Source organism: Caenimonas soli (assembly GCF_013155545.1).
GTDB classification, from domain to species: Bacteria; Pseudomonadota; Gammaproteobacteria; order Burkholderiales; family Burkholderiaceae_C; genus Ramlibacter; species Ramlibacter soli.
In genome coordinates, this window is the sequence record NZ_JABJVV010000001.1 from 280196 (window position 1) to 334539 (window position 54344).

Annotated in this window: 59 protein-coding genes (2 of these 59 running past the window's edge); 42 read left to right on the forward strand and 17 right to left on the reverse strand. The window is 65.3% G+C overall.

All coding sequences use genetic code 11. From position 1 onward, the window contains the following. On the reverse strand, positions 1–1151 hold the 5' portion of the coding sequence (gene purD / locus HNE04_RS01345) for a phosphoribosylamine--glycine ligase (RefSeq protein ID WP_172216042.1). The gene continues 145 nt to the left of window position 1, outside the view; 1151 of the gene's 1296 nt are visible here — the first part of the coding sequence; it begins with the start codon at positions 1149–1151; its stop codon lies off the left edge, out of view. A 13-nt stretch (positions 1152–1164) separates the two neighbouring features. Then, on the reverse strand, positions 1165–1890 hold the full coding sequence (locus HNE04_RS01350) for a YebC/PmpR family DNA-binding transcriptional regulator (protein ID WP_172216043.1): 726 nt from the start codon (positions 1888–1890) through the stop codon (positions 1165–1167). Between the two features lie 66 nt (positions 1891–1956). On the opposite strand from HNE04_RS01350, the gene HNE04_RS01355 reads away from it, so the two are divergent. The 8 genes from HNE04_RS01355 to HNE04_RS01390 all read left to right on the forward strand — a co-directional run bounded on the left by HNE04_RS01355 (position 1957) and on the right by HNE04_RS01390 (position 11204). Further along, entirely contained in the window at positions 1957–3462 is a 1506-nt protein-coding gene (locus HNE04_RS01355; protein ID WP_172216044.1) for a helicase HerA-like domain-containing protein, read from the forward strand. Between the two features lie 40 nt (positions 3463–3502). Continuing rightward, the gene (locus tag HNE04_RS01360) at positions 3503–4744 is read left to right on the forward strand and encodes a GTP cyclohydrolase II (protein WP_172216045.1); all 1242 of its coding nucleotides are present in this window, start codon (positions 3503–3505) and stop codon (positions 4742–4744) included. A 3-nt stretch (positions 4745–4747) separates the two neighbouring features. Then, entirely contained in the window at positions 4748–6016 is a 1269-nt protein-coding gene (locus tag HNE04_RS01365) for a URC4/urg3 family protein (protein ID WP_172216046.1), read from the forward strand. A gap of 51 nt (positions 6017–6067) precedes the next feature. Continuing rightward, positions 6068–6697, forward strand: coding sequence for a uracil phosphoribosyltransferase (upp, locus tag HNE04_RS01370; protein ID WP_172216047.1), 630 nt, complete (start codon positions 6068–6070; stop codon positions 6695–6697). Positions 6698–6702: 5 nt separating this feature from the next. Next, complete coding sequence (locus tag HNE04_RS01375; RefSeq protein ID WP_235964704.1) at positions 6703–7899, forward strand: tetratricopeptide repeat protein; 1197 nt, start codon at positions 6703–6705, stop codon at positions 7897–7899. Further along, positions 7896–9029 (forward strand): HupE/UreJ family protein, encoded by a 1134-nt coding sequence (locus tag HNE04_RS01380; RefSeq protein WP_172216048.1) that lies wholly within the window; start codon positions 7896–7898, stop codon positions 9027–9029. The genes HNE04_RS01375 and HNE04_RS01380 overlap by 4 nt, the downstream gene beginning before the upstream one ends. Positions 9030–9097: 68 nt before the next feature. After that, positions 9098–10387, forward strand: a complete 1290-nt coding sequence (locus tag HNE04_RS01385) for an amidohydrolase family protein (protein WP_172216049.1) — start codon at positions 9098–9100, stop codon at positions 10385–10387. A 58-nt stretch (positions 10388–10445) separates the two neighbouring features. Continuing rightward, the gene (locus HNE04_RS01390; RefSeq protein WP_172216051.1) at positions 10446–11204 is read left to right on the forward strand and encodes a dienelactone hydrolase family protein; all 759 of its coding nucleotides are present in this window, start codon (positions 10446–10448) and stop codon (positions 11202–11204) included. On the opposite strand, the gene HNE04_RS01395 is transcribed toward HNE04_RS01390, so the two are convergent. Next, complete coding sequence (locus HNE04_RS01395; RefSeq protein ID WP_172216053.1) at positions 11192–12118, reverse strand: LysR family transcriptional regulator; 927 nt, start codon at positions 12116–12118, stop codon at positions 11192–11194. The two genes, HNE04_RS01390 and HNE04_RS01395, sit on opposite strands and share 13 nt — an antisense overlap. A 44-nt stretch (positions 12119–12162) precedes the next feature. Between HNE04_RS01395 and HNE04_RS01400 the strand changes: the two genes are divergently transcribed. From HNE04_RS01400 to HNE04_RS01430, 7 genes are all read left to right on the forward strand, one after another. Beyond that, entirely contained in the window at positions 12163–13071 is a 909-nt protein-coding gene (locus HNE04_RS01400; RefSeq protein ID WP_172216055.1) for a cupin domain-containing protein, read from the forward strand. Positions 13072–13108: 37 nt separating this feature from the next. After that, entirely contained in the window at positions 13109–14086 is a 978-nt protein-coding gene (locus HNE04_RS01405) for a Bug family tripartite tricarboxylate transporter substrate binding protein (protein WP_172216057.1), read from the forward strand. Between the two features lie 106 nt (positions 14087–14192). Beyond that, positions 14193–15092 (forward strand): complex I NDUFA9 subunit family protein, encoded by a 900-nt coding sequence (locus tag HNE04_RS01410; RefSeq protein ID WP_172216059.1) that lies wholly within the window; start codon positions 14193–14195, stop codon positions 15090–15092. A gap of 21 nt (positions 15093–15113) precedes the next feature. Then, complete coding sequence (locus HNE04_RS01415; protein ID WP_172216061.1) at positions 15114–15461, forward strand: nucleotide pyrophosphohydrolase; 348 nt, start codon at positions 15114–15116, stop codon at positions 15459–15461. A gap of 4 nt (positions 15462–15465) precedes the next feature. Further along, complete coding sequence (locus HNE04_RS01420) at positions 15466–16119, forward strand: hypothetical protein (protein WP_172216063.1); 654 nt, start codon at positions 15466–15468, stop codon at positions 16117–16119. A 60-nt stretch (positions 16120–16179) separates the two neighbouring features. After that, entirely contained in the window at positions 16180–17133 is a 954-nt protein-coding gene (locus HNE04_RS01425; RefSeq protein ID WP_172216065.1) for a DnaJ C-terminal domain-containing protein, read from the forward strand. A 2-nt stretch (positions 17134–17135) separates the two neighbouring features. After that, complete coding sequence (locus HNE04_RS01430; RefSeq protein ID WP_172216067.1) at positions 17136–17444, forward strand: chaperone modulator CbpM; 309 nt, start codon at positions 17136–17138, stop codon at positions 17442–17444. A gap of 25 nt (positions 17445–17469) precedes the next feature. Here the strand turns inward: HNE04_RS01430 and HNE04_RS01435 are convergent, their stop codons facing one another. Further along, positions 17470–17970 (reverse strand): hypothetical protein, encoded by a 501-nt coding sequence (locus HNE04_RS01435; RefSeq protein WP_172216069.1) that lies wholly within the window; start codon positions 17968–17970, stop codon positions 17470–17472. Between the two features lie 75 nt (positions 17971–18045). On the opposite strand from HNE04_RS01435, the gene HNE04_RS01440 reads away from it, so the two are divergent. The 4 genes from HNE04_RS01440 to HNE04_RS01455 all read left to right on the forward strand — a co-directional run bounded on the left by HNE04_RS01440 (position 18046) and on the right by HNE04_RS01455 (position 24019). Beyond that, positions 18046–19788, forward strand: coding sequence for an ABC transporter ATP-binding protein (locus HNE04_RS01440; RefSeq protein ID WP_172216071.1), 1743 nt, complete (start codon positions 18046–18048; stop codon positions 19786–19788). Beyond that, positions 19778–21592, forward strand: coding sequence for an ABC transporter ATP-binding protein (locus tag HNE04_RS01445; protein WP_172216073.1), 1815 nt, complete (start codon positions 19778–19780; stop codon positions 21590–21592). Before HNE04_RS01440 ends, HNE04_RS01445 begins: the two co-directional genes overlap by 11 nt. A 334-nt stretch (positions 21593–21926) precedes the next feature. After that, the gene (locus tag HNE04_RS01450) at positions 21927–23261 is read left to right on the forward strand and encodes a glycosyl hydrolase family 8 (protein ID WP_172216075.1); all 1335 of its coding nucleotides are present in this window, start codon (positions 21927–21929) and stop codon (positions 23259–23261) included. Positions 23262–23305: 44 nt separating this feature from the next. Beyond that, on the forward strand, positions 23306–24019 hold the full coding sequence (locus HNE04_RS01455) for a YebC/PmpR family DNA-binding transcriptional regulator (protein WP_172216077.1): 714 nt from the start codon (positions 23306–23308) through the stop codon (positions 24017–24019). Here HNE04_RS01455 and HNE04_RS01460 read toward each other — a convergent pair. Further along, on the reverse strand, positions 24016–24945 hold the full coding sequence (locus tag HNE04_RS01460) for a ketopantoate reductase family protein (protein WP_172216079.1): 930 nt from the start codon (positions 24943–24945) through the stop codon (positions 24016–24018). The genes HNE04_RS01455 and HNE04_RS01460 overlap by 4 nt on opposite strands. 38 nt (positions 24946–24983) lie before the next feature. On the opposite strand from HNE04_RS01460, the gene HNE04_RS01465 reads away from it, so the two are divergent. Then, positions 24984–25442, forward strand: a complete 459-nt coding sequence (locus HNE04_RS01465) for an EVE domain-containing protein (protein WP_172216081.1) — start codon at positions 24984–24986, stop codon at positions 25440–25442. 61 nt (positions 25443–25503) lie between these two features. Beyond that, the gene (locus HNE04_RS01470; RefSeq protein WP_172215577.1) at positions 25504–26256 is read left to right on the forward strand and encodes an SGNH/GDSL hydrolase family protein; all 753 of its coding nucleotides are present in this window, start codon (positions 25504–25506) and stop codon (positions 26254–26256) included. A gap of 45 nt (positions 26257–26301) precedes the next feature. Here the strand turns inward: HNE04_RS01470 and clpA are convergent, their stop codons facing one another. Next, positions 26302–28644 carry an ATP-dependent Clp protease ATP-binding subunit ClpA gene (gene clpA / locus HNE04_RS01475; RefSeq protein WP_172216083.1) on the reverse strand — a complete coding sequence of 781 codons (2343 nt, stop codon included), beginning with the start codon at positions 28642–28644 and terminating at the stop codon, positions 26302–26304. Between the two features lie 57 nt (positions 28645–28701). After that, positions 28702–29070 (reverse strand): ATP-dependent Clp protease adapter ClpS, encoded by a 369-nt coding sequence (gene clpS, locus HNE04_RS01480; protein ID WP_172216085.1) that lies wholly within the window; start codon positions 29068–29070, stop codon positions 28702–28704. 244 nt (positions 29071–29314) lie between these two features. Here clpS and HNE04_RS28385 point away from each other — a divergent pair, with 244 nt between their 5' ends. After that, positions 29315–29623: a cold-shock protein gene (locus HNE04_RS28385; RefSeq protein WP_172216087.1), complete on the forward strand. Its 309-nt coding sequence runs from the start codon at positions 29315–29317 to the stop codon at positions 29621–29623. Positions 29624–29694: 71 nt separating this feature from the next. Here HNE04_RS28385 and icd read toward each other — a convergent pair whose 3' ends face one another. Next, positions 29695–30948 carry an NADP-dependent isocitrate dehydrogenase gene (icd, locus tag HNE04_RS01490; RefSeq protein WP_172216089.1) on the reverse strand — a complete coding sequence of 418 codons (1254 nt, stop codon included), beginning with the start codon at positions 30946–30948 and terminating at the stop codon, positions 29695–29697. A gap of 229 nt (positions 30949–31177) precedes the next feature. Here icd and HNE04_RS01495 point away from each other — a divergent pair, with 229 nt between their 5' ends. The 3 genes from HNE04_RS01495 (at position 31178) to HNE04_RS01505 (ending at position 32562) form a co-directional block, all read left to right on the forward strand. Continuing rightward, on the forward strand, positions 31178–31543 hold the full coding sequence (locus HNE04_RS01495; RefSeq protein WP_172216091.1) for a hypothetical protein: 366 nt from the start codon (positions 31178–31180) through the stop codon (positions 31541–31543). Between the two features lie 156 nt (positions 31544–31699). After that, positions 31700–32041 carry a cell envelope biogenesis protein TolA gene (locus HNE04_RS01500; protein ID WP_172216093.1) on the forward strand — a complete coding sequence of 114 codons (342 nt, stop codon included), beginning with the start codon at positions 31700–31702 and terminating at the stop codon, positions 32039–32041. Between the two features lie 68 nt (positions 32042–32109). Continuing rightward, a complete protein-coding gene (locus HNE04_RS01505) occupies positions 32110–32562 on the forward strand; it encodes a DUF192 domain-containing protein (RefSeq protein WP_235964705.1) in 453 nt (150 codons plus the stop codon). Here the strand turns inward: HNE04_RS01505 and HNE04_RS27920 are convergent. Together HNE04_RS27920 and xseA are read right to left on the reverse strand one after the other, a co-directional pair. Next, positions 32559–33140 (reverse strand): Fe-Mn family superoxide dismutase, encoded by a 582-nt coding sequence (locus HNE04_RS27920; protein ID WP_235964706.1) that lies wholly within the window; start codon positions 33138–33140, stop codon positions 32559–32561. The two genes, HNE04_RS01505 and HNE04_RS27920, sit on opposite strands and share 4 nt — an antisense overlap. 54 nt (positions 33141–33194) lie before the next feature. After that, positions 33195–34481 (reverse strand): exodeoxyribonuclease VII large subunit, encoded by a 1287-nt coding sequence (xseA, locus tag HNE04_RS01510; protein WP_235964707.1) that lies wholly within the window; start codon positions 34479–34481, stop codon positions 33195–33197. Positions 34482–34815: 334 nt separating this feature from the next. Between xseA and HNE04_RS01515 the strand changes: the two genes are divergently transcribed. From HNE04_RS01515 to adk, 6 genes are all read left to right on the forward strand, one after another. Continuing rightward, positions 34816–35448 carry a MotA/TolQ/ExbB proton channel family protein gene (locus tag HNE04_RS01515; protein WP_172216095.1) on the forward strand — a complete coding sequence of 211 codons (633 nt, stop codon included), beginning with the start codon at positions 34816–34818 and terminating at the stop codon, positions 35446–35448. After that, complete coding sequence (locus tag HNE04_RS01520) at positions 35445–35873, forward strand: ExbD/TolR family protein (protein ID WP_172216097.1); 429 nt, start codon at positions 35445–35447, stop codon at positions 35871–35873. Before HNE04_RS01515 ends, HNE04_RS01520 begins: the two co-directional genes overlap by 4 nt. Then, positions 35846–36871 carry a tetraacyldisaccharide 4'-kinase gene (lpxK, locus tag HNE04_RS01525; protein WP_172216750.1) on the forward strand — a complete coding sequence of 342 codons (1026 nt, stop codon included), beginning with the start codon at positions 35846–35848 and terminating at the stop codon, positions 36869–36871. Before HNE04_RS01520 ends, lpxK begins: the two co-directional genes overlap by 28 nt. Further along, positions 36852–37058 carry a Trm112 family protein gene (locus HNE04_RS01530; protein ID WP_172216099.1) on the forward strand — a complete coding sequence of 69 codons (207 nt, stop codon included), beginning with the start codon at positions 36852–36854 and terminating at the stop codon, positions 37056–37058. The genes lpxK and HNE04_RS01530 overlap by 20 nt, the downstream gene beginning before the upstream one ends. Before the next feature lie 5 nt (positions 37059–37063). Then, positions 37064–37828, forward strand: a complete 765-nt coding sequence (gene kdsB / locus HNE04_RS01535; protein WP_172216101.1) for a 3-deoxy-manno-octulosonate cytidylyltransferase — start codon at positions 37064–37066, stop codon at positions 37826–37828. 111 nt (positions 37829–37939) lie between these two features. Continuing rightward, positions 37940–38596 carry an adenylate kinase gene (gene adk, locus HNE04_RS01540; protein WP_172216103.1) on the forward strand — a complete coding sequence of 219 codons (657 nt, stop codon included), beginning with the start codon at positions 37940–37942 and terminating at the stop codon, positions 38594–38596. 15 nt (positions 38597–38611) lie between these two features. Here adk and HNE04_RS01545 read toward each other — a convergent pair whose 3' ends face one another. From HNE04_RS01545 to HNE04_RS01555, 3 genes are read right to left on the reverse strand one after another with little or no spacing between them, the layout of a single operon-like run. Next, positions 38612–39085 carry a DUF6152 family protein gene (locus HNE04_RS01545; protein ID WP_172216105.1) on the reverse strand — a complete coding sequence of 158 codons (474 nt, stop codon included), beginning with the start codon at positions 39083–39085 and terminating at the stop codon, positions 38612–38614. Between the two features lie 23 nt (positions 39086–39108). Continuing rightward, entirely contained in the window at positions 39109–39489 is a 381-nt protein-coding gene (locus tag HNE04_RS01550) for a hypothetical protein (protein ID WP_172216752.1), read from the reverse strand. A gap of 55 nt (positions 39490–39544) precedes the next feature. Further along, complete coding sequence (locus HNE04_RS01555) at positions 39545–40492, reverse strand: asparaginase (RefSeq protein WP_172216107.1); 948 nt, start codon at positions 40490–40492, stop codon at positions 39545–39547. Positions 40493–40557: 65 nt separating this feature from the next. Here HNE04_RS01555 and lexA point away from each other — a divergent pair, with 65 nt between their 5' ends. Beyond that, on the forward strand, positions 40558–41232 hold the full coding sequence (gene lexA / locus HNE04_RS01560; RefSeq protein ID WP_172216109.1) for a transcriptional repressor LexA: 675 nt from the start codon (positions 40558–40560) through the stop codon (positions 41230–41232). Positions 41233–41247: 15 nt separating this feature from the next. Then, a complete protein-coding gene (locus HNE04_RS01565; protein WP_172216111.1) occupies positions 41248–41535 on the forward strand; it encodes a hypothetical protein in 288 nt (95 codons plus the stop codon). On the opposite strand, the gene HNE04_RS01570 is transcribed toward HNE04_RS01565, so the two are convergent. Then, positions 41532–42047, reverse strand: coding sequence for a DUF1993 domain-containing protein (locus tag HNE04_RS01570; protein WP_172216113.1), 516 nt, complete (start codon positions 42045–42047; stop codon positions 41532–41534). The genes HNE04_RS01565 and HNE04_RS01570 overlap by 4 nt on opposite strands. A gap of 93 nt (positions 42048–42140) precedes the next feature. On the opposite strand from HNE04_RS01570, the gene HNE04_RS01575 reads away from it, so the two are divergent. The 7 genes from HNE04_RS01575 (at position 42141) to HNE04_RS01605 (ending at position 49914) form a co-directional block, all read left to right on the forward strand. Next, positions 42141–43148 carry a D-2-hydroxyacid dehydrogenase family protein gene (locus tag HNE04_RS01575; protein WP_172216115.1) on the forward strand — a complete coding sequence of 336 codons (1008 nt, stop codon included), beginning with the start codon at positions 42141–42143 and terminating at the stop codon, positions 43146–43148. A 34-nt stretch (positions 43149–43182) separates the two neighbouring features. Beyond that, on the forward strand, positions 43183–44370 hold the full coding sequence (locus tag HNE04_RS01580) for an MFS transporter (protein WP_328700239.1): 1188 nt from the start codon (positions 43183–43185) through the stop codon (positions 44368–44370). A 23-nt stretch (positions 44371–44393) separates the two neighbouring features. Continuing rightward, the gene (locus HNE04_RS01585) at positions 44394–45914 is read left to right on the forward strand and encodes a 3-hydroxyacyl-CoA dehydrogenase (RefSeq protein WP_172216117.1); all 1521 of its coding nucleotides are present in this window, start codon (positions 44394–44396) and stop codon (positions 45912–45914) included. After that, positions 45915–46694: an oxepin-CoA hydrolase, alternative type gene (locus tag HNE04_RS01590; protein ID WP_172216119.1), complete on the forward strand. Its 780-nt coding sequence runs from the start codon at positions 45915–45917 to the stop codon at positions 46692–46694. 96 nt (positions 46695–46790) lie between these two features. Then, entirely contained in the window at positions 46791–47510 is a 720-nt protein-coding gene (locus HNE04_RS01595; protein WP_172216121.1) for a Crp/Fnr family transcriptional regulator, read from the forward strand. A gap of 10 nt (positions 47511–47520) precedes the next feature. Further along, on the forward strand, positions 47521–48606 hold the full coding sequence (locus HNE04_RS01600) for a phosphotransferase (protein ID WP_172216123.1): 1086 nt from the start codon (positions 47521–47523) through the stop codon (positions 48604–48606). A gap of 36 nt (positions 48607–48642) precedes the next feature. Further along, positions 48643–49914 (forward strand): acyl-CoA dehydrogenase family protein, encoded by a 1272-nt coding sequence (locus HNE04_RS01605; RefSeq protein ID WP_172216125.1) that lies wholly within the window; start codon positions 48643–48645, stop codon positions 49912–49914. On the opposite strand, the gene HNE04_RS01610 is transcribed toward HNE04_RS01605, so the two are convergent. Next, positions 49901–50614: a hypothetical protein gene (locus HNE04_RS01610; protein WP_235964708.1), complete on the reverse strand. Its 714-nt coding sequence runs from the start codon at positions 50612–50614 to the stop codon at positions 49901–49903. The two genes, HNE04_RS01605 and HNE04_RS01610, sit on opposite strands and share 14 nt — an antisense overlap. Before the next feature lie 61 nt (positions 50615–50675). Here HNE04_RS01610 and HNE04_RS01615 point away from each other — a divergent pair, with 61 nt between their 5' ends. Together HNE04_RS01615 and HNE04_RS01620 are read left to right on the forward strand one after the other, a co-directional pair. Next, positions 50676–51368, forward strand: a complete 693-nt coding sequence (locus tag HNE04_RS01615; protein ID WP_172216127.1) for a glutathione binding-like protein — start codon at positions 50676–50678, stop codon at positions 51366–51368. Next, on the forward strand, positions 51368–52771 hold the full coding sequence (locus tag HNE04_RS01620; RefSeq protein WP_328700240.1) for a cytochrome P450: 1404 nt from the start codon (positions 51368–51370) through the stop codon (positions 52769–52771). Before HNE04_RS01615 ends, HNE04_RS01620 begins: the two co-directional genes overlap by 1 nt. On the opposite strand, the gene HNE04_RS01625 is transcribed toward HNE04_RS01620, so the two are convergent. Then, a complete protein-coding gene (locus HNE04_RS01625; RefSeq protein ID WP_172216129.1) occupies positions 52768–53700 on the reverse strand; it encodes a hydroxyacid dehydrogenase in 933 nt (310 codons plus the stop codon). The genes HNE04_RS01620 and HNE04_RS01625 overlap by 4 nt on opposite strands. Further along, a protein-coding gene (locus HNE04_RS01630) for an RraA family protein (RefSeq protein ID WP_172216131.1) crosses the window boundary here: on the reverse strand, positions 53697–54344 show its 3' portion. It continues 39 nt past the right edge of the window; 648 of the gene's 687 nt are visible here — the last part of the coding sequence; the start codon falls outside the window, past its right edge; it ends in the stop codon at positions 53697–53699. The genes HNE04_RS01625 and HNE04_RS01630 overlap by 4 nt, the downstream gene beginning before the upstream one ends.

The window sequence follows — 54344 nt, forward strand, 5'->3', positions numbered from 1 at the left end:
GTCAACGTGGCTCCGTCCTTTCGCACCGTGCCCGCGTGGAAGACGACCGCATCTTCGGTCGGCTGCGGCAGGCCCGTGATCGCGTCGCCCTTGCGCGGATTGAGCGGATAGCCCGCAGCCGCCATGACGACGCCCAGGGCCGGCCGCCGGTCCCATTCCAGCTCCACCTGGTCGAGCGCGCCGGACGTCGCGGCCATCATCACGTCGAACAGGTCGGACTTCAGCCGCATCATGATCGGCTGCGTTTCAGGGTCACCCATGCGGCAGTTGAATTCGAGTGTCTTCACTGCGCCCTTGGGGTCGATCATCAGCCCGGCGTAGAGAAACCCGGTGTAGGTGATGCCGTCTTTCTCCATGCCCTTGATGGTGGGCAAGATGATCTCGCGCATGGCACGGGCATGAATCTGCGGCGTCACGACCGGCGCGGGCGAATAGGCACCCATGCCACCGGTGTTGGGTCCCTGGTCGCCGTCCATCAGGCGCTTGTGGTCTTGCGAGGTCGCCAGCGCGGTGACGTTCTTGCCGTCGCACAGCACGATGAAACTGGCTTCTTCGCCCTGCAGGAACTCCTCGATCACGACGCGCGGCGCCGCCTGTCCGTCTTCTCCTGTGACATGCGTGACGCCCAGCTTGTTGTCCAGCAGCATGAAATCGATGGCTTCGTGGGCTTCGGCCGCCGTCATGGCCACGACCACGCCCTTGCCCGCCGCCAGGCCGTCGGCCTTGACCACGATGGGCGCGCCCTTCCGGTCCACGTACGCGTGCGCTGCCGCCGGGTCGGTGAAGGCTTCGTATTCGGCGGTGGGGATACCGTGGCGCTTCATGAAGGCCTTGGAAAACGCCTTGGAGCTTTCCAGCTGCGCGGCCGCCTGGGTCGGTCCGAACACCCGCAGTCCGTGGGCGCGGAAATCGTCGACCACGCCCGCTGCCAGCGGTGCTTCAGGGCCAACCACCGTCAGGACGATCTTCTCTTTCAGCGCCCACTGCCGCAACGCCGGGATGTCGGTGATGGCTACGTTTTCAAGCCGGCCATCGAGCGCCGTCCCGCCGTTGCCGGGGGCGACATAGACCGCTTGCAGTTTGGGCGATTGCGCGAGCTTCCAGGCGAGCGCGTGTTCCCGGCCGCCGCCGCCGATCACGAGTACTTTCATTTAGTCCTTATTGTTATTGTTCGAGGGATGCGTTGTGGAAGACGTCTTGCACGTCGTCCAGGTCTTCCAGCACGTCGAGCAGCTTCTGCATTTTCGCCGCATCCTCGCCCGTGAGTTCGATTGTGTTCTCGGGGCGCATCGTGACCTCGGCCACTTCAGGTTTCAGCCCGGCAGCTTCGAGCGCATTCTTCACCGCCTCGAAGTCCGCCGGAGCGGTGATGACTTCGATCGCGCCGTCCTCGTCCGCCACCACGTCCTCGGCGCCCGCTTCGAGCGCCACTTCCATGACCTTGTCCTCGCTGGTGCCGGGCGCAAGGATGAGCTGGCCCACTTTCTTGAACTGGAAGGCGACCGAGCCCTCGGTGCCCATGTTGCCGCCGTATTTGCTGAACGCGTGCCGCACCTCAGCCACGGTGCGCACCTTGTTGTCGGTCATGGTGTCCACGATGATGGCCGCGCCGCCGATGCCATAGCCCTCGTAGCGGATTTCCTCGTACTGCACGCCTTCGAGGTTGCCGGTGGCCTTGTCGATGTTGCGTTTGACGGTATCGGCCGGCATGTTGGCGGCCTTGGCCTTCTCGACAGCCAGGCGCAGGCGCGGGTTGATAGCCAAGTCGCCGCCGCCCAGGCGGGCCGCGACCATGATTTCACGGATGACCCGGGTCCAGACCTTGCCGCGCTTTTCGTCCTGGCGGCCCTTCCGGTGCTGGATGTTTGCCCATTTACTGTGTCCGGCCACTGGGGACCCCTTCTTTGTTTCTAGTCGGCGCTATATTGGCGCTATCCCCCATTTTACTTTTCAACCATGGCTGAACCCCTCTTGATCGCCAGAAACGCGCAAACCGAGTGCCATGTGCTGCCGGGCCTGGCCAACCGGCACGGCCTGATCACCGGCGCCACGGGCACCGGCAAGACCGTGACCTTGCAAACCATGGCCGAGAATTTCTCGAAAATCGGTGTGCCGGTGTTCATGGCCGACGTCAAGGGCGACCTGACCGGCATCAGCCAAGTCGGGTCTGTGAGCGAGAAGCTGGCGGCGCTGCTGAAGGAACGCGGCATCACGCCTTCCGAGCCCCGCGCCTGCCCCGTCACGCTGTGGGACGTATTCGGCGAGCAGGGCCACCCGGTCCGGGCCACGGTGTCCGACATGGGCCCTTTGCTGCTGGGGCGCATGCTCAACGTCAACGAGACCCAGGCCGGCGTGCTGCAACTGGTGTTCAAGATCGCCGACGACAACGGCCTGCTCCTTCTGGACCTGAAGGACCTGCGCTCCATGCTCCAGTACGTGGGCGACAACGCCAAGGAATTCACCACCGCCTACGGCAACATCAGTGCCGCCAGCGTGGGCGCCATCCAGCGTGGGCTGATGCAAATCGAAGCCCAGGGCGGCGACAGGTTCTTCGGCGAACCCATGCTCAACATTGCCGACTTCCTGCAGACCGACGCGTCCGGCCAGGGCGTGGTGAACATCCTGGCTGCCGACAAGCTCTTGAACTCGCCGCGTCTGTATGCGACCTTCCTGCTGTGGATGCTGTCCGAACTCTTCGAACAGCTGCCCGAGATCGGCGACCCCGAAAAGCCCAAGCTGGTGTTCTTCTTCGACGAAGCTCACCTGCTCTTCAATGAGGCGCCCAAGGTGCTGGTCGAGCGCATCGAGCTGGTGGTGAGGCTGGTGCGATCCAAGGGCGTGGGCGTGTATTTCGTGACGCAGAACCCCTTGGACATCCCCGACAGCGTGCTGGCCCAGCTGGGCAACCGGGTGCAGCATGCGCTGCGGGCCTTCACCCCGCGCGACCAGAAAGCCGTCAAGGCGACCGCCCAGACCATGCGGCAAAAGCCCGGGCTGGACATCGAAACCGCGATCACCGAGCTGGCCGTCGGCGAGGCGCTGATCAGCCTGCTGGATGCCAAGGGCCGCCCCAGCGTGACCGAGCGCGCCTATGTGCTGCCCCCGGGCAGCCAGATCGGACCGATCACCGGGCCTCAGCGCCAGGCCTTGCTGGCCAACTCGCTCGTCGCCGGTGTGTACGAAAAGACCGTGGACCGCGAATCGGCCCACGAGAAATTAAAAGTGCGCACCGAGCAGGCGCAGGCCGAGGCGGCAGCGGCCAAACCCGGCGCAGAAGGATCGGGCGGCGTGATGGGCGGCCTGGGCGACATCCTGTTCGGGTCCACCGGGCCGCGCGGCGGGCGGCGCGAGGGGCTGGCCGAGAGCATGGCCAAGTCCGCGGTTCGAACGATCGGCAGCAGCGTCGGCCGGGAGATCGTGCGCGGCGTTCTGGGAAGCATCCTGGGAAGCAAACGGCGCTGAACGGCCCTGCGCGGCCCTGCACGGGTGTACATTGCCTTTTATGTCCATCGAAGCACCTCGCCACATCCGACTGACCTCGCACGCCGGCGGCTACGGCGCGCTGCCCATCGTCTGGGGCGCGCCCACGGCAGCGGAGCGCGGGCCCATCGTGGGCACCACCACCCAGCGCAGCCATCGGAATGTCATCGGCACGCACAGCGGCTCTTACAGCGTTTATCGCGCATTGGCCGTCGCGTCGGGCGCCCTCTCGCGCCAGCACAAGGCCGATCTCACCAACACCTCGCCCACCGACGTGATCGGGCCGTACCCGCAGTGGGGCGATCCCGGCAAGATCGTCAGTTTGGATCCCTGGGGCGCCCTGGTGGCGGACGTGTTCTCCACCGAGCTGGCGGCCGGCTATGACATCCGGCCCACCATCGCCGTCACCAAAGCCCATGTGATCCTGCCCGAGGTCATCGAAGGCCTGCAGGCGGGCCGGCTCAAGGCCGATGGCAAGGTGCTCACGGCCGGCGGCGCCGCCATGGTGACCAAGGCGGCGATCGAGCCGGTGTGGTGGCTGCCGGGCGTGGCCAAGCGCTTCGGCTGCTCCGAGGCCGATCTGCGCCGCGTGCTGTTCGAGGAAACGGGCGGCATGTACCCCGAACTCGTGACCCGCAGCGACCTGGAAGTGTTCCTGCCCCCCATCGGCGGGCAGACCATCTATATCTTCGGCAACCCGCGCGATCTGGCCAACCCCGATGTCGAACTCACGGCGCGCGTGCACGATGAGTGCAACGGCTCGGACGTATTCGGCTCAGACATCTGCACCTGCCGCCCTTACCTGACCCACGCCATCGAGGAATGCATCCAGGGCTCGCAGCGCGGCGGCGTCGGCCTGGTCGCGTATTCGCGCAAGGAAGGCCGGGCCCTGGGCGAGGTGACCAAGTTCCTGGTTTACAACGCGCGCAAGCGCCAGGTGGGCGGCGACACCGCCGACCAGTACTTCGCCCGCACCGAATGCGTGGCCGGCGTGCAGGACATGCGCTTCCAGGAGCTGATGCCCGACGTGCTCCACTGGCTCGGCGTCAAGAAGATCCACCGCCTGGTGTCCATGAGCAACATGAAATACGACGCCATCACCGGCTCGGGCATAGAGATTGGCGAACGCGTCAACATCCCCGATGAGCTGATTCCGGCCGACGCGCGAGTGGAGATGGATGCCAAGGTCGCTGCGGGTTACTTCACGCCCGGCGCCGTCCCCGACGCCGAGGAACTCAAGAAAACCAAAGGCCGGGGGTTGTAGCGCATGGGCAGCACGCATCTGGGTTCGCACCAAGCGGAGGCCGAAGAAGCGGCGTCCGCCCTGCGCACGACCGTCGCCATCCGCGAGCGTGCCAAGCAGTTGTTGACGCGGGCCCGCCAGGGCGAATCGCCCTGGTTCATCGTCGACGAAGGCTTCCTGGGGACCGCGGCGAATGAGGTGGTCGCGGCCACGCGCAAGCGCTATCCCAAGCTGCACATCCCCTTTCACAGCCGCTGGCGCCATTTCGAAGCAGGCGGCGTGAATCGCAAGGCCGAGCTGGACCGGCTGCTCCAAGGCCTGCCGCTCGCATCGCGCGGCCACGCCATGATCGACCTGGCGGTGGTGAGCGTGCTGCTCGACGCCGGCGCGGGACCTGAGTGGAAATACGTGGAGCCCGCCACCGGCCAGACCTTTACCCGCTCCGAAGGCCTGGGCGTGGCGAGCTTCCATGCTTTCACCGCCGGCTTGTTCTCAAGCGACAAGAACCGGCCCTGTCAAGCGGACTCAGCGGGCCTGCGCGGCCTGGTTACCGATCACCTTGCCTCGGCGTTTCAGGTGGGCGAGCACAACCCGTTGGTTGGAATCGAAGAGCGCGCCATCCTGCTGCGGCGGCTCGGCGAGGTCATGTCCGAGCAGCCGGAGGTCTTCGGCGAGGACGGGCGGCCCGGCGGCTTGATGGACATGATCATCAGCCCCCTGGGCCCGGATGTTCCCCACACCGCCGACGTAGTGGCCCACGACATCCTTTCGCAGCTCCTGATCAGCCTGTCCGGGATCTGGCCGGCGAGCAATTCGATCGGCGCGGTGCCGCTGGGCGATTGCTGGCGCCACTCCGCGGTGCGCGGAGAAGGCCTGACCGATGGCTGGATGCCCTTCCACAAGCTGTCGCAGTGGATGACCTATTCGCTGCTGGAGCCCTTCGAATGGAGCGGCGTCAAAGTGCGCGGGCTCGATGGCCTGACGGGCCTGCCGGAATACCGCAACGGGGGCCTCCTGATCGACAGCGGCCTGCTGGTACTTCGCGACGAGGCGGCCGCTAAGGAAATCTGGCAGCCGGGCGACGAAATCATCGTGGAATGGCGGGCCATGACCGTGGCGCTGCTGGACGAGATAGCCCACGCCGTTCGCCAGCAGTTACGATTGAGTGAATCCCAATTGCCGTTGGCCTGCGTACTGGAAGGCGGAACCTGGGCCGCCGGCCGTGAACTGGCACAGCGCCATCGCGGCGGCCTGCCACCACTGAACGTGGCGAGTGACGGAACGGTATTTTGAATTGGGCTGCCATTGCGGACTTGATCCGCAATCCATGATGAGGAAATCGAATTGAGCAACGTCCACCTGATCGACCATCCGCTGGTGCAGCACAAGCTGACCCTGATGCGCAAGAAGGAGGCCAGCACCAACAGTTTCCGGCGGCTGCTCAATGAGCTCGCGATGCTGATGGCCTACGAGGTCACGCGCGACATGGCCATGCAGGAGGTCGAGATCGAGACCCCCCTGGAAAAAACCAAGGCCAAGGTCATCGACGGCAAGAAGCTGGTGTTCGTGTCCATCCTTCGCGCCGGGACCGGCATCCTGGACGGCATGCTCAGCGTGGTACCGGGCGCGCGCGTCGGCCACATCGGCCTTTACCGCGACCCCAAGACCCTCACGGCCGTCGAGTACTACTTCAAGATGCCACAGGACATGCACGAGCGCGACGTGGTCGTCGTCGACCCGATGCTCGCCACCGGCAACTCCGCCATTGCCGCCGTGGAGCGGCTGAAGGAGCTGCGTCCCAAGTCGATCAAGTTCGTATGCCTGCTCACCTGCCCGGAAGGGGTCGCGGCGCTGCAAGGCGCCCATCCCGACGTGCCGATCTACACGGCCGCCATCGACCGACAGCTCAACGACCACGGCTACATCCTGCCGGGCCTGGGTGACGCCGGCGACCGCATCTTCGGTACCAAATAGACCCCATGATGAGTGTTTTTCTGGCGCGGCCGCTGGCCGCGATCCTCTTCCTCGGCCTGTCGATTACCACAGCCGCTGCTCCCTTCACTCCCGCCGGCGACAGCGAGGTGGTCGAACGCCTGCCCAGTGGCAGCAACGATCCGGCCGTGCGCCGCGTCGATTCGCTGCGCAAGCAGTTGGCGGCGCAGCCCAACGATATACCGCTGCGCCTGGAGATCGCCAGGCGCTACTTCGACCTGGCCATGGCCCAGGGCGATCCGCGCTATGTGGGCTACGCCTCCGCTGCTATCGCGCCGGTGGCACAGTCTGCCGCCGGCAATGCCGGTTATTGGACGGTGCGCGGGCTGATCCAGCAGTACAGCCATGACTTCGCGGGCGCGTTGCAAAGCCTGGCCAAGGCCAGGGAGCTGGACCCGCAGTTGGTGGAACCCACCGCATGGCGTTCGGCCATCCATATGGTGCAGGCCAACTACGACGACGCCTTGTCGGAGTGCACGCGTCTCGTTCCGCTGGCCCATCCGCTGCACGCCCAGGGATGCACTGCCTATGTCCAGGCCAGCACGGGGCAGTTGGCCCCGGCGTACGAGGCCCTGGGCAAGTCGTTGGCGGCCGCTGGCCCGATAGCGCCCGAACTCGCGCTGTGGGTGCGCACACGACTGGCCGAAATGGCGATGCGCCTGCAACGCTGGCCCGACGCCGAAGCGCATTTCAAGGAAGCGCTGCAATTGGGCGTCACCGACCAGTTCCTGCTGGGCGCCTACGCCGACTTCCTCTTGCAGAAAAAGCGGCCCGCCGAAGTGCTGACGCTGCTGGCCGGCTGGGAACGTTCGGACATCCTGTTGCTGCGCCTGGCCCTGGCCGGGCGCGCGCTGAACGATCCGCGCGCCGCCGGCTGGGCCGCCCAGCTGCGTGACCGCTTCGCCGCGGCGGCGCAGCGCGGCGACCGGCTGCACGAGCAGGAAGCCGCGCGCTTCGAACTCGATATCGAGGGCAACCCGGCCAAGGCGCTGGAACTGGCGCAGCGCAACTACAAGGACCAGAAGGAGCCGCGCGACGCGGAAATTCTGATCCGCGCCGCCATCGCCGCCAAGCAAACCAAGGCTGCCCAACCGGCGCTGGACTGGCTGCGCACCAACAAGTACGAAGACCCGGTTCTGGCGCCCCTGGCCGACCAGTTGGTTGCACTGGGAGCCAAGCGATGATGCGTTGGCTCGCCATCCTCGCCGCGCTGTTGCTGCACACCGCGGCCTGGGCCCACAAGCCCAGCGACAGCTATCTCACCCTGCGCGGTTCCGCCGACAGCTCGGATGTATCCGTGCGCTGGGACATCGCCCTGCGCGACCTCGATTACGTTCTGCAGCTGGACCGCGACGGCAACGGCGAGCTGACCTGGGGCGAAGTGCGCCAGCGCGGCGACGACATCGCGCGCTACGCCACGAGCCACCTGGAGCTTTCCTCGGGCGAGAAGGGTTGCCCGGTCGAATCGGCCGGCCCGCTGATGCTGGACAAGCACAGCGACGGCACCTACGCCGTGCTCACGCTCACAGCACGCTGCGAGAGCCTGCTGGGAAACCTCAAGGCCCGCTATTCGCTGCTGTTCGATGTGGACCCTTCGCATCGCGGTCTGGTGCAATGGATCGCACCCGGCGGCGATGCCGCCCAGGCCCTGGTCTTCGCCACAGAGTCGGCCGAACAAAGGTTGGCCCTGCAGGCACCCGACGCCTGGCAGACGCTGCGGCAATACATCGTCGAAGGCGTATGGCACATCTGGATCGGCTTCGACCACATCCTGTTCCTGCTGGCCCTGCTGCTGCCCGCCGTGGTTGTGCGGCGGGAAGGCCGCTGGCAACCGGTCGGCGACCTGCGTGGCGCCGCCATGGAAGTGTTCAAGGTGGTCACGGCGTTCACCCTGGCGCACTCCGTCACGTTGAGCCTGGCGGCCTTGCAGGTCATCTCCCTGCCCTCGCGCCTGGTGGAATCGGTGATCGCCGCGTCCGTGGTGCTGGCCGCGCTGAACAATTTGCGCGGCACCATCGAGCGCAGGCGCTGGGTGCTGGCCTTCGTGTTCGGCCTGATCCACGGCTTCGGCTTCGCCTCGGTGTTGGCCGACCTGGGCCTGCCGCAAAACGCGCTGGTGTTGGCGCTGGTGGGCTTCAACGTGGGCGTCGAACTGGGCCAGTTGGCTATCGTGGCCGCATTCCTGCCGTTGGCATTCAACCTGCGTGAAACGCGGTTCTACCGGGCAGGCGTGCTGACGGTCGGCTCGATCATGGTCGCCCTGGTCGCCGCCTGGTGGTTCATCGAGCGCGCCTTCGATCTCGCACCGGCCTGAGGAGGTGTCATTGCGGGCTTGACCCGCAATCCATCTAGCCTGTACAAGCTACCTCACCGGAAGCCCAAATGCTAGACCTTCTCATCACCAACGCCTCGTTACCCGACGGCCGCACCGGCATGTCGGTGGCCGTCCAGAACGGCCGCATCACGGAGGTAGCGCCCGGCCTGTCGGCCCCAGCGGCAGAAACCGTCGACGCCGCCGGCTACCTGCTCAGCCCGCCCTTTTGCGACCCGCATTTCCATATGGACGCCTGCTTAAGTTACGGCCTGCCGCGCGTCAATGAAAGCGGCACGCTGCTGGAAGGGATTGCGGTGTGGGGCGAGCTCAAGCCGACGCTCAAGGCCGAAGCCATCATCGAACGCGCCCTCACCTACTGCGACTGGGCCGTCGCCAAGGGCCTGCTGGCCATCCGCAGCCATGTGGACACCAGCGACGCGAGCCTGCTGGCAGTGGACGCGCTGCTGGAGGTCAAGAAGCGAGTCGCGACCTACATCGACCTGCAACTGGTCGCCTTCCCGCAGGACGGCGTGTTGCGCACCCCAGGTGGCGTGGAGAACTTGAAGCGTGCGCTGGACAAAGGCGTGGACATCGTCGGCGGCATTCCCCACTTCGAGCGCACCATGGCCGAGGGCGCCGCCAGCGTCAAGCTGCTGTGCGAGATCGCCGCCGAGCGCGGCAAGCCGGTCGACATGCACTGCGACGAAACCGATGACCCGATGTCGCGCCACATCGAGACGCTGGCGTTCGAGACCCAGCGCCTGGGCCTGCAGGGCCGCGTCAACGGCAGCCACTGCACCTCCATGCACAGCATGGACAACTACTACGTGAGCAAGCTGCTGCCGCTGATCGCCGAGAGCGGCGTGAGCATCGTGGCCAATCCGCTGATCAACATCACGCTGCAAGGCCGCCACGACACCTACCCCAAGCGCCGCGGCATGACGCGCGTACCGGAGCTCATGGCGGCGGGCGTCAACGTCGCCTTCGGCCACGACTGCGCGATGGACCCTTGGTACGGCATGGGCTCCGGCGACATGCTGGAAGTGGCGCACATGGGACTGCATGTGGCGCAGATGACGAGCCAGGCGGGCATCCAGGCCTGCTTCGACGCCGTCACCACCCGTGCGGCCCAGGTGATGCACCTGCAAGGCTACGGCCTGGAGCCGGGTTGCGACGCGAGCTTCTTGCTCCTGCAGGCGCGCGACGCAGGGGAAGCGATCCGGCTGCGGGCGAATCGCCTGAAAGTATGGCGCACGGGCCGGCTGCTGGCCTCCACGGCCGAGGTGAAAACCAGCCTGGTCGTGGATGGCCGGCCGGCGCAAGTCTCCTTCCTACACCCGGGTATCCGGGAACCCTGATACCCATATCCAGATCCCAGGATTGCGCCGAGCTGGGGTCGCCGGGATGATTGCGCCCATGGCAAAGAGCGACCCCCAGCAACCCGAAACGCGCGGCGTTGCCGAGCGCAGTTTCACGTGCTCCGTGGAAGGACGCAGCGTGCCGGTGGCCGTGTGGCTGCCGATGAGCCGGCAGCGCAGCCCGCTGGTGCTGGTGGGACACGGCGGCTCCGGCCACAAGCGTTCCGAATTCGTGTTGGACGTGGTTGCGCCGCTGGTGCGCGAGCATGGCTTCGCCGTGGCCGCCATCGACGGGCCGGTGCACGGTGACCGCCGCGCCACCCCGGCCGCGCCGGAGGCGGTGCGTGACGAATTTCGCGCGCTGTGGGAAGCGGGCGGCAGTGTCGAGCCCATGGTGGCCGACTGGCGCGGCGTGCTGGACGCGCTGTGCTCCTTCCGCGAGATCGACGCTTCCGCGGTCGCTTACTACGGCCTGTCGATGGGCACGGCCTACGGCCTGCCATTCCTCGCCGGGGAGCCCCGCATCCACGCCGCGGCAATCGGCATGTGGGGCACCTCGCGGGCGAACAGCCAGCGCCTGATGGACGACGCGCGGCGCGTGCGTTGCCCCACCATGTTTTCGCTGCAGTGGGACGACCCCCTGTTCACGCGCGAGGGGCAATTCGAGGTGTTCGACGCATTGGCAAGTCAGAACAAGCACATGTCCATTTATCCGGGCGGGCACCTGAATCCCAGCGGCGCGCGGCTGGACGACATCGTCTACTTCCTGGCCCGTGAGCTCGCGCATCGAGCGCGCAGTTCGGTTCAATCCCCGTGAAACAACTCCCGAATCACCTGGCGCAGCCACACGTGCGCGGAGCTCGCATGGGTGCGTTCGTGCCAGAACATGGCGACGCGCACCGCCCCGAGCGCAAACGGCGGCTCCAGCACCTGCAGCGCGTCGGCGCGCGCGGCATGTTCGGCCACCGCGCGGGTGAGCGTGGCGATATGGCTGGAGGCGGCGACGATGGGCGCCGAGGCGAGCGCGGAGGGAACCGTCACGCCGATGCGCCTGGTGCGACCGTGGGCGGCGAAAGCCTCATCCACCTGCCTCTCGATGCTCGATTGCCCGTGCTGCGGTTTGTAATGGACATGGCGCTCCTCCAGGTATTGCTCGGCCGTGACCACACCCTGGATGCGCGGGTGCGACTTCGCGGCGACCACGCGCAATTCCTGCTGGTACAGGGTGGCTGTATAGAGCGCCTCGGGTGCGTGCGGCTGGTAGGCCACCACCAGGTCGGCCTCGCCTTCTTCCAGTTGCTCGCGCAGACGTGCGGGTTCGGAGGGACTGATCGACAGCCGCAGGTTCGGCGCCAGCCGCTCCAGCGCCTGCGTGAGGCGCGGCATCAGCATGAAGCCGACCGATTCCGTGGCGCTGAGATGAAATGTTCGATCGGCCATCGCCGGGTCGAACTCTCGCGTGAGCGCGAACGAATCCTCCATCAGTTCCAATGCAGCCCGTGCACTGGCGGCGATGCGCACGGCATTGAGCGTGGGCGCCATGCCCTTGGCGGTGCGCACCAGCAGGGGGTCCTGAAACACTTCGCGCAGTTGCGCCAGCGTCGCGCTCATCGCCGGCTGGCTGATGCCCAGCTGGTCAGCCGCGCGCGAGACGTGGGACTCATCGATCAGCACGCACAGGCACCTGAGCGCATGCAGATCCAGTTTCCGCAACAAGTCCTTGCCAGCCATCGCGCCTTCTCATCCATTCGTTCCACCACATCTTAGCCCCACACATGACCCAGCAAACCACCTCTTCCGCACCCGTGCCCGCGTTCCTGCCGGACGGCTGCTTCGCCCGCTACGCCACTCTCGACTGGGACCGCGCCGCCTACGCGGACGTATCCGAGGAGGGGCGCCGCCGCAAGATCATCCGCATGGTCAGCCGCGCGGCCAACGCGCCCGTTCGCGTGCGCCACAACTTCCAGGTCGGCTCGATCGATTCCTCCAGCGGCAACGGCCCCACGCTGCATGCGCACGACTACCCCGAGATCTTCATCCCGGTGCGCTCGGGCTACTTCGTGGACTTTGGCGACCGCGGCCGCCATCGCGCGCGCCTGGACACCTATGATGCGTTCTCGCTACCGCTGAACGTGCTGCGCAAGTTCGAGGCAACCGAGGTAGCACCGCGCGAGAGCCAGATGCTCTCCGTCTTCGACACCGCGCTGGACGATGCCAAGCAGGGCATCAAGGTCACGCCGGAGATCGCGGCCGCCGATGCCGCGGCCGGGCTGCCCCAGGACTTCGACATCAGCAACGACCTGCTGGACTTCTCCACGCACGAGGCTGAAGCCAGGCACATCGCCCGCTTCGCCGACCTCAAGGTGGAACACGTGGGCGGGCTGCTGTTGCGCCGCCTGATCGCCACCAACGATCCGCGCGCCGCCCTGCGCACGCCGCACAAGATCCAGCTCGACTTCATCGAAGTGCCGGCCGGCCAGCTCTCCGATGCTTACCGCAGCGACTGCCGCGAAGTTTTCGTGGCGCTGGAAGGTCAGCCGCAGGTGCTGTGGAACGACAAGCCCGTGGCGATGGAGCGCCTGGACGTGTTCTCCGTCGCCCCGCAAGCCCAGCGGGCCATCGGCGCGGCAGGCAACAGCCGTGCGCTGCTGCTGCGCATCCGCGATCTCACGAACCCGCGCTGAGCAGCCGAATCCAACCCCGTATCCCAAGGACACAAGCATGAAATTCCTCCAACCTCTCAAGTGGCTGCAGGCCGCAGCGATCGTGGCCGCAGCTGCCGCCGCGCCGGCCTGGGCCCAGGACTACCCGAACAGGCCGGTGAAAATCATCGTGGGCTTTGCTCCCGGCGGGGCCAACGACATCATCGCCCGCCTCATCGCCAAGGAACTCGGCACCATGTGGGGCCAGCCGGTGGTGGTGGAGAACAAGCCCGGCGCCAATGGCGCGATCGCCTTTCAGGGCGTGGCCAAGGCGCCGGCCGACGGCTACACCCTGGTGCTGGGTACCGCGGGCCCGACCACGATGAACCAGGCGCTGCAGAAGCTGCCGTTCGACGTGCTGAAGGACTTCACGCCCATCGTCAACCTGGTCGACGCGCCGCATGTGCTGGCGGTGAATGCGAAGCTTCCGGTGAACAACCTGCAGGAGTTCGTCAAGCTGGCCAAGACCGCCGACCCGAAGCTGAGCTATTCGTCGCCCGGCATCGGCAACAGCGGGCACTTCGCCATGGAGATGCTCAAGCAGCAGACCGGCACGGACATCACGCACATCGCCTACAAAGGCGCGGCCCCGGCGCTGAACGACCTGATCGCGGGGCACGTGCAGGCCTACTTCACCTCGGCGGCCGCATTGCTGCCGCACGCGAACACCGGCACGATCAAGGTGCTGGCGATCACGTCGAAGGACCGGTTGTCGCTGCTGCCGACCGTGCCGACCATGGCGCAATCGGGCTTCTCCAACTTCGAGTTCCCGGTCTACGCCGGCCTGCTGGGTCCCGCCGGGATGACGCCTGAAGCGGTGCAGAAGATCAACGCCGATGCAAACAAGGCGCTGAAGTCGCCGGCCTTCCTGGAATCGCTGAAGCAGAACGCGATGATCCCCGTCGGCGGCACGCCGCAGCAGTTCGCGCAGTTCCTGGCGCTGGACCTGGAGCGCTGGACCAAGGTGGTCAAGGCCGGCAACATCCGGCCGGAGTAAGGGCCGCGCGCTGGCCACCCCCTTTGCGCTCGCCAGTTTCCCGACGGGGTATCCTGACCGTGCCTGCATTATCAATACTGGGTGACGGGCCACCGCGGAAGGTGCGATGAAAAGGATTCTTGTCTTGGGCGGAACAGGATTCGTCGGGCGGCACCTGTGCCGGGAATTGGTTCGCCTGCAGTACCGCGTCACGGTACCCACGCGCAATGTTTCCAGGGCGCAGGATGTTCAATCCTCGCCGTTCCTCGAGCTGGTGCAAGTCGATGTGCATGACGAGGCAGCGCTCGCACGTCTGGTGCAAAGCCACGATGCCGTCGTGAACCTGGTCGCCATCCTGCACGGCAACTCCTTCGACTTTCAACGCGTCCACGTCGAGCTGGTGAAAAGGATAACCCGTGCCTGCGCTCACGCGGGCGTGGCGCGGCTGGTGCATGTCAGCGCGCTGGGAGCGGCGAGCGACGCGCCGTCCATGTACCAACGCACCAAAGCCGCCGGCGAGGCGGTGCTCCAGGGCTCCGATCTCGACTGGACTGTGCTGCGTCCGAGCGTCATGTTCGGCGAAGGCGACAAGTTCCTCACGCTTTTCGCGCGCCTGCAGCGAGTCTTTCCGATCCTGCCGCTGGCTGGCGCGGATACCCTGTTCCAGCCCGTCTGGGTTGGGGATGTGGTGAATGCGATCGTGCAATGCCTGCAAAGGGATGACACCGGAAGACGCATCTACGAAGTCTGCGGACCTGAACGCCTCACATTGAGGCAGCTGGTGAAGTTGGCGGGCAGTTTGTCCGGGCACCCTCGTCCGGTGGTGAGGTTGCCCACCGCGCTGGCTCGACTCCAGGCGTTCTTGATGGAGCTGGCGCCTGGGCAGCCGTTGATGAGCCGTGACAATCTGGACTCCATGAGGGTGGACAACGTGGCGAGCGGCAAGCTGCCGGGTCTGGAAGGGCTGGGAATCTCGCCTCGTTCCTTGGGCGACATCGCCCCGACTTACGTTGGTATCCGCCGCTAATCTGATTCGAGGGGGTTTCACATGCCAGATTTAAAGGTTCTAGCGGAGCAGGTGGTGGCGTTTCGCGACGAGCGCGACTGGAAGCAATTCCACAACCCGAAGGACGTTGCTCTTTCGCTGATGCTGGAAAGCGCCGAGCTCCTGGAGCATTTTCAGTGGAAGAACGGCGAAGCAATCCAGGAGACCGCCATGCATCGCCGGGCCGAACTGGCCGACGAGTTGGCCGACGTTCTGTACTACACGCTGCTGATGGCGCACGACTTGAACATCGACCTGTCCACGGCCTTAACGAAAAAACTCGCCAAGAACGCGGAGAAATACCCGACGGAGAAGGCGAAGGGTTCGAACAAGAAGTACACGGAACTCTGACAGCATGTTTATCGGGCACTTTGGTGTGGGCTTCGCCGCCAAGCGGGTTTCGCCACGCGTTTCCCTCGGCACCGCGTTCCTCGCAGCCCAGTTTCTCGATCTTCTCTGGCCCACCTTCCTGCTTGTGGGTCTCGAATCCGTACGCATCGCCCCCGGCGCCACCGCCGTGACGCCGCTGATCTTCGACCACTATCCGATCTCGCACGGTCTGGCGGCGGTCATGGGATGGGCACTGGCGCTGGGCGCCGTCTATGCGCTGGCTACGAAAAACGCGCGCGGCGCTCTTGTTGTTGGCGCCTTGGTGGTGAGCCATTGGTTGCTCGACGCCATAGTCCACGTGCCCGACCTGCCGCTGATGCCTGGCGCGGAGATGATGGTGGGGCTCGGCCTGTGGCAATCGAAAGCCGCGACAATGGCCGTCGAGATCCCGATCTTTGCGGCGGGTGTCTGGCTTTACGCGACATCGACACGCGCGAAGGACAAGGTAGGCAACTATGGGTTCATAGGCCTCGCCGCCTTCCTGGCGCTCATTTACGTCGGTAACCTGTTTGGCGAACCACCCCCCAGCGTGACCGCCATCGCCTGGCTGGGGCAAGCCCAGTGGCTGCTCGTGGCTTGGGCGTACTGGGTGGACGCGCATCGCGATACGTCGCGTTGACCCGCCCCGCCTGCGCATTTGGCTACCATGGCCCTTGGAATCGAGCCAGGAGTTGATGCTATGGAGTTCAAGGATTACTACCAAACCCTCGGGGTGGACAAGTCCGCCACCGAGCAAGACATCAAGAAGGCCTATCGCAAGCTTGCGCGCAAGTTCCACCCCGACGTCAGCAAGGAGTCGGACGCGGCGGTGCGTATGGCCGAGGTGAACGAGGCCAACGCCGTGCTCTCCGACCCTGAGAAACGCGCTGCCTATGACGAGCTCGGCACACAGACACACGCTCATGCCGGGCAGGAATTTCGGCCGCCGCCCAACTGGGATGCGGGTTTCGAATTTTCCGGCACGGGGGCGGAAGGCGACGGCGAGTTCAGCGATTTCTTTGAGCAGCTGTTCGGGCGCGCCGCACGCGGCCATCACGCCCAGGCCCGCGGCGGCGGCGCGGCGGCGATGCGCGGCGAGGACCATCACGCAAAGATCGAACTCGACCTGCTCGACGCCTACCAGGGCGCGGAGCGCACGATCTCGCTGCGCAGCGCTCGTCTCGACGAGGGAGGCAATGTGGTCAACGAGGAGCGCCAGCTCCATGTCAAGATTCCCAAGGGCGTGCGCGAGGGCCAGCACATCCGCCTGGCCGGGCGCGGCGGCCCGGGCTTTGGCGGCGGCCCACCAGGCGATCTTCTGCTCGAAGTGGTTTTCAAGCCCGACCCACGCTGGCGCGCCGAAGGCCGCGACGTGTACCAGCGCCTGCCGTTGGCCCCCTGGGAAGCAGCCTTGGGCGCCGCGGTGGAGGTGCGCACACCCAGCGGCGATGCCGAGGTGGCGGTGCCCGCGGGCTGGAAGCGCGGCCGCAAACTGCGGCTGAAGGGCCGAGGCATTCCCGGCGCCGAGCCGGGAGACCTCTACCTGGAACTCGAGATCGCATTGCCGCCGGCTGACAGCGACGCCGCGCGCGCCGCCTATGCGGCAATGCGCCAAGCATTCCCCGGTTTCAATGCCCGTGCGACAGGAGCCTGATCATGCGCTACGAAATTCACGATTGCGAGGTGTTGGGCGAAGGAGCCTTCACCGCCGAAGACATCGCACGCGCCTGCGGCGTTGCCACCACCTGGGTACAAGAGCGCGTCGAAGCCGGTGTGCTGCAGGTCGAGCCAGCCGGTGGCGAGTGGCGCTTCGACAGCGCCACCCTGGTTCGCGCCAGGCGCATCGCCCGGCTGGAGGCGAGTTTCGATGCCGACCCGCAACTGGCAGCCCTGACGGCCGACCTGATCGAGCAAGTGGCCGCGCTGCGGCGCCGGTTGCGATTGTTGGGGGTGGCCGACGCGTGAGGGCAGACCAGCTGAGCGCTATCGGCTAGCCCTTGCGCACCGCTTCCGGACTGAATCCAGCCTCGGCCCAGGCGCTGGCGCTAGCTCGCGTGAGCTTGAACGAAGGCGCCACGCGCACCTCCGCCAACAACTCCCCTGCCGCGTCCACAGCCCGGAGCATCGCCGACGGATTCTCCTCATCCGGCTCGATGTCGAGCGTGACGCTGAAGCGCTCGGTGCCGTGCGTGATCTCGATGCTCCGATGCAGCGTCGCGTGCAACTGCTGCTCGTGCCGCCGCACAAACTCAGCCGCCGTTTTCACCAGCGTATTGAACGCCGCTGAATCCAGCGGCTTGGGATTTTTCTTGTCGCGTCCCATGGTCCAGGGACCGACCAGCGCCGGCTCCACCTGGCCGTCCGGGGTCATGGCCACAGCCCAGCCGTCGTCGTCATCGTTCTTGATGACGCGGGCCGTCCAGCCGTTGTCGCGCCAGAGGCGTGGTTCCTGAATTTTTTCGCTAACGTCTTCGAGTTGGTTTTCGTGCATCCCCGTATTTGAACTCAAGCAGGAAGTCCTACGCGCCCAGCCTACCTAGAATCTCCCCTTTGCCAGCGCACTCACATGTCGCTTTACCGCCTGATCAGCCAATTCGTACGTCGCCACAGCCTTGCCTACGCCGTTTCCGCGGCCGCACTGCTCGGCGTTGCACTGGGGCTCGTCTGGATCCCCCGGCAGATCGGTGCCGTTGTGGATGGGCTGGTGGCGCAGCGCCTGTCGGGCGTGTCGTTGCTGCGGGAACTGGCCCTGCTGGTGTTGGCCGCCACCATGGTGTACTTCCTGCGCGTCGGCTGGCGGTTGAACCTCTACGCTACGGCGTACCGGCTGGGCGTGGAGTTACGCCAGCGCCTGTATACGCGGCTGGCGCTGCAAGGGGCCCACTTCTACCAGGGCCAGCGCACCGGCAACCTGATGGCGCTGGCCACCAACGACATCGACGCGGTCGAGGTGGCCGCCAGCGACGCCCTGCTGGCCGGCTTCGACGGCGCGCTGACCTTGGTGCTCGTGGTGGGGATGATGTCACTGGGCGTGGACTGGCGGCTGGCTTCGTTCGCCCTGCTCCCGTTCCCCTTCATGGCGCTCAGCTTCTGGTGGATTTCGCGCCACGTGCACGAGGCCTCGCGCTTGTCGCTGGAACGCTTCGGTGCGCTGAACGACCACGTGCAGGAGTCGTTGTCTGGCGTGCGCACGGTCCGCGCCTTGGGCCTGCAAGCGCAGAGCGAGGCGCAGTTCTCCCGTTTGGCAACGGACGTCTCCCAAGCCAGCTTCGACGCCCACCGCTGGGAAGCAACCTATGAGCCCGCGGTCGGGTTGAGCCTCGCGTCGGCCACCGTCATTACGCTCGGCTACGGCGGTTGGCTGGTCTGGCAGGACCAGTTGACCGTGGGGAAGCTCACCAGCTTCAGCCTGTATCTCGGCCTGCTGATGTGGCCCATGTTCGCCGCCGGCTGGATCTTGTCGCTGCTCGAGCGGGGCAAGGCGGCCTGGGGACGGTTGGAGCCGGTGCTCGACGCGCCCTTGAGCGTCGACGACCATGGCTCGGTACCGCAGGTAAACGTTGGCGCCATCGCAGTGCAAGGCGTGCGTTTCAGCTACCCCGGCCAGCCCCGGCCGGCGCTGGACGGCGTGTCGTTCCGCCTGGAGCCGGGCCTCACGCTCGGCCTGGTCGGGCCGACCGGTGCGGGCAAATCGACGTTGCTGAGGCTTTTGCTGCGCCACCATGCCCCGGCCGCAGGGACTCTGCGATGGGACGGGCTCGATCTGCAGGATTACACCCTGGACGCCTTGCGCGGCGCCATCGCCTGGGTGCCGCAGGAGCCGTTTCTGTTCTCCGCGAGCGTGGCGGAGAACATTGCCCTGGCGTGGCCGGAGGCCAGCCGTGAGCAGGTCGAGCAGGCGGCCAAGCTGGCGGCGGTGCATGACGACATCCTGCATCTGCCACAGGGCTATGACACGCCGGTAGGCGAACGCGGCATCACCTTGTCCGGTGGCCAGCGGCAACGCGTGGCGATCGCCCGTGCGCTTCTGGTTGACGCGCCACTGCTGATACTGGACGACGCGCTGTCCGCGGTGGACACCGACACCGAAGGGCGGATCCTGGCCCATCTGCGTGAAGCCAGAGCGGGCCGCACGGTGATTATCGTCAGCCACCGCCTGAGCGCGGTGGCCGATGCGGACCACACTATCGTCCTGCATGGCGGCCACATCGTGGAAGAAGGCACGCCCGCCGCATTGGTGGCGGGCAACGGCTGGTATGCGCGCCAGTGGCGCTACCAGCAACTCCAGGCCAGCCTCGATGCCAGCTGAATCCATCACCACGCCCGTTGCCGGCGCCAAGCCCGCGCCGCGCGGCAATCTTTTTGGGGATGCGGCCGCACTGCTGCTGCGCGCGGCCGCGCCGGAACGCCGTCACCTGGTTTGGGGTGTGGCTTGGCTGATCGTCGCCGCCGGGCTGGAGGCCCTGGGCCCGCTCATGGCCAAGTTCCTGATCGACAACTACCTGTTACCTCGCAACGCCCGCATTCCCGAGATCGCGGGGCTGCTGCTCGGCGCTTTGGTCGCGGGTACGCTGGCGAGCTGGCTGCGGTACCGGCAGTTGGTGCGGCTGGCGGGGCTGGCGATGCGCTCCGTCCAGCGCATTCGCGAAGGCGTGTACGGCCACGTGCTGCGCCTGCCGATGAGCTTCTTCGACCGCGCCATCATCGGCCAGCTGGTCAGCCGCGTGACAAACGACACCGAAGCCGTGAAGACGCTCTATGTGCAGGTGCTGTTCGTGATGCTCGACAGCCTGATCGTTCTGTGCGGCGCCATCGCCGTCATGCTGTGGCTGGATTGGCGCCTGATGCTGATCGTCGCGACGTTGGCTCCCGCGGTGGCGTTGATCGTCACCATGTACCAACGCATTTCTGGGCCGGCGGTGACCCGTACGCGTGAGCTGCGAAGTGACATCAATGCCCAGATGGCGGAATCCATCAACGGCATGGCCGTGCTGCAGGCGAGCAATGCGACCGCGCGTTTCACCGAACGCTTCGCCGCCCTCAATGAGGGGCACTACCAGTCACGGCAGCGTGAGCTGCGCGCCAACGCCTGGTTGTTGCGACCGGTGCTCGACATGCTCAACGTGACACTGCTGGCCGTGATCATCGGCGTGATGGGAACGCGTGGCAGCAGCGGCTCGATGAGCGCCCTGGAGGTGGGCGTGCTCTACGCGTTCATCAACTACATCTCGCGGGTGGTGGAGCCGTTGATACAGATCACCATGCAGTTTTCGCAGCTGCAGCTGGCGGTGGTCGGCGCGGCGCGGGTTCATACCCTGCTGAAGGAGGCCGAAACGCCGGTTGCGGCCGACCTCGGCCGGGTGACCGAGGGGGCAATATCCATCGATCGGCTGGACTTCGCGTACCAGCCGGGCCGCACGGTCCTGCACGACCTGCACTTGCAAATCGCACCCGGCAGCTTCCACGGCATCGTGGGCCACACCGGCAGCGGCAAGAGCACCTTGCTTTCGCTGCTGCTGCGCTTCTATCCCGCGCCGGCGGGCAGCGTCCGTATCGACGGCACGCCGGTGGAGGCGATTAGCGAGGACCATTTCCGCGCGAGCGTGGGCCTGGTGCCGCAGGAGCCCTTCGTGCTGGCCGCCTCCGCCCGGGAAAACATCGCCATGGGCCGCGAGCTGGCCGATGCGCAGATCGAGGCGGCCGCACGCGCCGCCCATGCGCACGACTTCATCGCCGCACTGGAGCGGGGCTATGACACACCACTGGGCGAAGGGGGCGCGCGACTGTCCGTGGGCCAGAAACAGTTGCTGGCGATTGCCCGCGCCCTGGCCGGCGAGCCGCGCATCCTGTTCCTGGACGAGGCCACGTCGCACATCGACTCGGAGACCGAGCAGATCGTGCAGCGGGCGCTGACAGCCCTGCGCGGTCAGGTCACCATCGTCGCTATTGCGCACCGGCTCTCGACCGTGCGCGACGCCGATCGCATCGTGGTGCTCAATCACGGCCGCATTGCTGAGCTGGGCACGCACGCCGAGTTGATGGCGATCGACAACGGCCTGTACCAGCGACTCTACCTGCTGCAAAAGCTGGAAGAAGAAAGCGAACTGGACTAAAAGTTGTAGTTCGAAAATTCGCTCAAGCGTAACTTCTGCGGCTGAGCTTGAGCTTCACCACTCGGGTAATCCCGACCCCGATTCCGGACCCCGGCTGAGCCTATAGCCAGCTCATGCTCATCCTTATTGCGAGCTGACGAATACAACTTCAGGATTTGGTTACTTTGTAGGGGATGGGCGCTGCGGATTGTGGGACTTCTCCTACTACAGTCGCCCCTCTTGCTGAGGTTCGCAGGCCAAAAGGCGGCTGCATGGTTCCCCAGCTCATCTTTCAACAGGTCGACGAATTGGCACTCCGATGCCGCTCCGAAACCCTTTTTCTACATCGTTGAACATGAGAAGACGTATCTTCATCCAGTCCGGCTCTGCCGCAATGGTCCTGGCACTGACCGGTTGCGGGGGCGGCGGAGGCGGCAGCGCCAGCGGGTCCAGCAGCAGCGGTGGGGCAACGGCCTCCGGAGCCCAGCCGCCCTTGTCGTCGTCCGGGGCGCCTGGTTCGGGTGTTGCCTACCCCTTTGGCGCCCGGCTGGACGCCTACGTGGCCGGCATTCTGCCCACCCACGCCCCCAAGTCGGAGATGGATTCGGCGATCAAGGCGTCCTACGACGCCTGGAAGGCGCATGCCATCGTCGACGTCCCCACCGTCCCCGGCGGCAAGGTGGTCAGGTTCGGCTCCAATCCGTCCTACCTGGCGGTCTCGGAAGGCGTGGGCTACGGCATGCTGATCACCGTGCTGATGGCGGGTCATGACGCCAATGCAAGGGCAACCTTCGACGCCCTGCTGACAACAGTGCGTGCGCGCCCGGCCAAAGGCATGGTCCAGTATTTCGGGGACCAGGCCAACAACCTGATGGACTGGCGCCTGAACATGGACGGGACTTCCAGCGACGCGAACGATCTGGGTGCCAGCGCGATGGACGGCGACCTCGATATCGCCATGGCGCTGTTGATGGCCCACCGGCAGTGGGGCTCGAACCAGGGCTGGAACTACCGGCAAGAAGCCATCAACACCATCAACGCCCTCAAGAATGTCAACATGAAGGAGGACGGCGCCACCAAGGGCCTGCCCAACCCGAACAACAACCGCACGTCGGATTACATGATCGGCCACTTCCGCGCCTTCAAGAAGGCGACGGGAGACGGCTTCTGGGATCGGGCCGTCGATCGCGCCTACGAGCTGATCGATCGGATGCAGACGGTGTACTCGCCCAACTGCGGCCTGATGCCCGACTTCGTCATCAACACCCATACCTCGGCGCCGGAGCCTTCGCAAGGCTACATCGGCGACGGTACGCCCACCGAGGGCTTCTTCTACGCCAACGCCCAGCGCAACCCGTGGCGCTTCGGCTCGGACTATGTGCTGTCGGGCGATGCGCGCTGGAAGAACGTCTGCAACAAGCTGCTGAACTTCATCAAGGCCGATTGCGGCGGCGATCCGACCCGCATGGCGCTGGGCTACCACCTCGACGGCAACGCGATGGAGCGCAGCTACCCGCCCACGGCCATGATCGGCCCGATGATCTGCGGTGCGATGGTGGACGCCTCCCACCAGGATTTCCTCAACACCTTGTACAGCTGGACCTCGGCCCACTTCACCACGAGCTACTACGACTCCGAGCTGCAGCTGCTCCCGATGATCGTGGCGTCCGGCAATTGGTGGACCCCCTAGGGGCCGGCAGGCTACGATTGACGCCCTAAACCTGAGGAATCGATATGGGCGCGCAATGGAAGGCAAAGGGCAAGGCACAGGCGGCGGATGCCAGGGGCAAGCTGTTCGGCAGATTGGCCAAGGACATCATGGTGGCCGCGCGCAGCGGGGCCGATCCGGCCTCCAACTCGCGGCTGCGCCTGGTCGTGGAGCAGGCGCGCAAGGCCTCCATGCCCAAGGACACGCTGGAGCGTGCCATCAAGAAAGGCGCCGGGCTTACGGGCGAGGTGGTTCATTTCGAGCACGTGATCTACGAAGGCTTTGCGCCGCATCGCGTGCCGGTGATGGTCGAATGCCTCACCGACAACGTGAACCGCACGGCACCCGAGATGCGCGTGCTGTTTCGCAAGGGGCACCTCGGCACGTCGGGATCGGTGGCTTGGGATTTCGACCATGTGGGCATGATCGAAGCCGAGCCCGCAGCCGCGGGCGCCGATCCTGAACTGGCCGCCATCGAAGCGGGCGCCCAGGACTTCGAGCCGGGCGAAGAAGACGGCGTCACCCTCTTCCTTACCGACCCCACCGACCTCGATCTGGTGAGCCGTGCGCTGCCGGCCCAAGGCTTCACCGTGCTGTCCGCCAAGCTGGGCTACAAGGCCAAGAACCCCATCGACCCCGCGAGCCTGGGCGCTGCGGAACTGGAAGAAGTGGAAGCCTTCCTGGCTGCCATCGACGCGCACGACGACGTGCAGAACGTTTTTGTGGGTCTGGGGGGTTAGCTACCGCCGCCGGGCGTTAGCGCTCCCCTGGTTTCCATCAACTTCACCAGGGCCCACAACACCCGGTTCGCGGGCGTCGCGATTCCCAGCGCCTCGCCGCGCCGGACGATCAGCCCATTGAGGTAGTCGATCTCGGTGCGCTTGCCACGCGCCAGGTCTTGGGCGGTGGATGCATATTGGCTGGGCATGCTGGCCGCGAGCTTGTCCACGGCGCTCTGCACGTCGCCGGGCAGGGTGACGCCCTCGGCCCTGGCCACGGCCATGCATTCGGCGACCACGTCGCGCATCACGTCCCTCACGCCCTCGCCTGCCACCGTCTTGCCGTAAGGCAGCTGGGTGATGGCCGACACGGCGTTGTACGCGCAATTCAGGATCAGCTTGGCCCACAGTGCGCCGCGCACATTGGCGGAGACTTCGGTGGGCACCCCGGCGGCGATCAGCGTCCGCGCCACCGATTCGCCGGCGCTGGAGGGCTCGATCACCAGCTCGCCGCGGCCGTGGTGCTTGACGTGGCCGGGGCCCGCCATCTCGGTGGCGACGTACACCACCGCAGCCGCCACCTCGTGCTGGGGCAGCACGGCGCGCAGGCGGTCGGCGTTGTCCACGCCGTTCTGCAGGGTGAGTATCAATGCGTCGGGCGCCAGGTGCGGCAGCATCTCGGCGCCGGCGGACTCAGTGTCCGGGGATTTGACGCAGAACAGGACCAGATTCGCACCTCGCACCGCGCCGGGATCAGTGCTGGCGGCCAGGCGCACGTGCTCATCGAAGGTCCTGGTTTCCATGTGCAGGCCGTCCTTCTGGATCGCTGCGACGTGTTCGGGGCGCGCGATCAGCACGACCTCGTGGCCGGCGCGGGCGAGCATGCCGCCGAAGTAGCAGCCCACGGCGCCGGCACCCATGACGACGGTCTTGAGGGGTTGGGTCATTGAAGGATTCTAGGAGTAGGGGGGATAATCCGCCGACCATGAACTACTGGCTGATGAAGTCCGAGCCCGACGATGTGTCGGTGGACGACGCGCTGGCCGCTCCCAACGCGACGGTTCCATGGACGGGCGTGCGCGGCTGGCAAGCCCGCAATTTCATGCGCAACGAGATGCGCGTGGATGACGGCGTGCTCTTCTATCACTCCAGCTGCGCACAGCCGGGCATCGTCGGGATTGCACGGGTGGCATCGGAGCCCCACCCCGACCCGACGCAGTTCGACGCGAAGTCGCCCTACTACGACCCCGTCTCCAAGCCCGAAAAGCCGCGGTGGGTCCTGGTGGACGTGCAGGTGCTGCGCAAGACTCGCAACCTCACCCTGTCCGAAATGCGCTCCATACCGGAACTCGCCGACATGCTGGTGCTGAAAAAAGGTAACCGGCTGTCCGTCATGCCGGTGGAACCCCAGCATTGGGAAGCCATCTTGAAGCTCCTGCGGTAGATGTGAAACAACTTCCTTTCGGGCACCAACGCAAAATGCGCCGTCGGACAAGGGAGAACGAATGGATAGAAGAGCTGCGGCCACATTGCTGGCCACCGTGGTATTGGGCGCTTGCGGTGGCGGCGGAGGGAGCGGCAGCACTGGCGGTACGACGGCCAGCGCCGGCACCGCACCTTCACCACCGGCACCCGCACCTGCTCCGGCTCCTCCACCTGCTCCAGCCCCTGCTCCAGCACCTGCCTTCGCGGGCTCGCCCAACATCGCCGCGTGGGGCGATTCGATGGTTCCGGCGGTCGCGGCGAACCTGCAGTTGCTCTACCCGAACCGGGCCGTTCACGACGGCGGCGTTGCCGGCCAGACCTCCAGCGAGATCACTGCCCGGCAACAGGCTGCCGCGAGCAACTACGACACCTGGATCAACATCTTCTGGTACGGCCACAACAACCAGACGCAGGCGGCCCAGATCAAGGCCGACATCGCCGCCTCGGTTGCCACGCTCGCTCCGGGCAACACCAGATTCCTCGTCCTGGCGGTGGTGAACCAGGCCACGCCCGCGGGGTCCAGGGGCGGAGCGGACTATGCAACGATCATCCAGCTGAACAATGACCTGGCGGCGCTGTACCCGCAGAACTACCTCGACATGCGGGCGCACCTGGTCAACGGCTACAACCCCGCCAACGCGCAGGACCTGGCCGACTTCCAGAACGATGTGGTGCCGTCCTCGCTGCGGTTCGACCATATCCACCTGAACAACGACGGCTCGGTGCGCGTGGCCGAAAAGCTGCGAGAGGTCATCGACGCCAATGGCTGGTAAAAAAAGCCGCCCAATCGGGCGGCTTTTTCGTTGGGAGCGGCAGGCTTACTGGTCGCTGGAAATTTCTTCCGGCTCCGGCTTGGCCTTGCCCTCTTTCTTGGGCAGCGGCTGGATGTCCAGCAGCACTTCGGAAGTCTCCACGCCCTTCTCGTCGGTCTTGAGCTCGACGTCCACCGTGAGGCGACCGCCGTCCGTCAGGCGGCCGAACAGCAGCTCGTCGGCCAGTGCGCGACGAATGGTGTCCTGGATCAGGCGCTGCATAGGCCTTGCACCCATCAGCGGATCGAATCCCTTCTTGGCCAGGTGCTTGCGTAGCTTGTCGGTGAAGGTGACTTCCACCTTCTTCTCGGCCAGCTGCTGCTCCAGCACCAGCAGGAACTTGTCGACCACCCGCAGGATGACCGTCTCGTCCAGTGCCTTGAAGCTCACCGTGGCGTCCAGGCGGTTGCGGAACTCGGGCGTGAACAGGCGCTTGATGTCGGCCATCTCGTCACCCGCTTCGCGGACGTTGGTGAAGCCCATCACCGACTTGTTCATCGTCTCTGCGCCCGCGTTGGTCGTCATGATGATGATGATGTTGCGGAAGTCGGCCTTGCGCCCGTTGTTGTCCGTCAGCGTGCCGTGGTCCATCACCTGCAGCAGCACGTTGAAGATGTCCGGATGCGCCTTCTCGATCTCGTCGAGCAGCAGCACCGCGTGCGGCTTCTTGGTGACGGCCTCGGTCAAGAGCCCGCCCTGGTCGAAGCCCACGTAGCCCGGAGGCGCACCGATCAGGCGGCTGACGGCATGGCGCTCCATGTACTCGGACATGTCGAAGCGCATCAGCTCGATGCCCATGATGTAGGCCAGCTGCTTGGCGGCTTCGGTCTTGCCGACGCCCGTGGGGCCGGAGAACAGGAACGAGCCGATCGGCTTGTCGCCCTTGCCCAGGCCCGAGCGCGCCATCTTCACGGCGCCTGCCAGAACTTCCAGCGCCTTGTCCTGGCCGAACACCACGCTCTTCAAATCGCGCTCGAGGTTCTGCAGCTTGCCGCGGTCGTCGTTGGACACGTTGGCGGGCGGAATGCGCGCGATCTTGGCCACGATTTCTTCGACCTCGGTCTTGGAGATCGTCTTCTTGCGCTTGCCGATAGGCAGGATGCGCTGGGCGGCGCCGGCCTCATCGATCACGTCGATGGCCTTGTCCGGCAGGTGCCTGTCGTTGATGTACTTGGCCGACAGTTCGGCCGCTGCCTGCAGGGCGTTGGCCGCGTACTTCACGCTGTGGTGCTCCTCGAAGCGCGACTTCAGGCCCTTCAGGATCTCGATGGTTTCGGCCACGCTCGGTTCGACCACGTCCACCTTCTGGAAGCGGCGTGACAGGGCTGCGTCCTTCTCGAAGATACCGCGGTACTCGGTGAAGGTCGTCGCACCGATGCACTTGAGCGCGCCCGAGCTCAAGGCGGGCTTGAGCAGGTTGGATGCGTCCAGCGTGCCGCCCGACGCGGCGCCGGCGCCGATCAGGGTATGGATCTCGTCGATGAACAGGATGGCGTTGGGCTTGTCCTTGAGCGACTTGAGCACGCCCTTCAGGCGCTGCTCGAAGTCCCCGCGGTACTTGGTGCCGGCCAGGAGCGCGCCCATGTCCAGCGAGTACACGTTGGACTCGGCCAGGATCTCGGGCACTTCCTTCTGCACGATGCGCCAGGCCAGGCCCTCGGCGATGGCCGTCTTGCCCACGCCGGCCTCACCGACCAGGAGCGGGTTGTTCTTGCGGCGCCGGCACAGGATCTGGATGACGCGCTCGACCTCGTACTCGCGGCCGATCAGCGGATCGATCTTGCCGTCCCTGGCAGCCTGGTTCAGGTTCTGGGTGAACTGCTCCAGCGGAGAAGCCTTTTCGTTCTTCTCGCCGCCCTCTTCGCCTTCGCTCCCCCCGGATTCACCGCTCTTGGTGGGCTCGGGCGGATCGCTCTTCTTGATGCCGTGGGCGATGAAATTGACCACGTCCAGGCGAGTCACGCCCTGCTGATGCAGGTAATAGACCGCATGCGAATCTTTTTCGCCGAAGATCGCGACCAGCACGTTGGCGCCGGTGACTTCCTTCTTGCCATTGCCCGTGGACTGCACGTGCATGATGGCGCGCTGGATCACGCGCTGGAAACCGAGCGTGGGCTGGGTGTCCACGTCGTCGCTGCCGGCGACCTGCGGGGTGTTGTCCTTGATGAAGTTGGACAACGACTTGCGCAGGTCATCGATGTTGGCTGAGCATGCGCGCAGCACTTCAGCCGCGCTGGGATTGTCCAACAGGGCAAGCAGCAGGTGCTCCACCGTGATGAACTCGTGGCGCTGCTGCCGTGCCTCCACAAATGCCATGTGGAGGCTGACTTCCAATTCCTGGGCAATCATGAGATTTCCTTTTGCCTTGCTTGCTTCACTGACACTGTAAATGGGTTCGACCCTGGATTACTCAACCGGTTCACTGACGCATTGCAGGGGATGTCCTGCTTGACGAGCGGCCTCCTGTACCTGCTCGACCTTGGTCGCAGCCACATCCCTTGAATAAACGCCGCAGATCGCCTTTCCGTCCAAGTGGATCTTCAGCATGATCTGTGTGGCCGTTTCCCGGTCCTTGTTGAAAAACTCCTGAATGACCACCACCACGAACTCCATCGGGGTGTAGTCGTCATTCAGCATGATGACCTGGTACATCTGGGGCGGCTTGGTTTTCTGGGTGCGCCGCTCGAGCACCACCGACCCGCCGTCGTCGTCCTTCGGCCGCGTCTTCGGCGCGACCGGGGCGGGGGTGGGTGTTTTACTTGCCATGAAAATCATTCTATCGAGCGGACATTCGCGCTGCAGCCTGAGGTTGAATTGGTGGCAGAACCGCCACATTCAAGCGGGCATAGCGAAGAGTTCTCTCGCTGTTCATTTTGCGCAGTTCGCGGGCGGTCCGGCAACGGATTTGGGCCCGCCGAGGCCTCGATAACTTTAGTATGTGAAAATGTTGACAGCGCCACCCTGAATCCGGGACACTCGGGGCGGTCAAGAGGGATAACAAGAGCAAGAGGCAGAAGAAATGGCCACCGGAACAGTGAAATGGTTCAATGACGCAAAGGGCTTCGGGTTCATCGAGCCCGACGGCGGAGGCGCGGACGTGTTCGCGCATTTCTCCGCCATTGCCATGGAGGGCTTCAAGACCCTCAAGCAGGGCTCGCGCGTCACCTACGAAGTCACGGAAGGCCCCAAGGGCCAACTGGCGCAAAACATCCAGGCCGAACCATCGCTCGGCCGGCCCGAGCCCATCCAGACCCAGCCCGCCGAAAGGCAGCCGCGCCACTCGAAGGTGCGCGCGCCCCAGTTCCACGCTGCCGGCCATAGCGACTAGCCGACCCGATAGGTTTTCGCTCCCCAATAGAAAAGCCGCCCGTGGGCGGCTTTTCAGTAAGCGCCTTGCGCTCACATGTTCTCGATCATCACCTGGCCGAAACCCGAGCAGCTGACCTGGGTAGCGCCGTCCATCAGGCGGGCGAAGTCATACGTGACCTTCTTGGACAGGATGGATTTCTCCATCGAGCTGATGATGAGGTCGGCCGCTTCGGTCCAGCCCATGTGGCGCAGCATCATCTCGGCCGACAGGATTTCGGAGCCGGGATTCACGTAGTCCTTGCCCGCGTACTTGGGCGCGGTGCCGTGGGTCGCCTCGAACATGGCGACCGAGTCGCTCAGGTTGGCGCCGGGAGCGATGCCGATGCCGCCGACCTGGGCCGCCAGGGCGTCGGACACGTAGTCGCCATTGAGGTTGAGCGTGGCGATCACGCTGTACTCGGCCGGGCGCAGCAGGATCTGCTGCAGGAAGGCGTCGGCGATCGAGTCCTTGACCACGATGTCCTTGCCGGTGCGCGGGTTCTTGAACTTGCACCACGGGCCGCCGTCGACCAGCTGGGCGCCGAATTCCTTTTGCGCCAGGGCGTAGGCCCAGTCGCGGAAGCCGCCCTCGGTGAACTTCATGATGTTGCCCTTGTGCACGATGGTCACGCTGGGCTTGTCGTTGTCGATGGCGTATTGGATGGCCTTGCGCACCAGGCGCTCGGTGCCTTCGCGGGAGACAGGCTTGATGCCGATGCCGGAGGTGTTGGGGAAGCGGATCTTCTTGACGCCGAACTCGTCCTGCAGGATCTTGATGAGCTTCTTGGCCTTTTCGCTCTCGGCTTCGAACTCGATGCCGGCGTAGATGTCTTCCGAGTTCTCGCGGAAGATGACCATGTTGGTCTTATGGGGCTCTTTGACCGGCGAAGGAACGCCGTCGAAATACTGGATGGGGCGCAGGCAGACGTAGAGGTCGAGCTCCTGGCGCAGCGCGACATTCAGCGAGCGGATGCCGCCGCCGACCGGGGTCGTGAGGGGGCCCTTGATGGACACGACATAGTCGCGCACGGCATGCAGGGTCTCTTCCGGCAGCCAGACATCGGGGCCGTAGACTTTCGTCGATTTTTCGCCGGCATAGACCTCCATCCATTGGATCTTCTTCTTGCCGCCGTAGGCCTTGGCCACAGCCGCGTCGACCACCTTGATCATGACGGGGGTGATGTCCGCCCCGGTGCCGTCGCCCTCGATGAACGGAATGATCGGCTGATCCGGCACCTTCAGGGACATGTCGGCATTGACGGTGATCTTCTGGCCTTGGGAAGGCACTTTGATGTGCTGGTACATGGGGGGAGCGTCTTTCGGAATATGAACGTCGAATTCGGGTGTTCGCAGCGAGGCAAAACCAAGCGATTCTAGCCTTGAATCTGTCAGCCGCCTTTCAGGCGCCAACCGGCCCGCGCCGCTCGAAGTCAGCCGTTTGTCAACCGACGGCCATGCTGCCGCGTTGCCGGAGGGCAGCCCGGAATCTGGGCAGCAATTTTCAAAAATCGATTCAACTCCTCACAGGATTCCCATGAACAAGCTCCTCGCTACCCTGGTTGCCGCTCTCTTCGCCACCGCTACGTTCGCCGCTTCGCACGCCGGCGCCCCCATGGCCGGCGCTTCGGCTGCCAAGCCCGCCGCTTCCGCCGCCGTGAAGGCCGACGTGAAGGCCGAAGCCAAGGCCGAGAAGAAGGAAGCCAAGGCCACCGCCAAGGCCGAGAAGAAGGACGCCAAGGCCACCGCCAAGGGCGAAAAGAAGGCCGCCGAAGTCAAGAAGGACAAGGCTGTCGCCGCCGCCGAAGCCAAGAAGGACACCGCCACCGCCAAGGCTGACGCCAAGGCCGAAGTCAAGGCTGACGCCAAGGCCCCCGCCGCAGCCGCCAGCGCCAAGAAGTAATCTTCCGGCTCGTTGAAATAAATGCCCGCCTTGGCGGGCATTTTTGTTGGCGCAGGGCCCTGTCAACCGTCGGGCATCGGGACCCGTTACGGATGGGCCTTCCGACTGTTGGGAGGACTTTTCTAATAACTGGCTTTAATCCTGAAAGGACTCCCCATGAACAAGCTCCTCGCGACCCTGGTGGCTTCGCTGTTCGCCATGTCTACGGCTTTCGCAGCGTCGCACGCCGGCGCCCCGATGGCGGCGACTCCGGCCAAGCCGGCAGCTTCCGGCGCAGCGGCAACGCCCGCCACGCCGTCGCCGGCCGCTGCTGGCGCCATGGCCACGAAGGAAGACAAGGCCGCGGCTGCCGCTGAGAAGAAGAAGGCCGCTGCTGAGAAGAAGGCTGCTGCCAAGAAGGCCGCTGCCGACAAGAAGGCCGCCAAGAAGGCTGCTGCTGCCGAAAAGAAGGCGGCCGTTGCCGCCGCCAAGCCCGCTGCCTCTGCCGCCAAGAAGTAATCGACCCGTTCCTGTTTTGAATGCCCGCCTTGCGCGGGCATTTTCAATTGCGCGCCACAATGCCACCCATGATGAAAACAGCCCTATCCGCCCTCACCGCGCTGCTGCTCGCGGCGGCCGCCCAGCCCGCCTGCGCCCAGGATCCGCAGACCAATCTGCCGCGTGTGACCTTGTCCGCCGGCATGCATCAGATCGACGCGCAGGTCGCGCAAACCTCAGAGCAGCGCGCCACGGGACTGATGCATCGCAGAGAAATGCCCCAGCACGAAGGGATGCTGTTCGTCTTCGAGCGGCCGACGGTGCAATGCTTCTGGATGAAGGACACCCTGCTGCCGCTGGCCATCGCCTTCATTGCCGACGACGGCACGGTAGTCAACCTGTCCGAGATGAAGCCGCTCGCGCTCGACTCCCATTGCTCGGACAAGCCGGTGCGCTATGTGCTGGAGATGAACCAGGGCTGGTTCGCCAAGAAAGGCGTCAAGCCCGGTTCAAAACTGAACGGTGAACCGTTCAGGCGTTAGGCGAAGTTCTTCTCGGCGAAGCCCCAGTTCACCAGCTTGTCGAGGTAGGTCTCGACAAACTTGGGACGCTGGTTGCGGTAGTCGATGTAATAGGCGTGTTCCCACACGTCCACTGTCATCAGGGCCTTGTCGGCCGTGGTCAGCGGCGTGCCTGCGGCGCCGGTGTTCACGATGTCGACGCCGCCGTCCGGCTTCTTGACCAGCCACGTCCAGCCCGAACCGAAGTTGCCCACGGCCGATTTGACGAAGGCTTCGCGGAAGGCCGCGTAGCTGCCCCACTTCTGCTTGATGGCTGCTGCCAGCGCACCGCCAGGCTCGCCGCCGCCGGCGGGCTTCATGCAGTTCCAGAAGAAGGTGTGGTTCCAGATCTGGGCCGAGTTGTTGTAGATGCCTCCGGAGGATTTCTTGATGATTTCCTCGAGGGACATGTTCTCGAACTCGGTGCCCTTCTGCAGGTTGTTGAGGTTGGTCACATAGGCAGCGTGGTGCTTGCCATGGTGATATTCCAGCGTCTCCTTCGAATAGTGCGGCGCCAGCGAATCGATCGGGTACGGGAGCGGGGGTAGCGTGTGTTCCATGGTTTCCTCTCAGGTTTCTTGGTGTGTTGTCAGCCGCTGATTCTAAGAACTAAATCACCGCGGTGGCGATACAGTGAGAGCAACCTCGCCATCGGCAAGGGTTGCGACGAGCGCCTGCCCCGGATGAGTTTCATGCACGCTGGTGACAGGGCGCCCTGCTTCGTCGGCCAGCAAGGCATAGCCGCGCTGCAAAACCAGCCGCGGGTCCAGCAGTTCCATTCTCAGCTGCGCACGCTCAAGCAACTGGGTGTTTCGCTGCAGCCGCGTCTGCACGGCCTGCCTCAGCTGCGTTTGGAGGCCCTTGAAGCGGGTTGCGTCCTGCTCCAGGCGACCCAGCACCGCATAGCGCAGGCGGTGCGCCATGCGGCCGAGCCGCAGCTGCTGCGCGGCCATGCGCGCCAGCGGGCGGCCCAGTCGCGACGCCGCCTGGTCCAGTCGCTGGCCGGCGAGGTCCAGCCGGCGTGCGAACGCGCCTTGCAGCCGACCTTGTGCTGACTCCAAACCGGCTAGCCAAGTCGCCCTGGACTGCGCAGCGAGCTCGGCCGCCGCCGTGGGCGTGGGAGCACGCAGGTCGGCGCAGAAATCGGCGATCGTGAAATCGGTCTCGTGGCCCACGCCGCTGATGAGGGGCACGGGGCTTTGGACGATGGTGCGAGCGAGCTGCTCGTCGTTGAGCGCCCACAGGTCCTCGATGGAGCCACCGCCGCGCACCAGCAGGATCACGTCCAGCGTGCCGGCTTCGGCCAGGCGGTACAGCGCAAGCAGCGCCCGAACCAGTTCGCCGGCAGCCTGCGCTCCTTGCACCGGCGCCGGCGCCAGGAACACGGGAACGTGAGGGGCCCGGCGCGCAAGCGCGGTCACCACGTCGTGCAATGCGGCCGCGCCGGGTGACGTGACGAGCCCGATGCCCTTGGGCAACAAGGGGATGGCGCGCTTGCGGGCGGGCTCGAACAGGCCCTGCTCTTCGAGCCGCGCCTTGAGCCGGAGAAACTGTTCGAACAAGGCCCCCTGGCCGGCACGTGTCAGGCTTTCGACGATCAGCTGAAGATCGCCGCGCGGCTCATAGACGCCCAGCCGCCCCATCACTTCGACCATTTCGCCATCGCGCGGCGTGAAATCCAGCAGCCCGGCCGCCCGGCGGAACATGGCGCAGCGGATCTGCCCTTGGGCATCCTTGAGCGAGAAGTAGCAATGCCCGCTGGAAGCGCGCGAGAAGCCGGAAACCTCGCCGCGAACCGCGACAGGATTGAACCTGGCTTCCAGAGAATCAGCAATGGCGCGGCATAGCGCGCCAACTTGCCAGATTCGCGGCGCCAATACTGGCTGGGGCAGCTCAGCCATCAATAGATTCGCGGCTTTGCGCCTCGGCGAGGTTGTGTTTAGTCCACAGGCCGCCTCGCTTTACAACTTTGCAGGGGGTTTCCCCGCAGAACGCTGATTCTTCCGAGCAAGTCATTGAATTCATTGAAGTTTTTCCTGCTCAATTTGTCATCGATTTGTCATGTCGAAGCATTGGCGCGGCTTGGCGCGGGGTGGGGGGCTATTTCTGCACAAAGTTATCCACAACTTCTGTGAGTCGTGTCCTACTCTGCGCCGGTGTTTTCCTACAGGCCGTGTGGAGTGCACGATAATCGGCCGCTACTTCAGAACTCGCACTCGCGCGGAGAACCTTCCCTTGCTTTCGATCATACAAGCCGCAGGCTGGCCGATTTGGCCGCTGGTAGCCTGCTCCATCCTCGCGCTCGCCCTCGTCATCGAGCGCTTCATCAGCCTCAAGACCGCCAAGGTCGCGCCTCCGAAACTGCTCGACGAGGCACTGGCCGTTTCGCGTTCCTCGGTGCCCGCGCCGGACGTCGTGGCGCAGCTGGCAAGCAACTCGGCACTCGGGGAGGTGTTGGCCAGCGGTTTCCGCGCGCTGAACTCCGACCCGCGCTGCACCGAGATCGACCTGCGCGCAACCATGGAACACACCGGCCGGGCTGTCGCCCATCGGCTGGAGCGTTACCTGAGCGCCCTGGCCACCATCGCGTCGGCTGCGCCCTTGCTCGGCCTGCTGGGCACGGTGATCGGCATGATCGAGATCTTCGGCTCGCAGGCGCCGTCCGGCGGCGCCACGGGGGGCAACCCGGCCCAGCTGGCGCACGGCATTTCCGTGGCCCTGTACAACACGGCATTCGGCCTGATCGTGGCGATCCCCTCGCTGATTTTCTGGCGCTACTTCCGGGGCCGCGTCGATGAGTACCTGCTGACGCTGGAGCTCTCCGCCGAACGCTTCGCCCGCCACCTCAATTCGCTGCGCGGCCGATGAATTTCCGCCCGCGCCAGAAGGAAGAGCCGGAGATCAACCTGATCCCGTTCATCGACGTGCTGCTGGTGGTGCTGATCTTCCTGATGCTGTCCACCACCTACAGCAAGTTCACCGAGCTGCAGCTGAAGCTGCCGGTCGCGGATGCCGACGCGCAGCGCGACTACCCCAAGGAAGTCATCGTTGCCGTGAGCAGCGACGGCCGGTTCTCGGTCAAGGGCGTGCCGGTGACCGGGCGCAGCGTCGAGGCCGTCGCGCAGGCCTTGGCCGAAGGCGCAAAGGCCGGCAAGGACAGCGTGGTCATCATCACGGCCGACGCCACCGCTCCGCACCAGTCCGTCATCACGGTGATGGAGGCGGCGCGCCGTTCGGGCTTGAACCAGATCACGTTCGCGACCCAATCCTCGGCCCAGGCCGGGAGTCGCTGACGATGGCCGAACGGCTGCAACGCGCATGGTTGCAGCGCGGCGCCCTCGCCTGCCTTTTGTGGCCGCTGTCGCTGGTGTTCGGCGCCCTGGCGGCCCTGCGCCGCGGCGCCTATCGCATCGGCCTTCTCAGGCGCCGGCGCGTGGCTGTCCCGGTCATCGTGGTCGGCAGCGTGGTCGTCGGTGGCTCGGGCAAGACGCCGGTGGTGATGGCGTTGGTCGAACATCTGCGATCGCGCGGGCTCGCGCCAGGCGTGATTTCCCGCGGCTACGGGCGCACCACACAGGACTGTCGCGAGGTGCGGCCCGTCAGTGAAGCGCACGAGGTGGGAGACGAGCCCCTGCTGATCGCCCGGGCCTGCGGCGTTCCGGTATTTGTGGCACCTGACCGCATCGAGGCGGCGCGGGCTTTGCTCAAGGCCTATCCGGCCACACAGGTCATCGTCTGTGATGACGGGTTGCAGCACTACGGCCTGCAGCGCGACATCGAAATCTGCGTGTTCGACGAGCGCGGCATCGGCAATGGCTGGCTGCTGCCCGCCGGCCCGCTGCGCGAGCCCTGGCCGCGCGCCGCCGATCTTGTCTTGCGTGCAGGCGATGCGAGCGGCATTCCCGGCTTCGACGTCAAGCGCCGGCTGGCATCCCAGGCCCGCCGTGGCGATGGGGCCAGAACGCCATTGGCGGCGCTGCAGGGACGGCCGTTGAAGGCCGTCGCCGGCATTGCGAAGCCGGAGGCTTTCTTTGCCATGCTGCGTGAGGCCGGCTTGCAGCTCGAACAAACCGTGTCGCTGCCCGACCATCACGATTTCCGCGCGCATCCGGTCAAGCCGGCAGGCATGGACCTGGTCTGCACCCAAAAGGATGCGGTCAAGCTATGGCGGCTCCAGCCGCAAGCCTGGGCCGTGCCGCTCGAGCTGGACATTGGCCCGCAATTCTGGAATGCGCTGGATCGCCTGATCGACGCGAAGCTATCATCCGCCCATGGATCCCAAACTGCTTGAGCTGCTGGTCTGCCCCGTCACCAAGGGGCACCTGGATTACGACCGCCAACACCAGGAACTGCTGTCGCGCAGCGCCCGGCTGGCCTACCCGATCCGCGACGGCATCCCGATCCTCCTGGAGGAGGAAGCCCGCACCTTGAGCGACGAAGAGCTGGAGCGCCTGCCCACGCGCACGCCGCTGGTGTAGCCGGCATGGATTTTTGCGTTCTCATTCCGGCGCGGCTGGCCTCGACCCGCCTGCCCGACAAGCCACTGGCCGACATCGCCGGCAAGCCCATGGTGGTGCGGGTGGCCGAGCGGGCGAGCGCCTCATCCGCGAGCCGGGTCGTGGTCGCCGCCGATCATGCGTCGATTGTCGAAGCATGCCGCGACAACGGCGTCGAGGCGGTATTGACGCGCGCCGATCACGTTTCCGGCAGCGACCGGCTGGCCGAGGCGTGCGAACTGCTGGGCCTGTCGGGACAGGACGCCGTGGTCAATGTGCAGGGAGACGAGCCGCAGATCGAGCCCGCGCTGATCGACTCGGTCGCAGCCCTGCTGGAGGCACGGCCCGAAGCCAGCATGAGCACCGCCGCCCACGCCATCGAGAGCGTTGACGAGTTCACCAACACCAACATCGTGAAGGTGGTGCTGGACGCAAAGGGGTTGGCGCTTTACTTCAGCCGCGCGCCCATCGCATGGTGGCGCGACGGGTTTGCCGCCGGCATCCAGGCCTTGCCCGAGCCGCGGCCGTTGCGCCATGTCGGCATCTACGGCTACCGCGCGGGCTTCCTGCGCGAGTTCCCGCGGCTGGCTCAAGCGCCGATCGAGGTAGCGGAGGCGCTGGAGCAGCTGCGCGCACTCTGGCACGGCCACCGTATTGCCGTCCATGTCACCGCGACGACGCCGGGCATCGGCGTCGACACGCCCGAGGACCTGGAGCGCGTGCGTGCGCTATGGCGCCAGGGCGCCGCGTAAGGCAGGCAAAAGGGCTCGCATGCTATCCTTTGCATCAATGATGCGCGACGGCTGGACGCGCCGAAACCAGCCTGCAGCGCCCGCCGATTTCTAACCTTCCCGAGGACATCCATGAGACTGATTTTGTTGGGCGCTCCCGGCGCAGGCAAAGGCACGCAAGCGACCTTCATCTGCCAGAAGTACGGCATCCCGCAAATCTCCACCGGCGACATGCTGCGCGCCGCGGTCAAGGCCGGCACGCCCCTGGGCCTGGAGGCCAAGAAAGTCATGGACTCGGGCGCCTTGGTGGGCGACGACATCATCATCGGCCTGGTCAAGGAGCGCCTGGCCCAGCCCGACTGCGCCAAGGGTTTCCTCTTCGACGGCTTCCCGCGCACCATCCCGCAGGCCGACGCGATGAAGGCCGCGGGCGTCAAGCTCGATTACGTGCTGGAGATCGACGTGCCATTCGAAGCCATCATCGAGCGCATGAGCGGCCGCCGCTCGCACACGGCATCGGGCCGCACCTACCACGTCAAGTTCAACCCGCCCAAGGTGGCCGGCATCGACGATGTGACGGGTGAGCCGCTGATCCAGCGCGAAGACGACAAGGAAGAGACCGTGAAGAAGCGGCTGGAGGTGTACGCGGCGCAGACCCGGCCCCTCGTGGACTACTACTCCAGCTGGGCCAAGGCCGATCCGGTCAACGCGCCCAAGTACCGCGCCATCAGCGGCACCGGCACGGTCGAAGAAATCACCGCCCGGGCATTCGCCGCGCTGTCGAGCTAAGCAAAGTCGGCGGACTCAGGCCGGGCTGGACCGCAAGGCATAGACCTTGCCGTCCACGAACAGGTATTCGGCCCGCAGCACGGCCTCGCCCTTTTCGTCCTTGAGGCCGAAGCCCACCACGGAAATCATGGTGCCGGGCTTGATCTCGGCGACCTTCCAGGCCTCCATCCGCGTCAGCGGCGCCAGCTCGATCTCCCACAGCGTTTCCTTGCGCGTGGGCACCGTGGCCTTGGCCAGCAATGGCTTGCCATCCACGTTGGCGCTTTGCGCAGGCAGCTGCCGCCTCGCCAGGTCGGCCGGCAGCTTCAGGCCGGGCACCACCTCGAGGTCGAGTTCAGCATGCGGGTTCTGCCACCGCGCCTTGACCACCTTGCCTTCGAGATAGAGCGGTCGATCCTGGTCGAAGCTGCTCCAGCCGTGATGCGCCCGGGCCAAAGGTACCAGCGCGGGCAGAGCGATAGCGGCGAGGACGAGGTCACGGCGTTTCATGGGGCTCCTTGCGAATCACGTCGTCATCGATAGGCGATCCAGCGGCCGCACGTGAGCACGCCCAGCCAGATCAAGGTAGAAGTCAGCATCAACACGCGGGCCGTGCCGTCGAGCTTGTCCAGCGAACGGCGGGCGTGGAACAACGCCGCATTACAGCCCGCAATCAATAGCAGCAGCATCTTCAGGGTGAAGGCGCGGTTGCTCAGCAGCTCATAGGGTTGCGTCGAAAACATCAGCAGCCCTGAAGCCGCGGCCAGGCAAAAACCGCTTGCAGCCAGGGTAAGACTCAGGCGCGCGAGTTCGCGCACGGGAAGCAGAGCGCCGCGGCCGAACACCCTCAGCTCCAGCAGCACCAGATTGCCGAGCAGCAGCGCTATTCCCGTGATGTGAACCACCTCGAGCATTGGATAGGCCCAGGGGCTGGCCTTCAGGGCCGCGAAAACCGGCAACGCGTCCACGTCAAGCCGCCGCGGCGAACAGCTCGAGCATCAACGCAATACGCGCCTTGACCGGCGACAGGGCGCCGGCGCTGGCCAAGGTGTCATCGGGGCGCGCGATCACACGACCCTGGGCGCAACGCGTCGCGCGCAATACCTTCACGCCCGCTCCTTGCGCCTTGACGAGCGCCGCCTCGAGTTCGTGGTGCAGCGTGCCATTGCCGGTCGCCGCGACCACCAGGCCATCGACGCCCTGCGCCAGCAACGCTTCGACGACGCGGCCGTTCGCGCCTGCGTGGCTCATGACGATTTCCACGCGCGGCCACTGAGTTGCCGTCGTCATGGCTTGCAGCGTGCGCACCGGCAGGCCCGGTCCGGCCTCCGGCCAATTCCTCGACAGGCGCGGCTGGCCTTCCTCGACGTAGCCGACAGGGCCGGCGTCGCCCGAACTGAAGGCATTCAGGCGATAGGTGTGCTGCTTGGCCACGTCGGCGGCCGCATGGATGGTCCCGGCGCAGACAACAACCACGCCGCGCGCACCGGCTGCCGAGGCCACCGCCACGGCATCGAGCACATTCTGCGGCCCGTCAGGGGTCACGGCCGTCGCCGGGCGCATCGCGCAGGTCAGCACCACCGGCTTGGCAGGTGCCAGTACGGACTGCAGGAAAAACGCGGTTTCCTCCAGCGTGTCGGTGCCGTGGGTGATCACGATGCCGGCGACATCCGCCTGCGCCAGCCAATGCCGGCATCGCAGCGCCAGGCGACCCCAGGTGTCCAGGCCCATGTCCTTGCTGTCGATCTGCGCGACCTGTTCGGCCACCAGCGGAAGCTTTTCCAGGGCGGCGATGGAGCCGAGCAGCTCGTTGATGCCGACCTGGGCCGCCGTGTACCCGATGTTGTCCTGCGCCGCCGATGCGGTGCCCGCTATCGTCCCGCCCGTGCCCAGAATCACGATTTTTTTGCCGGTCACTTGCGCACTTTCAAAAACTGTTTAAAAATACAGATACTGGATATTAAGACAGTGGAGCCACCAACATGCTCGATACACCCAAGCTCACAGCCCGCCAGCAACAGATTCTGGACCTGATCCAGAGCGCTATTGCCCGTACCGGGGCCCCGCCCACCCGCGCCGAAATCGCGGCTGAGCTCGGCTTCAAGTCCGCCAACGCGGCCGAGGAGCACCTGCAGGCCCTCGCCCGCAAGGGCGTGATCGAACTGGTCAGCGGCACTTCCCGCGGCATCCGCCTCAAGAGCGACGCCTTGCGGTCCATCAACGAATCGCGAAGCAAGCAGTTCTCCTTGCCCTTGCAAGGCCTGGCGCAACTGGCCCTGCCCCTCATCGGGCGTGTTGCCGCCGGCTCCCCGATTCTCGCGCAGGAGCACGTGGACCAGACCTACTACGTCGAGAGCAGCCTGTTCCAGCGCCGGCCCGACTACCTGCTCAAGGTGCGCGGCATGTCCATGCGCGACGCCGGCATCATGGATGGCGACCTGCTGGCCGTGCAGGCCACCAAGGACGCCAAGAACGGCCAGATCATCGTCGCCCGCCTCGGCGACGACGTGACCGTCAAGCGCTTTCGTCGCAACAAGCACCTGATCGAGCTGCATGCCGAAAACCCCGACTACGCCACCATCATCGTCGAGCCGGGCGAGCCGTTCGAGATCGAGGGACTGGCCGTCGGCCTGATCCGCAACACCATGCTCATGTAGTTCAAGGAGCATCGCATGGGAATCACTTTGTTTACCTTCAGCGGGCTGCTGGCTCCGCTGCAATCGCTGGTCGCCTGGTTTGCCGGTGCACCGCGCGGTCCGCACAATCTTTTGCAGTCGCGTCCCGCACTCGTTCACGCCCCAGCGGCCCGCACCTGTGCCCGCCGGCCCTTGCGAGTCGTTCGGGTGCTCGAAGCCTGCCCGGCACCTTCCGGCGCCGGGCGCATGGTGATCTCCGGCCGCATGGCCGACGTGTGCGCCGAGCTCGACCGCTTGGCCGCGCTCGAAGCAGCCGCAGGTTAGGCCTTCGCGCCGGCCAGGTAATCGGCCTTGCCCAACTCCACGCCGTTGTTGCGCAGGATGGCGTAGGCCATAGTCACGTGAAAGTAGAAGTTGGGCATGGCCCAGTGCTTCAGGTAGGCCTCCGCCTTCATCGTCCGGGTTTTTTCCGGGCCGATCGGAAAGGTGATGTCCTTGTCTTCGGTGCCATCCACTTTTTCGTCCGGCACGCTATTCAGGTAGTCCAGGGTCTTCTGGATCCGGGCCTTCAGCTCCGGAAACGTCGCTTCGTTGTCCTCGAATTTGGGCGCTTCCACACCCGAAATGCGGGCCATGCCGTTCTTCGCGGCGTCGCACGCAATGATGATCTGGCGCATGAACGGCAGCATGTCCGGGGCCAGCCGGAATTGCAGCAACGCCGTGGGATCGAACTTTTTGGCTTCCGCGTGGGCCTGGCCCTTGTCGAGAATGTGGCTCAGGTTGCCCAGCATGGCCTTGAAAACCGGCAAGCTGGCGGAAGACATCGAAATCGTCATTTGAACTCCTGGTAACAGAACGAAAGGCGCCATGCTAACTGCGCCGGGGGAAGTCTGCAGCGGGCCATCCGCGGGCCAAGGCACAATTCGGGGATGAATATTGTGATCCTCGACGATTACCAGGACGCGGTACGCAAGCTTCGCTGCGCCTCCAAGCTCGAAGCCTATCCCGCCAAGGTCTATACGAACACCGTCAAAGGCATAGGCCAGCTTTCGGTCCGGCTGCGCGACGCCGACGTCATCGTCCTCATCCGTGAGCGCACCCACATGACGCGGCTGTTGCTGGAGAAACTGCCGCGCCTGCGCATGATCGCCCAGACCGGGCGCGTGGGATCCCACGTCGACGTGCAGGCCTGTACCGAGCGCGGTATTGCCGTGGCAGAAGGCGTGGGTTCGCCGGTCGCGCCGGCCGAGCTGACCTGGGCCTTGATCATGGCGGCCATGCGCCGCCTGCCGCAGTACATCAGCACCCTCAAGCACGGCGGCTGGCAGCAATCGGGCCTGAAATCGGGCTCCATGCCAGCGAACTTCGGGCTGGGCGTTGTGTTGCGCGGAAGAACTCTGGGCATCTGGGGCTACGGCAAGGTCGGCCAACTGGTGGCCGGCTACGGAAAGGCATTCGGCATGCAGGTCGTGGTCTGGGGCAGCCAGTCGGCCCGTGAGCAGGCCGTCAGCGACGGCATGCAGGCCGCCACCTCGCGCGAGGAACTGTTCGCCCAGAGCGACGTGCTAAGCCTGCACCTGCGCCTGTCCGACGAGACCGCGGGCATCGTGACGCTGGAAGACCTGGGCCGCATGAAACCGACGTCCTTGCTGGTCAACACTTCGCGGGCCGAGCTGATTGCCCCTGACGCGCTGATCGCCGCCCTCAACCGCGGCAAGCCGGGCATGGCGGCCGTGGACGTATTCGAGAGCGAGCCCATCTTGCAAGGCCACGCCCTGCTGCGGTTGGAGAACTGCATCTGCACACCCCACATCGGCTATGTGGAGTTGGACAGCTACGAGATGTACTTCGGCGCGGCTTTCGATAATGTGGTCAACTTCATCAAGGGAACACCCACCAACATCGTGAACCCCGGCGCGCTGCAAGTCAGGCGCTAGGGTCTGCCTCCATAGCGAAGCCATCTTGCCGTCAGTGAACACAACGCCGGCCGGCGCCGCGGCCCAGGCCGCCCTGCCCGCGGTCCTTTGGCCGCTGCTGTTCGGCAACTTCGTCATCGGCACCGGCGTGATGGTCGTGCCCGGCACCCTCAACGAGATCAGCAGTAACCTCGACGTGTCGGTGGCCACGGCCGGCCAGCTGATCTCCGCATCGGCCCTGCTCATGTGCCTGGGCGCCCCGTTGCTGGCTGCGGTGGTGGCCGGGTGGGACCGCAGGCGGCTGCTCGCCCTGTCCATGGTCTGGTATGCGGCCCTGCATCTGGCCTGCATCGCCGCGCCGAGCTTTGCGGCATTGCTGCCATTGCGCGTCATCGCCATGATCGCCCCCGCCATATTCACGCCGCAGGCCGCGGCCTGCGTGGGCCTGCTGGTGCCACCCGAGCAGCGCGGGCGGGCCATTACCTTCGTGTTTCTCGGATGGTCGGTCGCTTCAGTGCTGGGCATGCCGATCGGCGCCTTCATCGGGGGCACGTTCGGCTGGCGCAGCGCGTTTGCCGCGGTCAGTTTGCTCAGCTTCATCGCGGCCGTTTGGGTGTGGCGCGCCATGCCCAACGGGGTCAGGCCGCCGGCCTTGTCCGCTGCGGACTGGCGCGAAACCCTGCGTTCCAAGGCGCTGATGCTGTGCGTGCTGGTCACGGTGTTGTTCTCGGCCGGGCAGTTCGTGCTGTTCTCGTATTTCGCCCCCTACTACAAGCTGAAGCTCGGCATCACCGCCGTTCAGCTCAGCCTGCTGCTCATGTGGTTCGGCGTGTTCGGCTTCATCGGCAACATGGTGATGTCGCGCAACATCGATCGCATCGGCGCTTCGCGCTCGGTGATGGTGGGCATCGCAGCGATGGCGCTGAGCCTGCTGATCTGGCCGCTCGGCACCGGCCTGGTGATGGCGGCGCTGGTGTCCATTCCCTGGGCCCTGGGCTGTTTTTCATCCAACTCGGCGCAGCAGGCGCGGCTGGTGGCAATCGCCCCGGCACTGGCATCGGCGTCTATCGCGCTGAACAGCTCCGCGATGTACGCAGGCCAGGCAATAGGCGCTGCCAGCGGTGGCTGGCTGATTTCCCACGATGGCATGGACACGCTGCATTGGGCCGGCTTTGCCGGCCTGCTGCTGGCCATGGCCATGAGCGCCTGGGCCACCCACTACCAAGGCACCCATCGCCGCTGATCGCGCTACGGGATAATCGCCCGATGACCCCTACCTACTCCACCGTGGGCGTAGTCGGCGCGGGCGCCATGGGCCGCGGTATCGCCCAGATCGCCGCCCAGGCCGGCAGCACCGTCAAGCTCTACGACACCCAGCCGCAGGCAGTTGCCAAGGCTCGCGATGAACTCTCCAACCAGTGGGACCGGCTGCTGGAAAAGGGCCGCATGGACGCGGCCGCGGTGCAGGCCTGCAAGCAGCGCCTGCAAGCTGCCGACAGCCTGCAGGCCCTGGCCGACTGCGACCTGGTGGTCGAGGCCGTCGTCGAGCGGCTGGACGTGAAGAAGGCGCTTTTCGGCGAGCTCGAATCCATCGTCAAGCCCGGCGCGGTGCTGGCCACCAATACCTCGTCGCTGTCGGTGACGGCGATTGCCGCCGGACTGAAGCGGCCGCAGCAGTTCGCCGGCTACCACTTCTTCAACCCGGTGCCGCTGATGAAAGTCGTGGAGGTGGTCGCCGGCCTGAAGACCGATCCCGCCGTCTGCCTGGGCTTGGCCGATTACGCCAGGCAGATGGGGCATACGCCGGTGCAGGCGCAGGACACCCCCGGCTTCATCGTCAACCACGCGGGACGTGGCTATGGCACCGAAGCGTTGCGCGTGGTGGGCGAAGGCGTGGCCGACTTCGCGACCATCGACCGCATCCTGAAGGACCAGGTCGGTTTCAAGCTCGGCCCCTTCGAGTTGATGGACCTGACGGCGCTGGACGTGTCGCACCCGGTGATGGAATCGGTCTACCGGCAGTATTACGACGAGCCGCGCTTCCGGCCCAGCGTCATCACGGCCCAGCGGCTGGCGGGCGGCATGGTCGGCAAGAAGGTCGGCGAAGGCTTTTATCGCTACGTGGACGGCAAGGCGCAGCTGCCGGCCGAGCCGGCGACTCCCGCGGTCGCCGAGATGCCGCCCGTTTGGGTATCCACTCGCGCCGCCCGCCGCACCGAGCTGTACCAGCTGCTCAAGGACCTGGGTGCGAAGATAGAAACCGGGCAGTCGCCCTCCCCGCAGGCCCTGACATTGGTCGCGCCGCTGGGCTTCGACGTAACCACGGTTGCAGTGGTGGAGCGGCTCGACCCGGCCCGCACGGTGGGCATCGACATGCTGATCGACGATGCCGCCACCAAGCGCCGCGTGCTTGCGACCAATCCCGCCACGCGCGCCGACATGAGCGACGCGGCGCATGCCTTGTTCGCGCGCGACGGCAAGGCGGTGAGCGTGATCCGCGATTCCGCCGGCTTCGTGACGCAGCGCGTAGTGGCGACCATCGTCAACATCGCCGCCGACATCTGCCAGCAGCGCATCTGCAGCCCCAAGGATCTCGAAACGGCCGTGACCCTGGGCCTGGGCTATCCGCTCGGCCCGCTGGCGATGGGCGACCGCTGGGGCCCCACCAATGTGCTCGAAGTTCTGTTCAACATGCAGACCGTCTATGGCGATCCGCGCTACCGCCCCAGCCCGTGGCTGCGCCGGCGCGGCGCGATCGGCCTGTCGCTGCTGCAAGAGGAGAGGTAGATGACAGCGGAACTCAAGAGCACGACCCAGGGCCGCACCATGGTCCTGACTCTCAGCAATCCCGAGAACCGGAATGCACTGGCGCCGCAGATGTATGCGGCGGGTGTGGAAGCCCTGAGCGTGGCGGAGAGCAGCGCGGACGTGCGCACTGTCGTGATCACTGGCGAGGGAGCGACGTTCTCGGCCGGCGGCAACCTGCAGCGCCTGCAAGCCAACCGCAATGAGCCGCCCGAGGTCCAGGCGCAAAGCATCGAGGGCCTGCACAGCTGGATCGAAGCGATCCGAACCTTTCCCAAGCCGGTGATCGCGGCCGTCGAAGGCGCCGCCGCCGGCGCAGGATTCTCGCTCGCACTGGCCTGCGACTTGATCGTCGCTGCGGACGACGCGGTCTTTGTCATGGCCTACAGCAATGTAGCCCTGTCGCCGGATGGCGGAGCCAGCTGGAGCCTGTCGCAGGCACTGCCGCGCCAGCTGGTCAGTGAGCTGCTGATGGGCGGCGAGCGCATCGGCGCTGCTCGCCTGCATGAGCTTGGCGTGGTCAATCGGGTGGCATTACCGGGCGCTACATTGGCTGACGCGCTGGAGCTGGCCGAAAAGCTCAACTCGCGCGCGCCCAATGCGCTGGCCAGCATCAAGGAGCTCATGAACGAGGCGGCCGGCGCCACGCTCCCCACGCACCTGGCCAGTGAGCGCGATCACTTCGTCAAGAACCTCCACCACGCCAACGCCGGAATCGGTATCGCCGCGTTCCTGGCCAAACAGCCGCCTGCCTACGAGTAGGCTTTCCCGTGCGAACTTTCAGGGGACAACCCCCGTTGTTTCGCCCGGTCCCGCACGCGACAATGTACGCGTAACCAGTCACTCAAAAGACAGACCATGGACGACCCCATTCTTACCATTGAAGAACGCGAGGCGATCAATTCCGGTCGCTGGTTTTCATCCCTATCACCATCACTGCGTCACGACATCCTCCGATGCGCCTACGTCAAACGCTACAAGGACGGCGAACTCATTGCGGCGCGCGGCGACGTACCCGAGGAGTGGATCGCCTGTGCCAAGGGCGCGGTACGGGTGAGCTCGACTTCGATCTCCGGCAAGCAGGTAACGCTGACCTATGTGGAGCCGGGAATCTGGTTCGGCGACGTGGCGATCTTCGACGGCGACCGGCGCACGCACGATGCGTATGCGCACGGGGACTCCACCATCCTGTGCGTGTCGCGCGGCGACCTGCGCAAGATCCTCAGCGAGCATACGGAGTTGTACGAAGCCATGCTGCGGCTGCACGCGCGGCGCATCCGCCAGCTGTTCGGCCTGGTCGAGGACTTGAATACGCTGCCGCTGCGGGCGCGTCTGGCCAAGCAGCTGACGCACCTGGTGCGCAGCTACGGCGTGACCTCACTGTCGAACGCGAGCGAAGTGCGCATCGGCCTGCACCTGGCGCAGGAAGAACTGGCGCAATTGCTGGGCGCTTCGCGCCAGCGGGTGAACCAGGAACTCAAGGCCATGGAGCGCGAGGACGTGATCCGCATCGAGCCGGGCGGGCTGGTGGTGCGCAATCGCGAGGCGCTGATGCGCATCATCGAAGCCGACAACTAAAAGCTATTGCATGACAGATTTCGACCATTTCATCGGCACGCGCCCTGTTTCAGACAAGCACGCTTTCGACACCGCCGTACTCACGGACTGGCTGGAGAAAAACCTGGAAGGCTTCGCCGGCCCGTTGACGGTCGAAATGTTCAAGGGTGGCCAGTCCAATCCCACCTACAAGCTGGTCACGCCCGGCAAGAGCTACGTGATGCGCGCCAAGCCCGGCCCGGTCGCCAAGCTGCTGCCCTCGGCCCACGCCGTCGAGCGCGAATTCGCGGTGATGCGCGGCCTGGGTGGCACCGATGTGCCGGTACCGCGCATGTACTGCCTGTGCGAGGACGAGTCCGTGATCGGCCGCGCCTTCTACGTGATGGAGTTCATGCAAGGCCGCGTCCTCTGGGACCAGGCGCTGCCCGAAATGACCCCGGCGCAGCGCGGCGAGATCTACGACGAAATGAATCGCGTCATTTCGGCGCTGCACACCGTGAAGTTCGCCGAGCGCGGCCTGGCCAACTACGGCAAGCCCGGCAACTACTTCGACCGCCAGATCGGCCGCTGGAGCAAGCAGTACGTCGCTTCCATCACCCAGCCCATCCCCGAGATGGACAAGCTGATCGCATGGCTGCCGGCCAATATCCCGGCGGGTGCGCGCGATGAGAACCGGGTGTCCATCGTCCACGGCGACTTTCGCCTCGACAACCTGATGTTCCATGCCACCGAGCCCCGCGTGATCGCCGTGCTCGACTGGGAGCTGTCCACGCTGGGCCATCCGCTGGCCGATTTCAGCTACCACTGCATGGCCTGGCACATCCCGCACGGATCGTTCCGCGGCATCGGCGGGCTGGACCACGCCGCCCTGGGCATTCCCTCCGAAGAGGAATACATCCGCCGCTACTGCGAACGCACCGGCTTCACCACGCCGCAGGAGCTGAAGACCGACTGGAACTTCTACATGGCCTACAACCTGTTCCGAATCGCCGCGATCCTGCAAGGCATCGCCAAGCGGGTCGAAGCCGGTACCGCATCGAGCGCGCAGGCCGCAACTTCCGGCGCCAGCGCCAGGCCCATGGCCGAGCTGGCGTGGCAATTTGCGCAGCGGGCCTGACCGCCCTTTCCACCAGCATTACCCCAAGGAAAACAAATGGACTTCGAGTACTCACCCAAGACCAAGGAACTTCAGGCCAAGCTGCTGAAGTTCATGGACGACTACATCTATCCCGCCGAAAAGGACTACGAGGCCGAGCTCGAAGCCAACACCAAGGCCGGCAAACGCTGGACCGCGCTGCAGACCATCGAAAAGCTCAAGCCGAAGGCCCGCGCCGCCGGCCTGTGGAACCTCTTCCTGCCGGTGGATAGCGCATCCGCGTCGGGCTACGAAGGTGCCGGCCTGACCAACCAGGAATACGCACCCTTGGCCGAGATCATGGGCCGCGTGATGTGGTCCAGCGAGGTGTTCAACTGCTCGGCGCCCGACACGGGCAACATGGAAACCATCGCCCGCTACGGCTCCGCGGACATCAAGGCGCGCTGGCTCAAGCCGCTGCTGGAAGGCCAGATCCGTTCGGCCTTCGCCATGACCGAGCCCGAGGTCGCCTCTTCGGACGCCACCAACATCTGCACCCGCATCGAGCGCCAGGGCAACGAGTACGTGATCAACGGCCACAAGTGGTGGATTTCCGGCGCCGCCGATCCGCGCTGCTCCGTCTTCATCACCATGGGCAAGACCGATCCGGAAGCGCCCCGCCATTCGCAGCAGAGCATGGTCATCGTCCCGGCGGATGCCAAGGGCATCCGCATCGTGCGGCCGCTGTCGGTGTTCGGCTACGACGACGCTCCGCACGGCCACGTCGAGATGTATTTCGAGAATGTCCGCGTGCCCGTGGACAACATCCTGCTGGGCGAAGGCCGCGGCTTCGAAATCGCCCAGGGTCGCCTTGGCCCGGGACGCATCCACCATTGCATGCGCCTGATCGGCCTGGCCGAGCGCTCGCTCGAGCTGATGTGCAAGCGCGCCTTGTCGCGCGTGGCCTTCGGCAAGACCGTGGCGCAGCAAAGCGTGACCCAGGAACGCATCGCCGAGGCCCGCTGCCAGATCGACATGGCCCGCCTGCTCACGCTCAAGGCCGCCTGGCTGATGGACGTGGCCGGCAACAAGGTCGCCAAGAACGAGATCGCGATGATCAAGGTGGTGGCGCCCAACATGGCCTGCCAGGTGATCGACTGGGCCATGCAGGTGCACGGCGGCGGCGGCGTCAGCGGCGACTTCCCGCTGGCCGCGGCCTATGCCGGCGCGCGCACCCTGCGCTTTGCCGACGGCCCGGACGAAGTGCACCGCAGCGCCATCGCCAAGTGGGAGCTGGGCAAGTACGGCAGCTACGGCCGCGACTCGCAGCCCGCCATTACTCGGGGCTAGGAATTTCCCGGGTAAACGCGCCGTCGAGCGCAGCCTCGCAGGCGCTGGTGAAGATCAGCGCCGCGTGTTGCAGCGTGGTCAGATCGGCCGGCGTGTACTCCATGCGCAGGTAAGCCTTGCCGCGCAGCAGCAAGACCATGAACGGCACCTCGGGCGAGGTTGCCGATACCGGCCACTCCGTCATCAGCCCCGCCAGCGCCGGATCTATCCATGCGACTGCGTCTTCGCGCCGGTCGGTCAGCACGCTGAAGCGATTCCAGAAATCGAGTGGCAGCTTGTCCCAGCCGACCTCCTTGAACATGGCCAGCCAGCGCATCTCTTCCGGCATGCTCGAATCGACCGAGGTCTGCAGCTGGTCGGTATAGATCTGGTAGGCCTTCTTCTCCAGCGACTCCTTGAGCGGCCGGTTCATCACCAACACGGCTACATCGTCCTGGATGCCCAGTTCCGCGCGGGCCCGCACTTCCGCCCCGAGGATGTAGTCGCGGGTGGGCCGGCCCAGCTGCAGCCGCCAGGGCTTTCCCCCGACCTTGCCTTCCAGCGCCATGCCATGGCCCGAGCCGTCAACTGAAAAAGCGAAGCCCTGCGTCGCGGCCCATTCGGAAACAGGCCCGCCTTGGGACAGCTGGGAGTTCGGGCCTTCCGGCTCCAGCGGTTCCTTCGCCTGCTTGGAAAAAGCCTTTTTGATGCGATCGAACATGCGGCGGGCATTTCACATAAAGTCGCATTATTAGGTCAAACACGAGCTAGAGGTGCTTTTCATGATCGACGTTTTCTCCTGGCCCACCCCCAACGGCCACAAGGTCCACATCATGCTGGAGGAGTGCGGCCTGCCGTACCGCGCCATACCGGTCAATATCGGTGCCGGCGACCAGTTCAAGCCGGAATTCCTGAAGATCAGCCCGAACAACAAGATTCCGGCGATCACCGACCCGCAAGGGCCGGACGGAAAACCGATTTCGCTCTTCGAATCCGGCGCCATCCTGGTCTATCTCGCCGCCAAGACCGGCAAATTCATGCCTGCATCCGACCGCGCCAAGTACGCAGTGCTGGAGTGGCTGATGTTCCAGATGGGGAGCGTAGGGCCGATGCTGGGGCAGACCCATCACTTCCGCATGTACGCGCCGGAAAAGCTCGAGTACGCGATCAACCGCTACAGCAACGAAGCCAAGCGCCTTTATGGCGTGATCGACAAGCGGCTGTCGCAAAACGCCTGGCTCGGCGGCGCCGATTATTCGATCGCCGACATCGCCACCTTCCCCTGGCTGCGCAGCTGGGAAAACCAGGGCATCGTGCTGGCGGACTATCCGCACCTGAAGGCATGGTTCGACAAGATCGCCGATCGCCCGGCCGTGCAGCGCGGGGTGAAGGTGCTGGCGGACCTGCGACGACCCATCACCGGCGACAAGGAGCGCGAAATCCTGTTTGGCAAGACGCAATACGAGCGTCACTAGTGCGCCGCCTAGCCGACTTGCCGTCGCCCAAGGGCCTGCCACTCATCGGCAATGTCCTGCAGCTCGAGTCTGAGCGACTGCATCTGATCCTGGAGGGTTGGTGCAAGGAGCTTGGTTCGACCTACACCATTGCCCTGGGGCCCAGGAAAGCGTTCGTCTGTTCCGATCCCGAACTGCTGCAGACCGCCTTGCGTGAGCGCCCGGAGCGCTATCGGCGCTATTCGCCCATCGAGTCGGTGATCAAGGAAATGGGGGCCAATGGGGTTTTTTCGGTGGAAGGCGAGGCATGGCGGCCGCAACGCCGGCTCATTATGCAGGCCCTTGCATCGACCCATTTCCGCGCATTCTTCCCGACGCTGCAAGCGATCACCGAACGCCTTTACAAGAGCTGGCGGCGCGCCGCGGCTGGCGGCGAAGTCGTCGACATGACGCACGACCTGGTGCGCTACACGGTTGATGTCACGACCGCCCTGGCTTTCGGCGAGGATCCCAACACCATCGATCAGTCGGGCAATGCGATCCAGGATCACCTGGCCCTGATTTTTCCCATGCTGATGGTGCGGATCAACGCGCCCTTCCCCCTGTGGCGCTACGTCAAGCTCCCCAGGGACCATAGGTTCGAGCGCTCGCTGGCCGCGGTGAAGCTGCACATCGACGGCCTGATCGAACGGGCGCGCCGGCGGCGGCGCGACGAACCGGCACAAAGCCCGCGCAACGTGCTCGAAGCGATGCTGGTGGCCAGCGATGAGCCGAACTCCGGCATCACGGACGCCGTCATTTCGGCCAACGTCATGACGCTGTTGCTCGCCGGCGAAGACACCACGGCGCACACGCTGGCCTGGACGATGCCGTTCCTCTGCGCCGACCCGCAATTGCAGGCCCGCCTGCATGACGCGGCGGCCGAGGTTCTGGGCGCGGCAAACGTGTGCCCGTCGTTCGAGGACTTGCGCCGGCTCGACTTGTTCGAGGCATGCGCACACGAAGCCACGCGCCTGAAGCCGATCGTTCCGCTGATATTTTTGGAGCCGCTGGAGGACGTGGTGCTGGGCGACGTGGCATTGCCGGCGGGAACGCCGCTGTTTTTTGTATTGCGTCCCGCCATGGTCGATGAGGCGCACTTTGGTCGCCCCGAACTGTTCTTGCCGCAGCGCTGGGCGACCGGCCATGAAGCAGTCCAGCCGCACGATACGCGCGCCTACGCGCAATTCGGCGCCGGACCGCGGATGTGCCCAGGGCGGCATCTGGCGGGGGTTGAACTGCGGCTGGTGCTGTCCATGCTTGCCCGCAACTTTTCGATGGAGCTGGCCGTGGACCGGGATGCCATCAAGGAGGTGCTGGCCTTCACCATGATGCCCAGCACCATGCCGGTACGGTTGAAATTGCTGAGGTCCCAGATTTTCTAACGCACCAAAGAGTGCGCGCCGAGGACAGCCAGCACGTTCTTGGCGGCCGCAATACCCATATTCACATAGGCATCGTTCGTGACGCCCCCGATGTGAGGGCTGAGCACGAGATTGGGTTGGTGATGAAAAGGGTGCGGGGCCGTCATGGGTTCCACTGCAAAGCTGTCGAGGCCGGCCGATGCCACCTGCCCAGACTGGAGCGCCTGCAGCAGGGCTGCCTCGTCGATCAATCCGCCGCGAGCGGTGTTGACAATAATCACACCCTTCTTGCAGGCCGCCAAGGTAGTTGCGTTGACCAAGGCCCGGTTCTCGGATGTCAGCGGGCAGTGCAGCGATATCGCGTCCGACTCGCGCCAGATTGTCGCCAGATCCACCTGCTCCACGTACTCCGGGAGGTCCTTCGCGAATGGATCAAACCCGATGACCCGCATGTCCATGGCGTGCGCTACGCGCGCGAAACGGCGACCGATCGCTCCGAGGCCGACGACGCCCACCGTGCGCCCGCACAACTCGACGCTCTTGTGCGTCGCCTTGTCCCAGTATCCCGCGTGCATCCGCTCGTTCAGCTTGACCACCGACTTGGCACATGCCAATAGCAGCGTCATCGCCTGCTCCGCCACTGCAGGGGCATTGGCGCCGGCGGCGGCCGTCACCTCGATGCCACGGGCCTTGGCTGCCGGCTTGTCGATCGTGTCGGTGCCGCTGCCATGCTTGGAAATGACTCGCAGGGATGGCGCCGCATCCATCACCTCCGGGGTGATCTGGCTATAGCGAACGATGATGCCCACTGGATCGTGCCGGCTGGCCAGCGCTACCAGGTCCGGCACCTGCGGTGTCTTGCCGGCATATACGATCTCGAAGTCCTGCAGCAACGCCAGTGCCTGAGGCGCCAAGTCCGCGGCCGTCACCAGAATCGCTTGCTTGCTCACAACGACTCCCCTTCCTTCAACACCCCGGCGGTGCGCAAGGCGGCCTCCAGCCACGGAGCGCTCGTATTGCCCTGCTTGATCTGTGCGATGCGCTTTGCTTCGTCAGCCACCTTCTTTTCGGCCAGTGGCAGCAGCGATTCGATCTTCGATCGCTCGATCACGACGACACCGTCCCCGTCGCCAATGATGAAGTCCCCCGGGTAGACGGTCACTCCGCCCACGGTGACCGGATGCCCGATGCGGCCGCTGACCTGCTTGGTTGGCCCATTGGGATTCGTTCCCACGGAAAACACCGGGAAGTCCATCTCGTCGATCTCCAGGCTGTCGCGCACGGCGCCGTCCACGACAACGCCCGCGATGCCCAGTTGCTTGCAGGCCGTCATCATGATGGTGCCCATCAGCGCCGCCGTCTGGTCGCCCTTGCCGTCGATGACGAGCACATCGCCCGGCTTGGCCAATGCCATTGCGGCATGGATCATCAGGTTGTCGCCGGGACGAACGTCCACGGTGAACGCGGTGCCGGCCAGCTTCATGCGCGGACGCAGAGCCGTGATACGCCCATGCAGCGCGCCGCGGCGGCCGTTGACGTCGGCCAGGATGGCGGGCTGGAACTGCGAAGCCTTGTTGACCAGGCTTGCCGGAAC

Excerpts from the sequence above, each read along its gene's own strand:
- HNE04_RS01575 (WP_172216115.1), top strand. The coding sequence starts at position 42,141 with ATGAATATTGTGATCCTCGACGATTACCAGGACGCGGTACGCAAGCTT.
- HNE04_RS01455 (WP_172216077.1), top strand. The coding sequence starts at position 23,306 with ATGGGCGCGCAATGGAAGGCAAAGGGCAAGGCACAGGCGGCGGATGCC.
- HNE04_RS01365 (WP_172216046.1), top strand. The coding sequence starts at position 4,748 with ATGGGCAGCACGCATCTGGGTTCGCACCAAGCGGAGGCCGAAGAAGCG.
- HNE04_RS01450 (WP_172216075.1), top strand. The coding sequence starts at position 21,927 with ATGAGAAGACGTATCTTCATCCAGTCCGGCTCTGCCGCAATGGTCCTG.
- icd (WP_172216089.1), bottom strand. The coding sequence starts at position 30,948 with ATGTACCAGCACATCAAAGTGCCTTCCCAAGGCCAGAAGATCACCGTC.
- HNE04_RS01595 (WP_172216121.1), top strand. The coding sequence starts at position 46,791 with ATGGACGACCCCATTCTTACCATTGAAGAACGCGAGGCGATCAATTCC.
- HNE04_RS01610 (WP_235964708.1), bottom strand. The coding sequence starts at position 50,614 with ATGTTCGATCGCATCAAAAAGGCTTTTTCCAAGCAGGCGAAGGAACCG.
- HNE04_RS01600 (WP_172216123.1), top strand. The coding sequence starts at position 47,521 with ATGACAGATTTCGACCATTTCATCGGCACGCGCCCTGTTTCAGACAAG.
- HNE04_RS01615 (WP_172216127.1), top strand. The coding sequence starts at position 50,676 with ATGATCGACGTTTTCTCCTGGCCCACCCCCAACGGCCACAAGGTCCAC.
- HNE04_RS01430 (WP_172216067.1), top strand. The coding sequence starts at position 17,136 with ATGCGCTACGAAATTCACGATTGCGAGGTGTTGGGCGAAGGAGCCTTC.
- HNE04_RS01570 (WP_172216113.1), bottom strand. The coding sequence starts at position 42,047 with ATGACGATTTCGATGTCTTCCGCCAGCTTGCCGGTTTTCAAGGCCATG.
- kdsB (WP_172216101.1), top strand. The coding sequence starts at position 37,064 with ATGGATTTTTGCGTTCTCATTCCGGCGCGGCTGGCCTCGACCCGCCTG.
- HNE04_RS01465 (WP_172216081.1), top strand. The coding sequence starts at position 24,984 with ATGAACTACTGGCTGATGAAGTCCGAGCCCGACGATGTGTCGGTGGAC.
- lexA (WP_172216109.1), top strand. The coding sequence starts at position 40,558 with ATGCTCGATACACCCAAGCTCACAGCCCGCCAGCAACAGATTCTGGAC.
- HNE04_RS01415 (WP_172216061.1), top strand. The coding sequence starts at position 15,114 with ATGCCAGATTTAAAGGTTCTAGCGGAGCAGGTGGTGGCGTTTCGCGAC.
- adk (WP_172216103.1), top strand. The coding sequence starts at position 37,940 with ATGAGACTGATTTTGTTGGGCGCTCCCGGCGCAGGCAAAGGCACGCAA.
- HNE04_RS27920 (WP_235964706.1), bottom strand. The coding sequence starts at position 33,140 with ATGGAACACACGCTACCCCCGCTCCCGTACCCGATCGATTCGCTGGCG.
- HNE04_RS01405 (WP_172216057.1), top strand. The coding sequence starts at position 13,109 with ATGAAATTCCTCCAACCTCTCAAGTGGCTGCAGGCCGCAGCGATCGTG.
- HNE04_RS01355 (WP_172216044.1), top strand. The coding sequence starts at position 1,957 with ATGGCTGAACCCCTCTTGATCGCCAGAAACGCGCAAACCGAGTGCCAT.
- HNE04_RS28385 (WP_172216087.1), top strand. The coding sequence starts at position 29,315 with ATGGCCACCGGAACAGTGAAATGGTTCAATGACGCAAAGGGCTTCGGG.
- HNE04_RS01400 (WP_172216055.1), top strand. The coding sequence starts at position 12,163 with ATGACCCAGCAAACCACCTCTTCCGCACCCGTGCCCGCGTTCCTGCCG.
- HNE04_RS01585 (WP_172216117.1), top strand. The coding sequence starts at position 44,394 with ATGACCCCTACCTACTCCACCGTGGGCGTAGTCGGCGCGGGCGCCATG.
- HNE04_RS01385 (WP_172216049.1), top strand. The coding sequence starts at position 9,098 with ATGCTAGACCTTCTCATCACCAACGCCTCGTTACCCGACGGCCGCACC.
- clpA (WP_172216083.1), bottom strand. The coding sequence starts at position 28,644 with ATGATTGCCCAGGAATTGGAAGTCAGCCTCCACATGGCATTTGTGGAG.
- HNE04_RS01360 (WP_172216045.1), top strand. The coding sequence starts at position 3,503 with ATGTCCATCGAAGCACCTCGCCACATCCGACTGACCTCGCACGCCGGC.
- xseA (WP_235964707.1), bottom strand. The coding sequence starts at position 34,481 with ATGGCTGAGCTGCCCCAGCCAGTATTGGCGCCGCGAATCTGGCAAGTT.
- HNE04_RS01390 (WP_172216051.1), top strand. The coding sequence starts at position 10,446 with ATGGCAAAGAGCGACCCCCAGCAACCCGAAACGCGCGGCGTTGCCGAG.
- HNE04_RS01500 (WP_172216093.1), top strand. The coding sequence starts at position 31,700 with ATGAACAAGCTCCTCGCGACCCTGGTGGCTTCGCTGTTCGCCATGTCT.
- HNE04_RS01545 (WP_172216105.1), bottom strand. The coding sequence starts at position 39,085 with ATGAAACGCCGTGACCTCGTCCTCGCCGCTATCGCTCTGCCCGCGCTG.
- HNE04_RS01440 (WP_172216071.1), top strand. The coding sequence starts at position 18,046 with ATGTCGCTTTACCGCCTGATCAGCCAATTCGTACGTCGCCACAGCCTT.
- clpS (WP_172216085.1), bottom strand. The coding sequence starts at position 29,070 with ATGATTTTCATGGCAAGTAAAACACCCACCCCCGCCCCGGTCGCGCCG.
- HNE04_RS01550 (WP_172216752.1), bottom strand. The coding sequence starts at position 39,489 with ATGCTCGAGGTGGTTCACATCACGGGAATAGCGCTGCTGCTCGGCAAT.
- HNE04_RS01425 (WP_172216065.1), top strand. The coding sequence starts at position 16,180 with ATGGAGTTCAAGGATTACTACCAAACCCTCGGGGTGGACAAGTCCGCC.
- HNE04_RS01520 (WP_172216097.1), top strand. The coding sequence starts at position 35,445 with ATGAATTTCCGCCCGCGCCAGAAGGAAGAGCCGGAGATCAACCTGATC.
- HNE04_RS01530 (WP_172216099.1), top strand. The coding sequence starts at position 36,852 with ATGGATCCCAAACTGCTTGAGCTGCTGGTCTGCCCCGTCACCAAGGGG.
- HNE04_RS01375 (WP_235964704.1), top strand. The coding sequence starts at position 6,703 with ATGATGAGTGTTTTTCTGGCGCGGCCGCTGGCCGCGATCCTCTTCCTC.
- HNE04_RS01445 (WP_172216073.1), top strand. The coding sequence starts at position 19,778 with ATGCCAGCTGAATCCATCACCACGCCCGTTGCCGGCGCCAAGCCCGCG.
- HNE04_RS01460 (WP_172216079.1), bottom strand. The coding sequence starts at position 24,945 with ATGACCCAACCCCTCAAGACCGTCGTCATGGGTGCCGGCGCCGTGGGC.
- HNE04_RS01395 (WP_172216053.1), bottom strand. The coding sequence starts at position 12,118 with ATGGCTGGCAAGGACTTGTTGCGGAAACTGGATCTGCATGCGCTCAGG.
- HNE04_RS01470 (WP_172215577.1), top strand. The coding sequence starts at position 25,504 with ATGGATAGAAGAGCTGCGGCCACATTGCTGGCCACCGTGGTATTGGGC.
- HNE04_RS01505 (WP_235964705.1), top strand. The coding sequence starts at position 32,110 with ATGATGAAAACAGCCCTATCCGCCCTCACCGCGCTGCTGCTCGCGGCG.
- HNE04_RS01420 (WP_172216063.1), top strand. The coding sequence starts at position 15,466 with ATGTTTATCGGGCACTTTGGTGTGGGCTTCGCCGCCAAGCGGGTTTCG.
- HNE04_RS01495 (WP_172216091.1), top strand. The coding sequence starts at position 31,178 with ATGAACAAGCTCCTCGCTACCCTGGTTGCCGCTCTCTTCGCCACCGCT.
- HNE04_RS01590 (WP_172216119.1), top strand. The coding sequence starts at position 45,915 with ATGACAGCGGAACTCAAGAGCACGACCCAGGGCCGCACCATGGTCCTG.
- HNE04_RS01410 (WP_172216059.1), top strand. The coding sequence starts at position 14,193 with ATGAAAAGGATTCTTGTCTTGGGCGGAACAGGATTCGTCGGGCGGCAC.
- HNE04_RS01380 (WP_172216048.1), top strand. The coding sequence starts at position 7,896 with ATGATGCGTTGGCTCGCCATCCTCGCCGCGCTGTTGCTGCACACCGCG.
- HNE04_RS01605 (WP_172216125.1), top strand. The coding sequence starts at position 48,643 with ATGGACTTCGAGTACTCACCCAAGACCAAGGAACTTCAGGCCAAGCTG.
- HNE04_RS01565 (WP_172216111.1), top strand. The coding sequence starts at position 41,248 with ATGGGAATCACTTTGTTTACCTTCAGCGGGCTGCTGGCTCCGCTGCAA.
- HNE04_RS01435 (WP_172216069.1), bottom strand. The coding sequence starts at position 17,970 with ATGCACGAAAACCAACTCGAAGACGTTAGCGAAAAAATTCAGGAACCA.